Raw genomic sequence first — 56150 nt, 5'->3', positions numbered from 1 at the left:
CCCAGGTGGCGTCCGGCCCGGCGTATCGACTTGGGGTCGAAGCCGGTGCCGTCGTCGGTGATGCGCAGGACGGCTCCGCTGCCGTGCCTGTCCACGCTCACGTCGACATGAGCCGCGCCCGAGTGCCGCAGCGCGTTGTGCAGGGCCTCCTGGGCGACACGGAGCATGGCCTCCTCCTGGGCGGCGGGCAGTGCGCGGAAGCTGCGGGCGGCGAAGGTCACGCGCGCGGAGTGGGCGCGGTCCAGGACCTGGACGTGGGTGCGGAGGGTGGCGGTCAGGCCGTCCTCGTCCAGGGCGGCCGGGCGCAGCTCGACGACGGCGGCGCGCAGTTCGTCGGCGGCCTCGGCGGCGAGCACGGCCACCTGCTGGAGTTCGCCCTTGGCCCGGGACGGGTCGCGGTCGACGAGGGCCGCAGCGGCCTGGGCTGTCAGGCGCAGTGAGAAGAGCTTCTGGCTGACCGCGTCGTGCAGTTCGTGGGCAAGGCGGGAGCGCTCCTCGGCGATCGTCAGCTCGCGGCTGCGTTCGTAGAGGCTGGCGTTGGTGAGGGCGATCGCGGCGTGCTGGGCGAGGATCGAGAGCAGCTCCTCGTCGTCCTCGGTGAAGCCGCAACCGCCCTCTGGTTTCGGGCAGTTCTTGTTCGCGAGGAAGAGCGCGCCGATGACCTCGTCACCGTCACGGATGGGCAGGCCCAGGAAGTCGGACATGTCGGGGTGGGCGGACGGCCAGCCCTCGAAGCGGGGGTCGTTGCGCACGTCGGCGAGGCGCTCGACCTTGGCCTCGTGCAGCATCGCGGCGAGAATGCCGTGCTGGCGCGGGAGCGGGCCGATGGCCTTCCACTGCTCGTCGCTGACACCGTCGACCACGAACTGGGCGAAACCGCCGTGGTCGTCCGGGACGCCGAGGGCGGCGTACTGCGCGCCGAGCAGCTCGCGGGCCGAGGCGACGATCGTCTTGAGGACGTCGCGCACCTCCAGGTGCCTGCTCATGGCCAGCAGCGCGGAGCTCACCGCGGCGAGGCCGGACCGGGGGCCTTGACTCATGACCTCAGAGTACGGGCGGGGTGTGACAACGCGGATCGGACCTGTGACGGCCTCCGACTAGGGCGAGGGACCTAGGGCGAAGGGCCGCGCCGTTCTGCGGCCCGCGTCCGAGGCGGCCGGGGCGGTCCCGTTCCTACGTTGGGAGCACGCCGATCAGGAGGCGTGGAGGACGAGGGGACGTGTGTCATGCCGGTAGCGATCATCACGGGGGCCTCGAAGGGGCTGGGACGGGCGCTCGCCGAGGCGCTGGCCGTGCGGGGCTGGGACCTGGTGCTGGACGCCAGGACGGCGGAGGTCCTGAAGGAGACGGCGGACGCGCTGGCCGTGCACGGGACCCGGGTGACGGCCCTGCCCGGGGATGTCACGGACCCGGCGCACCGCTCGGAGCTGGTGGCCGCGGCCTGGAAGCTCGGCGGCGTCGACCTGCTGGTGAACAACGCGAGCGCGCTGGGCGCCGAGCCGCTGACGCGGCTTGAGGGACTGCCCCTTGACGGGCTGCGCCGCGCGCTGGAGGTGAACGTGGTGGCCGCGCTGGGGCTGGTCCAGGAGGCGCTGCCGCTGCTGCGGGCGTCCGGGGCCGGCGCGGTGATCGCGGTCAGTTCCGACGCCGCGGCCGAGGCGTACGAGACGTGGGGCGGCTACGGGGCGTCGAAGGCCGCCCTGGACCATCTCACGGCGGTGCTGGGCGAGGAGGAGCCGGGGCTGCGGGTGTGGGCCGTGGACCCCGGCGACATGGCGACGGACCTGTACGCGGCGGCCGTACCGGACGACCCTGATCCGCGGCCGGAGCCGGCCGGTGTGGTGCCGGCCTTTCTGCGGTTGCTGGACGAGCGGCCGGTGAGTGGGCGGTACGGGGCTCCGTCGCTGCTGGAAGGGGAGCGATGACGCTCAGCGTGCGGGTGCCGGAGGAGTTGTCGGCTCGGGTGCCGGCCGAGCAGCGCGGGCCGGGGCTGGACCGGGACGCCGTACGGCTGCTGGTGTCGCGCGGGACGGAGGTGTCGCATCACGCGTTCCGGGAGCTGCCGTGTCTGCTGCGGGCCGGGGACCTGCTCGTCGTCAACACCTCCCCCACCCTGGCCGCCGCGGTCGACGGGTGGGTCGGGCACGCGCGCGTGGTGGTGCACTTCTCGACGCTGGGGGACGACGGGCGGTGGGCCGTGGAACTGCGGGAGCCGGACGGAAGGGGCACCACGCGCGCGCGTGCGGGTGGGCCCGCGGGGACGGAGGTGGGGCTGCCCGGGGGCGTTCGGCTGATTCTGCAGGAGCCGGTGAGCGAGCGCCTGTGGTGGGCGCAGGTGTGCGGTGGGGAGGTACTCGGGCTGCTGCGGGAGCACGGACGGCCCATTCGGTACTCCTATACGGCGCGGGACCAGCCGTTGTCCGTGTATCAGACGGTGTTCGCGCTGCCGTCGCCCGGCGGGGCCGGCAGTGCGGAGATGCCCAGTGCGGCGCGACCCTTCACCGCGCGGCTGGTGGCGGAGCTGGTGAGCCGGGGTGTGCAGTTCGCGCCGGTCACGCTGCATACGGGGGTGGCCTCGGCGGAGGCGCACGAGCCGCCGTATCCGGAGCGGTTCTCGGTGCCGGAGGCCTCCGCTCGGCTGATCAACGCGGTGAAGGCCGGGGACGGCCGGGTGGTCGCCGTCGGGACGACCGCCGTGCGGGCCGTGGAGTCGGCGGCCGGGACCGACGGCGTCGTACGCGCGCGTGCGGGGTGGACGGATCTCGTCGTGACCCCGGAGGGCGGGGTGCGGGTGGTGGACGGGCTGCTGACCGGGCTGCACGAGCCGGAGGCCTCGCATCTGCTGATGCTGGAGGCGGTCGCGGGGCGGGCGGCGATCGACCGCGGCTACGAGGAGGCGGTGCGCGGGCTCTACCTGTGGCACGAGTTCGGGGACGTGCATCTCCTTCTTCCGCCGGAGGGCCCTCACGCTGAGCATTGCTTCAGCAACTGCTGGTGAGACTGCTATGCGTCCGATGTGAGCCCGCACATAGGGCGCAGATCACGTACGAAGAGAAATAGGAGACAAAGGCTTCCCTCGCGAACGGGAAAGACGTTCCAGTCTGTCCCGATTTGGTATCCCCCGATCCACTATCGGGGATCGTACGTCACACCTTTGCCCGGTCTTTTTGCGGCCGCTAAGAATGGCTCTCGTCGCTCAGCGCCGCGGGTTCCGCCCGCGGCGTTTGTGCCGGAAGCACCCGTCCCCCGCCGGACAGCGAGCGACCTCCGTGCTATTCGAAGAGGTCCATCCGCATGCTCAAGAACGCCTTCACCCGTCATAGTCGCAAGCTGACCAAGCGCCACAAGATCGCCGTCGCCGGTGTCGCCACCCTCGGCGCCGCCGCCGTCGTGTTCACCGCCGTTCCGGGCAACGCGGAGACCACCACGTCCGAGGCGGCCGTCTCCTCCGCCAAGGTCACGTACACCTCCGAGCAGCTCAAGGGCCTCCAGGCGGACGTCAGCGAGCAGCTCGCCGCCAAGAGCCTGCAGGCCAAGGCCGCCAAGGCCGCCAAGGCCAAGGCCGCCGCCGAGGCCAAGGCCGCCGCCGAGGCGAAGGCCAAGGCCGCCGCGAAGAAGAAGGCCGCCGCCGCGGCCGCCGCCAAGAAGAAGGCCGAGCAGGCACGCAAGGCCAAGGCGGCCGCGAGCCGGGCCGCGCAGCGCGCCAAGCTCAAGGCCGCGGCGACCAAGACCTACGCCAACAACCTCGACGGCTGGATCAAGGAGTCCCTGGCCATCATGAAGGCCAAGGGCATCCCGGGCAGCTACAACGGCCTGTACCGCAACATCATGCGGGAGTCCTCGGGCAACCCGAACGCGATCAACGACTGGGACATCAACGCCATCAACGGCGTCCCGTCGATCGGTCTGCTGCAGGTCATCAAGCCGACCTTCAACGCCTACCACGTCGCCGGCACGGCCTGGAGCCAGTACGACCCGGTCGCCAACATCACCGCCGCCGCCAACTACGCGGCCCACCGGTACGGCTCGATCGACAACGTGAACAGCGCTTACTGAGGCCGCGCGGACCTCTCGTACACGAGTACGCGCTAAGGGCGGAAAAGGGCGGCACCCTGTGGAGGGGTGCCGCCCTTCGTCGTCGTAGAAGCTCGGCTACTTCCGCATGACCTCGGGCTCGTGGCGGCGCAGGAAGCGGGCGACGAAGAAGCCGCAGACCACTCCGAGGGCGACGAGGGCGAGCATGTCGAGGCCCCAGGTGCTGACCGTGTGGTCCCACAGCGGGTCGGTCGAGTCGCCCGGCTTGACGGGCGGGTTGACCTGGTTGAAGTCCAGCGTGGCGCCCGCGGCGGCGACCGCCCAGCGGGACGGCATCAGATACGAGAGTTCGTTGACGCCGATGGTGCCGTGCAGGGTGAACAGACAGCCGGTGAAGACGACCTGGACGATCGCGAACATGACCAGCAGCGGCATGGTCTTCTCGGAGGTCTTCACCAGCGCGGAGATGATCAGGCCGAACATCATCGAGGTGAACCCGAGGCCCATGATCGGCAGGCAGAGCTCCGCGAGGGTGGCGTTGCCGAGGACCAGGCCCTCCTTGGGGAGGCCGCGGCTGGCGAAGCCGATGAGGCCGACCATCAGTCCCTGCAGGACGGTGATCACGCCGAGCACGAACACCTTGGACATCAGGTACGCCGAGCGGGACAGGCCGGTGGCGCGCTCCCGCTCGTAGATGACCCGTTCCTTGATCAGCTCACGGACGGAGTTGGCGGCGCCGGCGAAGCAGGCGCCGACCGCGAGGATCAGCAGGACGGTGGTGGCCGTGCTGTTCGGCTCGGGGAGTTTGGTCCTGGGGTCGATCGGTTTGGGCAGCAGGTTGTCGCCGAAGTCGATGAGCAGGCTGACCGCGCCGAGGACGAGCGGCAGGATCACCGTCAGGGCCAGGAAGCCCTTGTCGGACGCTATGACCGAGACATAGCGGCGCACCAGTGTCCCGAACTGGCCCATCCAGCCCTGCGGCTTCGGCGGCTTCATGCCCTGCATCGGAGGCATCTGTACGGACTGCGGCGCAACCGCGTCTATGTCCGCGGCGTACATCTGGTAGTGCTGCGAGCCCTTCCAGCGTCCGGCCCAGTCGTAGTCGCGGTAGTTCTCGAAGGCGGAGAAGACGTCGGCCCAGGTGTCGTAGCCGAAGAAGTTCAGAGCCTCCTCCGGCGGGCCGAAGTAGGCGACGGAGCCGCCCGGGGCCATCACCAGGAGCTTGTCGCACAGCGCCAGCTCGGCGACCGAGTGGGTGACGACGAGGACGGTGCGGCCGTCGTCGGCGAGGCCGCGCAGCAGCTGCATGACATCGCGGTCCATGCCCGGGTCGAGTCCTGAGGTCGGCTCGTCGAGGAAGATCAGGGACGGCTTGGTGAGCAGCTCCAGGGCCACGGAGACGCGCTTGCGCTGGCCGCCGGAGAGGGCGGTGACCTTCTTCTCCTTGTGGATGTCGAGCTTCAGTTCGCGCAGCACCTCGTCGATGCGGTTCTCGCGCTCCTCGCCGGTGGTGTCGGCGGGGAAGCGGAGCTTGGCCGCGTACTTGAGAGCCTTCTTGACGGTCAGCTCCTTGTGCAGGATGTCGTCCTGCGGGACCAGACCGATGCGCTGGCGCAGCTCGGCGAACTGCTTGTAGAGGTTGCGGTTGTCGTAGAGGACGTCGCCCTGGTTGGCGGGCCGGTAGCCGGTCAGCGCCTTGAGCAGCGTCGACTTGCCGGAACCGGACGGTCCGATGACCGCGATGACGGACTTCTCCGGGACGCCGAAGGAGACGTCCTTGAGGATCTGCTTGCCGCCGTCGACCGTGACGGTGAGGTGGCGGGCGGAGAAGGAGACCTCACCGGTGTCGACGAACTCCTCAAGGCGGTCGCCGACGATCCGGAACGTGGAGTGGCCTACGCCGACGATGTCGCTCGGGCCGAGCATCGTCGAGCCGCCCTTGGGGATCGGCTGGCCGTTGACGTACGTGCCGTTGTGGGAACCCAGGTCGCGGATCTCCATGCGGCCGTTGGGCATCGAGTGGAACTCGGCGTGGTTGCGGGAGACCTGCAGGTCGGAGACGACCAGGTCGTTCTCCAGGGCTCGGCCGATGCGCATGATGCGGCCGATGGTGAACTGGTGGAACGTGGTCGGGCTGCGGTCGCCGTAGACCGGCGGTGCGCTTGCGTTGCCACCGGGGTTTTGCTGCTGAGGGATGTTCTGCGGTGACTGGTGCGGCTGTGGGGATTGCTGGGGTTGCTGCCAGCCGGACTGCGGGGCCTGTTGTTGTGGCGGCTGTTGGGCCCAGCCCGGGTTCGCGCCCTGGGCCGCGTACGGCTGTTGTTGGGGCTGTTGCTGCGGCTGTCGTCGGGGCTGCGCGACCTCGGCCGCGGTGCCGGTGAGGCTCAGCAGCGGGCCGTCGCTCGCGTTGCCGAGGTGGACGGCCGAGCCGGGGCCGAGGTCCGACTGGTGGATCCGCTGCCCCTGCACGAACGTGCCGTTGGTGCTGCCGTGGTCCTCGATGACCCAACCGCGCCCGCTCCAGCTGATCGTGGCGTGACGCCAGGACACTCTGGCGTCGTCGAACACGATGTCCCCCTGCGGATCGCGTCCGAGGCTGTACGGCCTGGACGGATCGAGCGTCCAGGTACGTCCATTCGCTTCCAGTACGAGTTCCGGCACTCCAAGCCCCACTGAGTAGTCCCCCGAATTGCCCCCGTCACAGGGAGTGTAGGGATGTCGAACATCGTCAGGAACTATTTCAGGATCCGCCTCCTGACCGAAAGTCGAGCCCTCAGAACACCACGTTCACGCGCTTCGGCCGGTTCCGTTGACGGGGTTGAAACCGACCCGGAGAGTGGGTAATCCACGCGAGGGGGACAAGCGCGGTCTCGGCCGCGCCGCGGATCGGGGGGTCTGCCATGAGTGCGTCCAGGAGCGCCGGGGCCAGGGAGCACGGTGTGAGGCTGCCGTGGGGAGACATCCTGCTGTCCTCGATCGCCGCCGTGAGCTGGGCGTTGATCGGGATGGCGGGGACGGCCGCGCTCGGTCTGCATCTGCTGGAGGCCGATTCCGCCGCCTCGTTGGGGCCGATGACCGCGGCTGTGGTGGCTCTTGCGGCTGGTGGTTCGGTGACGCCCTCCGGTGATGTGTCCGCGTTCGGGCTGACGGGGGCGGAGGCGGCGACCGCCATCGAGATCACGCCATTGGGTGTCAGCCTGGTCGGCGCGCTGCTCTTGTCATGGTTCTTCCTACGGTCCCTACGGGGCGCCGGCGTGGTGATCGCGCCCTCCGAACTCCTCGCGCGCGCGGGCTCGGTGGTCGTGCTGTTCACGGCGACCATGGGCGGCCTCGCCTGGGCGGGGCACGACGTCATCACGATCGACGGGGGCGCGCTGGGCCTCGACAACCTGCCGGGTGCCGGCGGGGGTCTCGGCATCCCCGGCCTGGGTGACGTCGGGGACATCGGCGGACTGCTGCCGGACCAGATCGGCGACCTCATCGACGCGAAGGCCTCGGTCGGCTTCACGGTGGACACCGCGCCGACGCTGCTCGGCGGGCTCGGCTGGTCGGCCGGGATCCTGCTGGTCGCGCTGCTGGCGTCCCGCCGTACACCGCTGCCGCGCGGCTGGGAGGCGGTGCACCGGGTCGTACGGCCGGCCGCGTCCGCCCTCGTGACGGTGCTGCTGGTCGCGGTGGCCGCGGGGCTCTCGGCGGCGGCGTACGCGGCGATCGGCGACGACCACCCCAAGCGGATCGCGGGAGCGGCGCTGCTCGGGGCGCCGAACGGGGTGTGGCTGGGCATCCCCATCGGCCTGTTCGTCCCCTTCGACGGCCGGGCGACGGGCGTCCTGACGAACTTCCTGCCGGACCCACTGGACCGACTGCTCAACTCGGACGCCGACCAGTCGGTGACCTTGGGCAACCTGGCGGATCTTGATGGGCGGGTGTGGCTGCTGGGGGTGGGGGCGGCGCTGATGATGCTGCTGGCCGGGGTGTTCACCGCTGTGCGGACGCCCGTGGGGGTGGCTGGCGGGGCAGGCGCCGGGCGGGATTCCGCGGGTGCGGCCGGGGTGGGTGCCGAGGGCGTACGGGATCCCGGGGCCCTTGGTTTCGCGGGGCGGTGCGCGGTGCGACTCGGGGGCGCGACCGCGTTGGCGTTGCCCTTGCTCGCCTGGCTGACGGAGGTTTCGGTGGACGCCTCGCTGTCGGTACTGGGGTTCGACGCGTTCGGCGCCGGAATCGAGTTGCGGGGGCAGCTCGGCGTGGCGCTGCTGCTCGGGGCGTTGTGGGGCGCGGCGGCGGGAGCGGCGGGGGCGCTGCTGGCCCGGGCGACGGGGGCGGCGGGATCGCGGGCGTCGGCACTGGCACTGCGTGACCTGGTGGAGGCGGGAGCGGGGACAGGGACGGCGGGGGTTGCCGGGGATCCGCGGTATGCGGGCGGGGGCATCGCGTACTCACGGGGGGCCGAACCGTATCGAGGCGGGGGCGAGGGTTACGAGGGTGCGCCCAGGCGTTATGAGGGCGGAGCCGGGCCGTACTACGACGGCACGGCGAGGTCGTACGAAGGTGGGGCGGGGCCTTACGGGGGCGGGGCCGGAGGGAACGACGGCGGCTCTGGGTCGTACGAGGGTGGGTCCAGGCCGTACGACGGTGGATCCGAGGTGTACGGCGGCGGCTCTAAGCCGTACCCAAGCAGGTCCGACGCACACCGTGGGGGGCCCGAGGCGCGCGAAGGCGGAGCAGGGCCGCACGAGAGCGGGTCCAGGCCGTACCACGGCGACTCCGGGGCGTATGAGGGCGAGCCCAGGCCGAACGACCGTGGATCCGAGGCGTACGACGGCGGCTCCAAGACCTACCCAAGCAGGTCCGACGCACACCGTGGCGGATCCGAGGCGCGCGAAGGCGGAGCAGGGCCCTATGTGCCCGGTACGCCGTATCGGCCTCCGAACCCGGCGACGAACCCGTATCTGCGGGTGCCGGAGGAGTTGCGGGGGCCGGAGGACGCGCGGCCCGGTGGGGAGCCTGGGCGAGCGCCGGGGTCTGAGGGCGACCGGCGGGAACCGGGCCGTGAGGGTGGTGGGCGAGAACCGCGCCGCGGGGATCTTCGGCGGGAGTCGGGAGCGTCGGGTGGGGCGCCGCCTGCCCGGGGGCCGCGTGGATACGGGCAGGGCGGGAGCTCGGGATCGTCGGAGGGCAGCGGGCCGCCGCAGGATGCGGTGAGGCCTCCCGAGGACAACTCTCGGACATCGGACGAGCCCGGCCGACAGGGCGGCTCTCCCCCGCCCGACAACGTCTACGGCGCCCCCACGATGGCCCGTCCGCTCGACCCGCCGTCCCGTTCCCCGCAACGGCCCCCGAGGCAGCGGCCCGGCGGCCGACGCTCGTCCTCCGGCGACGAGGGACCAAAGTCGCCTCCCCCACCGCCACCGCCTCCTCCGCCCCCGCCGCCACCGCCGGGGAAGCCGAAGGGACGGCGCTGATTCGGCGCAGGTGGCAGCAGAACACAGGGGCTCGGGCCCGTGGGAGCGCCGTGATCGTACGGGGCGGTACGGCGGCCATGTCCCGTGCGCTGTGCCGCCTCCTCCCCCTCGCTGAGGCTCGCGACAGCGCAGACGTGTCCGGCATGTAAGGATCTCGCCACCCGCCCGACACCGAGTGTTCCGTGTCCGTCAGACGGACCTCGGGAGCAGGAGGCACTGGGTGCCGGTTACGGTGGGAACACCATGAGCGCTGAGCAGACCTCGTCCTCCGACGTCCCCACCCTTCTCGTCAAGATCTTCGGGAAGGACAGGCCGGGCATCACGGCCGGCCTCTTCGACACCCTCGCCGCCTACTCGGTCGACGTGGTCGACATCGAGCAGGTCGTCACGCGTGGCCGAATGGTGCTGTGCGCGCTCGTGACCGCGCCGCCCCGGGCGCTGGAGGGTGATCTGCGGGCGACCGTCCACAGCTGGGCGGAGTCGATCAAGATGCAGGCCGAGATCATCTCGGGCCTCGGCGACAACCGTCCGCGCGGGCTGGGGCGTTCCCTGGTCACCGTGCTCGGTCACCCGCTCACCGCGGAGGCCACCGCCGCGATCGCCGCCAGGATCGCCAAGGTGGGCGGCAACATCGACCGTATCTTCCGGCTGGCCAAGTACCCGGTGACGGCGGTCGAGTTCGCGGTGTCCGGCGTGGAGACCGGGCCGCTGCGCACCGCCCTGGTGACGGACGCGGCCAAGCTCGGCGTCGACGTGGCCGTGGTCGCCGCCGGTCTGCACCGCCGGGCCCAGCGGCTCGTGGTCATGGACGTGGACTCGACGCTCATCCAGGACGAGGTGATCGAGCTCTTCGCCGCGCACGCCGGCTGCGAGGACAAGGTCGCCGAGGTGACGGCGGCCGCGATGCGTGGTGAGCTGGACTTCGAGCAGTCGCTCCACGCGCGCGTGGAGCTCCTTGAGGGGCTGGACGCCTCGGTCGTGGACAAGGTGCGCAGCGAGGTCCGGCTGACGCCGGGTGCGCGCACCCTCATCCGTACGCTCAAGCGGCTCGGCTTCCAAGTCGGTGTCGTCTCGGGCGGGTTCACCCAGGTCACCGACGATCTGAAGGAGCGCCTCGGGCTGGACTTCGCCCAGGCGAACACGCTGGAGATCGTCGACGGGAAGCTCACCGGCAAGGTCACCGGGGAGATCGTGGACCGCGCGGGCAAGGCACGGCTGCTGCGCCGGTTCGCCGCCGAGGCGGGGGTGCCGCTGTCCCAGACGGTGGCGATCGGCGACGGCGCCAACGACCTGGACATGCTGAACGCGGCCGGCCTCGGGGTCGCCTTCAACGCCAAGCCGGTGGTGCGGGAGGCCGCGCACACCGCGGTGAACGTGCCCTTCCTGGACACGGTGCTGTACCTGCTGGGCGTCACCCGTGAAGAGGTCGAGGCGGCGGACGCGCACGAAGAGGACTGAACCGGCATACATGGCAGGGGCCCGGCACCGTGGTGGTGCCGGGCCCCTGCCGTGCCCCGCTCCCGCGGGTCGGGTCGGGTCGTCAGTCGGACGGTGCCCAGTAGTCGACGAGGGTGGCCACACCGGGCTCCAGGGTCTTCCAGGAGCCGCTGAAGGTCAGGACGGCGAAGGCGGCGGCCGGGAAGCCGCGGCCGTTCATCCGCTCGCGGGCATCGCCTTCGGCGGCGCCGGCGAGGATGTCGGCGAGGCCCTGCACGCCCGGGTTGTGGCCGATCAGGACGGCGTTCTGCACGTCGTCCTGGGTCTCGTTGAGCACGGCGATCAGCTCGCCGGGCGAGGCCTCGTAGACCCGCTCCTCGTAGACGGTTTTCGGCCGGTGCGGGAACTCCTGCACGGCGAGCTTCCAGGTCTCACGGGTCCGGGTCGCGGTGGAGCAGAGGGCCAGGTCGAAGGGGATGCCGGAGTCGACCAGCCGCCGCCCGGCTTCCGCTGCTTCTTTTCGGCCCCGGTCGGCGAGCGGCCGCTCATGGTCGGTGACCTGTGGCCAGTCGGCTTTCGCATGCCGGAAAAGGACAATCCTGCGGGGTTCTGCGACGCTCATGGGATCCAGCTTCGCATGAAACAGGCCATGGGGCGCGGGTAGTTGACGGGCGGCTTCGTGGGTGCTCAGCGCGTTATCAGCCGCTGTACGTGCTCCAGGAACCGGGTGACGGCGGGGTCGCCGGAGGCCGCGTGCGCGTCGGAGGGGTTGAGGATGAGCGCCAGGAGCACGACGAAGGCGAGCGTCGGCAGGACGAGGGCCCACCAGGGCAGCCGGATGTCGACGCCGCCCCGGGACGCCGGGTGGGGCGGGGTGTGCGTAGGGGCCGACATGAGTGCCTCCGCTGGTCTTCGAGTCCCCGTGGTCCGCTGCTCGCGGTCACATCTCGAAGTTACGGAACCCGGGGCCCTCAACCCATCCGGAGATCCACCCAGTTGACCCTGACACTCACCCCCTAGGGGACAGGGGGTTAACCCCACCGCTGTCCCGGGGAGCGGTCACCGGATCAGGGTGAGGCGATCGTCGCGATGATCGCGATGACGACGAGGATGGCGAGGAACGAGCCGAAGACCAGCAGCATCTTCTTCTGGCCGTTCTGGGGGTTCGGGTCGAGCACTGGCATGCGGCCAGTCTCGCACCCCGGTCTCCTGCCCGGGCTGCCGGGGTGACCTCAGCGGGCCGCCTCGTCCTCCACCGTACGGTCCCGGCCGGCGAGCACCCCGACCGCCATCTGCGGGAGCATCAGGCCGACCATGAGCGCGATCGGCAGGCCCCAGCCGCCGCTGTGCTGGTAGAGCACGCCGACCAGAAGCGGTCCGGGGATGGAGATCAGATAGCCGGTGCTCTGCGCGAAGGCGGACAGCTGGGCCACACCCGCGCCGGTCTTCGCCCGCATCCCGACCATGGTGAGCGCCAGCGGGAACGCGCAGTTCGCGATGCCGAGCAGGACGGCCCAGGCCCAGGCGCCGCCGGCCGGGGCGAAGTACAGGCCCGTGTATCCGGCGAGGCCGCAGATGCCGAGCACGATCACGATCGGGCCCTGGTGCGGAAGCCGGGTGGCCACGCGCGGGATGACGAAGGCCAGGGGGACACCCATCACCATCGTGACGGCCAGCAGCAGTCCGGCGGTGCCCGCTGACACGCCCGCGTCCCGGAAGATCTGTGCCATCCAGCCCATGGTGATGTAGGCGGCGGTGGCCTGGAGCCCGAAGAATACGGCGAGGGCCCAGGCGGTCCGGCTCCGGGTGATCCGCAGCGCGGGCTGCTCCACGCGTGCGTGCATGTGCCGGACGGGGCCGGCGCCCTCCACGCGCGCGTGCACGCTGCCGACGGTGGATCCCGCTCCCTTGTCCCGTACGAGCGGAATCCACGGCAGTACGGCCGCCGCGGCCAGGCCCGCCCAGACCGCCAGCCCGGACTGCCAGCTCCCGCCGAGCGCCTCCGTCACGGGCACGGTCACGGCCGCCGCGGCCGCGGTGCCGAGCGCGAGGGCCATCGAGTACAGACCGGTCATGGAGCCGACCCGGTCCGGGAACCAGCGCTTGACGATGACCGGCATCAGGACGTTGCTGACGGCGATGCCCATGAGCGCGAGGGCGCTGGCGGCCAGGAAGCCCGCTGTGGAGCCCGTGTAGGGCCGTATGAGCAGACCTGTCGTGATGGCGACCATGCCCGCGCACACCACCGCACCCGCGCCGAAGCGGCGGGCCAGGCGTGGGGCCGTGACGCCGAAGACGGCGAAGCACAGCGGGGGCACCGAGGTGAGCAGGCCGGCCAGGCTGCCGCTCATGCCGAGTCCGTCACGCACCTCTTCGAGGAGGGCGCCGAGGCTGGTGATGGCGGGGCGGAGGTTGAGGGCGGACAGCACGATGCCGACGACGACCAGGCGCACCGCCCACGTGCGCGGGGTGGGCACCGCGGCTCCGTCCTCCGGTGCGGTGGCGGAAGGGTGTGCGGTCGTGGGCTTCAGTGTCCGGGTTTCCTCGCTCGCCATGACGCCCATCATAGAATCATGGGATGATTGGTTGTCCATCCTCGGGGCCCCCTCTTCCGTCCCGCCCGTGCGAAGGTGTGCCATGCCCCTGAGCCATCCCCGCCGCTCGGCGCTGTCCGAGCAGGTCATCGCCGCGCTGCGCAACCAGATCACCTCGGGCGAGTGGCCGGTCGGTTCCCGGATCCCGACCGAGCCCGAGCTGGTCGAGCAGCTGGGGGTGGCCCGCAACACCGTCCGCGAGGCCGTCCGCGCGCTCGCGCACAACGGTCTGCTGGACATCCGCCAGGGCTCGGGGACGTATGTCGTGGCCACCAGTGAGCTGGCGGGCGTGATGCACCGCCGTTTCGCCGACGCGGACCCGCGGCACGTCGCCGAGCTGCGTTCCACGCTGGAGTCGTCCGCGGCGCGGCTGGCCGCCGAGCGGCGCACCGAGAAGGACCTCAAGCAGCTCGACGCGCTCCTGGTACGGCGCGAGGAGGCCTGGGAGTCCGGCGACACGGAGGCCTTCGTGACCGCGGACGCCACCTTCCACCTGGCCGTGGTGGCCGCCTCGCACAACGAGGTGATGACCGAGATGTACGCGGACCTGGGCGAGGTGCTGCGGGACTGGCTGCGCGAGGACGTCGGCGAGGAGCTGACACCGGAGACGTACATGGAACACACCCGGCTCGTCGACGCGATCCGCGCGGGCGACGCCGTGGCCGCCGCCGAGGAGGCGGCCGGCTATCCCTTCCTGTGCCGTCCTGGACGGCTCAGCGCGCCAGCTTCCGGTGGCTGACCCACACCGACCGCACCTCTTTCCAGCACCGGCCGGTCAGGCGCACGGTCTGCGCGGGCCAGGCCTCGACCTGGGCGCCGTCGCTGTCGAGGTCCCACCACCGGTCGCACTCGATGTGCAGGCGGACGCCGTCGGTGCGTGGATACGGGTTGTGGCAGTAGGCGATCACCCGGGATCCGGTGACCCTGCTGAAGCAGGAGGCGCCGAACGGCTCCGGCGCGGCGGCTTCGCGTGCCGCCACGCGCGCGTGCGGCATCGCGTCGTACGGCAGGGACATCACGAGACAGACGGCTGCGGTCACTGAGGCCAGACTGCGGGACAGGCGCACAAGGGGACCTCCTCGGCCGTGCTGGGGAGGAAAGCGCGGGTGAACGCGTAATCCAGAGTGCCCAGTTGTGGACCGCCCGCGCCCGGCCGGGTAGGCCGAACGGGGGACGCCCCGCTCCTGGGGGAACGGGGCGTCGACGAGGTGCCGGAGATCAGGCTCCGATCGCGTGCAGACCGCCGTCCACGTGGATGATCTCGCCCGTGGTCTTCGGGAACCAGTCGCTCAACAGGGCGACGATGCCCTTGCCGGCCGGCTCCGGGTCCTTGAGGTCCCACTCCAGCGGGGAGCGGTTGTCCCACACGGAGGCAAGGTCGGCGAAGCCCGGGATGGACTTGGCGGCCATGGAGGCGAGCGGGCCCGCGGAGATGAGGTTGCAGCGGATGTTCTGCTTGCCCAGGTCGCGAGCGACGTAGCGGCTGGTGGCCTCCAGAGCGGCCTTGGCCGGGCCCATCCAGTCGTACTGCGGCCAGGCGTACTGCGCGTCGAAGGTGAGGCCGACGACCGAGCCGCCGTTCTGCATCAGCGGAAGGCAGGCCATGGTGAGCGACTTCAGGGAGTACGCCGAGACGTGCATGGCGGTGGCCACGGACTCGAACGGCGTGTTCAGGAAGTTGCCGCCGAGGGCGTCCTGCGGCGCGAAGCCGATGGAGTGCACGACACCGTCGAGGCCGCCGAGCTCCTCGCCCACGACATCCGCCAGCCGGCCCATGTGCTCGTCGTTGGTGACGTCGAGCTCGATGACCTTGGTGGGCTTGGGGAGTTTCCTGGCGATGCGCTCGGTCAGCGTGGGCCGCGGGAACGCGGTCAGGATGATCTCCGCGCCCTGCTCCTGGGCCAGCTTGGCGGCGTGGAAGGCGATGGAGGACTCCATCAGCACGCCGGTGATCAGGACGCGCTTGCCCTCGAGAATTCCGCTCATGGTGATCAGTGACCCATTCCCAGTCCGCCGTCAACGGGGATGACGGCTCCAGTGATGTACGAGGCGTCGTCCGAGGCGAGGAACCGCACCGTCGCGGCGACCTCCTCGGGCTGCGCGTACCGGCCGAGCGGCACCTGCTTCACGATGGCCGCGCGCTGCTCGTCGGTGAGCGCCTTGGTCATGTCGGTGTCGACGAAGCCGGGCGCGACGACGTTGAAGGTGAGGTTGCGCGAGCCCAACTCACGGGCGAGGGACCGCGCGAAGCCGACCAGCGCGGCCTTGGAGGCGGCGTAGTTGGCCTGGCCGGGGCCACCGTAGAGGCCGACGACCGAGGAGATCAGGACGACCCGGCCCTTCTTGGCGCGCAGCATGCCGCGGTTGGCGCGCTTGACCACTCGGAAGGTGCCGGTGAGGTTGGTGTCGATGACCGAGGTGAAGTCCTCCTCGGACATGCGCATCAGGAGCTGGTCCTTGGTGATGCCCGCGTTGGCGATCAGGACCTCGACCGGGCCGTGCTCGGCCTCGATCTCCTTGTAGGCCTGCTCCACCTGCTCGGAGTCGGTGATGTCGCACTTGACCGCCAGGCAGCCCAATTCCGTCAGGGCGGCCGGCGGCTCAGCCGAGCGGTACGTGATGGCGACCTTGTCGCCGGCGTCGGCGAAAGCGCGGGCGATGGCGAGGCCGATGCCCCGGTTGCCTCCGGTGACGAGAACCGAGCGGCTCAACGGATCACCCTTTCGATAGGGGTCTGACACACCCGCCCTCACACGTGGATGACAGGCGGCTTCTCCGAAAACCTATCGGGCCGCTCCCGCCGGAGGACATTCGGGCACCGACAGTGGCTTACGGGACTCGCTGTCGGGTCCCTACAGAAAGTTGCCGACGGCGGTCGGAAACGTGTGGTCCGCGGACCGGTGGCCGCGACATGATCGGGGCAACCGTCGCCCACCCTCACGCCGACAGGAAGAGACCCAGGTGCCTCATACCATCGACGAAGCCTTCACAGCGCTTCCCCTACGTGCCCTCGCCGACGCCGCGCTGGCACGCGCGCGTGCGCTCGGCGCCGAGCACGCGGACTTCCGGTTCGAGCGGGTGCGCAGCGCGTCCTGGCGGTTCAGGGACGCCAAGCCGTCCGGGTCCTCGGACACCACCGACCTCGGGTACGCGGTGCGGGTCGTGCACGGCGGCACCTGGGGCTTCGCGTCGGGCGTGGACCTGACGCTGGACGCCGCCGCCAAGGTCGCCTCGCAGGCCGTGGCCATGGCGAAGCTGTCCGCGCAGGTGATCCGCGCGGCCGGGTCGGACGAGCGGGTGGAGCTCGCCGGTGAGCCCGTGCACGCCGACCGGACGTGGATCTCGTCGTACGAGATCGATCCGTTCTCCGTGCCCGACGAGGAGAAGGCTGCGTTGCTCGCGGACTGGAGCGCGCGGCTGCTGGGGGCGAACGGGGTCAACCACGTCGACGCCTCGCTGCTCACCGTGCACGAGAACAAGTTCTACGCGGACACCGCGGGCACGGTCACCACGCAGCAGCGGGTCCGGCTGCATCCGTCCCTCACGGCCGTCTCGGTCGACGAGTCCAGCGGCGAGTTCGACTCCATGCGGACCATCGCGCCGCCGGTCGGACGCGGCTGGGAGTACCTCACAGGCACCGGCTGGGACTGGGACAGCGAACTGGAGCAGATCCCGGAGCTGCTTGCCGAGAAGATGCGGGCGCCCAGTGTCGAGGCGGGCCTGTACGACCTCGTCGTCGACCCGTCCAACCTGTGGCTGACCATCCACGAGTCCATCGGCCACGCCACCGAGCTGGACCGCGCCCTCGGCTACGAGGCCGCCTACGCCGGCACCTCCTTCGCCACCTTTGACCAACTCGGCAAGCTGCGCTACGGCTCCGAGCTGATGAACGTCACCGGTGACCGCACCGCCGAGCACGGGCTCGCCACCATCGGCTACGACGACGAGGGCGTCGCGGGCCAGTCCTGGGACCTGGTGAAGGACGGAACGCTCGTCGGCTACCAGCTGGACCGGCGGATCGCGAAGCTGACCGGCTTCGAGCGCTCCAACGGCTGCGCCTACGCCGACTCCCCCGGGCATGTCCCCGTGCAGCGCATGGCCAACGTGTCGCTCCAGCCGGACCCGGCCGGGATGTCCACCGAGGACCTGATCGGGAGCGTGGACCGCGGGATCTACGTCGTCGGGGACCGGTCCTGGTCGATCGACATGCAGCGCTACAACTTCCAGTTCACCGGCCAGCGGTTCTTCAGGATCGAGAACGGGCGGATCACCGGGCAGCTGCGGGACGTCGCCTACCAGGCGACCACCACCGACTTCTGGGGCTCGATGGCCGCGGTGGGCGGCCCGCAGACCTATGTCCTCGGCGGTGCCTTCAACTGCGGCAAGGCCCAGCCGGGGCAGGTCGCGGCGGTGTCGCACGGCTGCCCGTCCGCCCTCTTCAAGGGCGTCAACATTCTGAACACCACGCAGGAGGCCGGTCGATGAGCCCGCGTACGAACAAGCCGCACGAGATCGTCGAGCGCGCTCTCGCGCTGTCCCAGGCCGACGGCTGTGTCGTGATCGCCGACGAGCACTCGACCGCCAACCTGCGCTGGGCGGGCAACGCGCTCACCACGAACGGCGTCACGCGCGGGCGCACGCTCACGGTCGTCGCGACCGTCGACGGCAAGGAGGGCACCGCCTCCGGGGTGGTCTCCCGGTCCGCGGTGACCACGGACGAGCTGGAGCCGCTGGTGCGGGCCGCGGAGGCCGCCGCGCGCGGTGCCGGGCCCGCCGAGGACGCCCAGCCGCTGGTCACCGGGGTACCGGAGTCGCCCGACTTCACGGACGCACCCTCCGAGACCTCCTCGGCCGTCTTCGCCGACTTCGCTCCGGCGCTCGGCGAGTCCTTCGCACGCGCGCGTGCGGGTGGCCGCGAGCTGTACGGCTTCGCCAACCACGAGCTCGTCTCGACGTACCTGGGCACATCCACGGGGCTGCGGCTGCGCCACGACCAGCCCAACGGCACGCTGGAGCTCAACGCCAAGTCACCGGACCGTACGCGCTCGGCCTGGGCCGGACGCTCGACGCGGGACTTCAAGGACGTCGACCCGGCGGCGTTGGACGCCGAGCTCGCCGTACGCCTCGGATGGGCCGAGCGGCGCCACCAGCTGCCCGCCGGGCGGTACGAGACGCTGCTGCCGCCGACCGCGGTCGCCGATCTGCTGATCTACCAGCTGTGGTCGGCGTCGGGCCGGGACGCGGCCGAGGGGCGGACGGTGTTCTCCAAGCCGGGCGGCGGCACCCGGGTCGGTGAGGCGCTCACCGATCTGCCGCTGACGCTGCGCAGCGACCCGAACGAGCCCGGCCTTGAGACCGCGCCGTTCGTGGTCGCGCACTCCTCCGGAGGCGATCAGTCGGTGTTCGACAACGGCCTTCCGGTCGGGGCGACCGACTGGGTGAGGCAGGGCACGCTGGCGCATCTGACCACGACCCGGCACAGCGCGGGCCTGACCGGGCTTGCCGTCGCCCCGGCGATCGGCAACCTGATCCTGGACGGCGGCCAGGACCTCTCCCTGGAGGAGATGGTCGCGAACACCGAGCGCGGGCTGTTGCTGACCTGCCTCTGGTACATCCGCGAGGTCGACCCGGCCACGCTGCTGCTCACCGGGCTGACCCGGGACGGGGTGTACCTCGTCGAGAACGGCGAGGTGACCGGCGAGGTCAACAACTTCCGCTTCAACGAGTCACCGATCGGTCTGCTGGGGCGGGCGACGGAGGCGGGGCGGACGGAGAGGACGCTGCCGAGGGAGTGGAGCGACTGGTTCACCAGGGCCGCGATGCCGGCGCTGCGGGTGCCGGATTTCAATATGAGTTCTGTCAGTCAGGGCGTATAACCTCGTAGCCGGTAGTCACTCGACTGCCCGAGGATCTTCCGAGGAGATACGAGAACCGTGACGGACATCGTCGACGAGCTGAAGTGGCGAGGGCTGTGGGCCCTGTCCACTGACGAGGACGCTTTGCGCAAGGCGCTCGCGGACGGTCCCGTCACGTTCTATTGCGGTTTCGACCCCACGGCGGCCAGCCTGCACGTCGGTCACCTGGTCCAGGTGCTCACCATGCGCCGGCTCCAGCAGGCCGGTCTGCGCCCGCTGGCCCTGGTGGGCGGGGCGACCGGCCAGATCGGCGACCCGCGGCCCACGGCGGAGCGCACGCTGAACGACCCGGAGACGGTCGCGAACTGGGTCACCCGGCTGCGCGCGCAGATCGAGCCGTTCCTGTCCTTCGAGGGTGAGAACGCCGCGGTCATGGTGAACAACCTGGACTGGACGGCCGGGATGTCGGCCATCGAGTTCCTGCGGGACATCGGCAAGCACTTCCGCGTCAACAAGATGCTCACCAAGGACTCGGTCGCGCGCCGGCTGGAGTCCCAGGAGGGCATCAGCTACACGGAGTTCAGCTACCAGCTGCTCCAGGGCATGGACTTCCTGGAGCTGTACCGGCGGTACGGCTGCACGCTGCAGCAGGGCGGCAGCGACCAGTGGGGCAACCTCACGGCGGGTCTCGATCTGATCCACCGGCTGGAGCCCGAGGCATCGGCGCACTGTCTGGCGACGCCGCTGATGGTCAAGGCGGACGGCACCAAGTTCGGCAAGACCGAGGGCGGGGCCGTCTGGCTCGACCCGGAGATGACGACGCCGTACGCGTTCTACCAGTTCTGGCTGAACGTCGACGACCGGGACATCTCGACGTACATGCGCATCCTGTCCTTCAGGACCCGTGCGGAGCTGGAGGAGCTGGAGCAGCAGACCGAGGAGCGTCCGCAGGCCCGTGCCGCGCAGCGGGCGCTGGCCGAGGAGCTGACGACGCTGGTGCACGGCGCCGACCAGACGGCCGCGGTGATCGCCGCGAGCCGGGCCCTCTTCGGGCAGGGCGAGCTGGCGGAGCTGGACGAGAAGACGCTGACCGCGGCGCTCTCCGAGGTGCCGCATGTCCAGGTCACCGAGCCGGGCCTGGTGGTGGATCTGTTCGCCGAGGTCGGGCTGGTCGCGAGCAAGTCGGCGGCGCGGCGGACGGTGAAGGAGGGCGGTGCCTACGTGAACAACGTCAAGGTCTCGGCCGAGGACGCCGTTCCCGCCAAGGAGGATCTGCTGCACGGACGTTGGCTGGTGCTGCGCCGGGGCAAGAAGAACCTGGCGGCGGTCGAGGTCACCTCGGCCTAGGTCCTGAGCACGGCGGAAGGGGGCGCCTCTCCCGTTGGAGGGCGCCCCCTTCGTCGTACGGCTCTCAGGTCCTCCGGTGTTTCCTCTTGCCCAGCGTCGCCATGTAGAGCATGTCTCCCACGGCCACGATGATCACCGCGGCGATCAGCTGGAACACGTGGCGGCTCCAGTCGATGCCGGAGGTCTCGTCCACGCCGAACCCGCGTGCCATCGCGTTTCCGGCGACGGCGCCGAGCATGCCGAAGATGGTGGTCAGCCAGAGGGGACTGTGTTGTTTCCCGGGGATGATCGCCTTCGCGATGAGACCCAGCACGAATCCCACGATGATCGCCCACAACCAGCCCATGGCTGCCTCCTCGTACGGCTCGACGTGAGCATTACGGCCAGTGTCGGTCCGTTCGCGCTACGGCGCATGTCGGGTACGGCCGTACACGCGTCGAGCGAGGGTGTTCGCGCCGGTGGGAGGTGCCCCGGTCTCGTAGGCGACGCAGACGCGGCGTAACGTGGGAACTGTCCTGGCCCGGTGTCCCCACCGGGGTGGGGAGCGGATACGGGGCGGGGAGGGTCCGATGCGGGCGGATGGTGGAATGTGATGCGGAAGCAGCATGGCGGCGGCAGCGCCCAGGTGTTCCGGATCACCGGAGCCCGGACCGGCCTTCAGGAGGACGTGCGCGGGCGTCAGCGCCGGTACGTCATCTCGATGACGGTTCGTACGCTGTCCGTGGTGCTCGCGGCCACCCTCTGGAATGTCGAACGGCACGTGGCGATCGTTGCGCTGGTGCTCGGGGCGGTTCTGCCCTATATCGCCGTAGTCATCGCCAACGCCGGGCGGGAGAACGCGCCGTCGCTGCCCTCGACGTTCGTGACCGCTCCGGCCCGGCCGATGATCATGCCGCCGCGGGAGGACGGGGACTTCGCGGAACCGGTGCCGGAAGACGGTGCGGCCGGGTCGACGTCGGGTGTACGGGGCGAGCCGCACGAGCGGACGTGAGGGGTTTCCTCCGTACCAAGCTCAAGAAAAGCTCAGATCAATCATGTTGTTCCAGTGCCGGGCCAAGGGTTCCCCGTGACATACTTCGTACGCGCTCCGCATCCCCCGTCGGAGCGACAGACCGACGCCGGGCAGCTCCCCCCGTGGCTGCTCGGCGTCGCCTTTTCCTCCGCTTTCCCTCGCTTGTGAGACACCTCTGTGAGTGACGAGACACCGATCTGCTCCGCGAAGGGCTGCCGTACCGACGCCGTGTGGGTGCTCGCGTGGAACAACCCGAAGATTCACACGCCGGAGCGGCGGAAGACATGGCTGGCCTGTGAGGAGCACCGGGAGCATCTGTCGCAGTTTCTCGGGGTTCGCGGGTTCCTGAAGGATGTCGTGAAGTTCGAGGAGTGGCAGGCGCCCGAAGGGGCCTAACCCCCGATCGCCGACATCGGCCGGTCCGGCTGGACGAACGTCGGGTCGTCCAGGCCCGCGCCGGCCTTCTTGCCCCACATCGCCTCGCGCCAGATGCGGGAGATCTCCTCGTCACCGGCGTCGGAGCGCAGTGCCGCTCGCAGGTCGGTCTCCTCGCGGGCGAACAGGCAGTTGCGTATCTGGCCGTCGGCCGTCAGGCGGGTGCGGTCGCAGGCGGCGCAGAACGGGCGGGTGACCGAGGCGATGACGCCCACGACATGCGGACCGCCGTCGACCAGCCAGCGCTCCGCGGGAGCCGAGCCGCGCTCCTCAGCGCCCTCCTCGGTGAGGTCGAAGCGGGTGCGCAGGGAGGTCAGGATGTCCCCGGCGGTGATCATGCCGTCGCGCTTCCAGCCGTGCTGGGCGTCCAGGGGCATCTGCTCGATGAAGCGCAGTTCGTAGTCGTGCTCCACGGCCCAGGCCAGGAGGTCCGGGGCCTCGTCGTCGTTCAGACCCGGCATCAGGACGGTGTTCACCTTGACGGGGGTCAGGCCTGCCTCGCGTGCGGCGTCCAGACCGTCCAGGACGTCCTGGTGGCGGTTGCGGCGGGTGAGTGTCTTGAAGACGTCCGGACGCAGGGTGTCGAGGGAGACGTTGACCCGGTCCAGGCCCGCCGCCTTCAGGGCCTTCGCGGTGCGCCGCAGGCCGATGCCGTTGGTGGTGAGGGACATCTGGGGGCGGGGCCGGAGGGCCGCGACGCGCTCGACGATGCCGACCAGGCCGGGGCGCAGCAGGGGCTCGCCGCCGGTGAAACGGACCTCCTCGATACCGAGGGAGGTGACGGCGATGTCGATCAGGCGGACGATCTCGTCGTCGGTGAGCAGGTCCGGCTTGGCCAGCCACTGCAGGCCCTCTTCCGGCATGCAGTAGGTGCACCGCAGATTGCACCGGTCGGTCAGCGAGACTCTCAGGTCGGTGGCAACCCGGCCATAGGTGTCGATGAGCACGTGGGCCCCCTCCCTCGTCGCGGATCAGTGCCGGATCCATCATTTTCCGTCACTTGCGAGCCTACGTGACGTCACTGACATCGACAGTGCCCGATCCCACGACGTACGAAGCGGCCGTGTCGTAGGTCTCTACGACACGGCCGCTCAGGGGGTGGGTCAGTGGGCGCCGGTGCCGGTCAGGGACCGGACCTCCAGCTCCGCGTACTTGCCCTTGTCCGGCTCCTCCTTGGAGAGGTAGGTGCCGATGATGCCGAGCAGGAAGCCGACCGGGATCGAGATGATGCCCGGGTTCTCCAGCGGGAACCAGTGGAAGTCGACGTCCGGGAACATCGAGGTGGGCTTGCCGGAGACGACCGGCGAGAACAGCACCAGGCCGACCGCCGAGACGAGACCGCCGTAGATCGACCACAGGGCGCCGGAAGTGGTGAACCGCTTCCAGAAGAGGCTGTAGATGATCGTGGGCAGGTTTGCCGAGGCGGCGACCGCGAAGGCCAGGGCGACGAGTCCGGCGACGTTGAGGTCGCGGGCGAGGGCGCCCAGCAGGATGGAGACGGCGCCGATGCCGATGGTGGCCCAGCGGGCCGCGCCGATCTCCTGCTTCTCGGTGGCCTGGCCCTTCTTGATGACGTTCGCGTAGATGTCGTGCGCGAAGGACGAGGACGAGGCCAGGGTGAGGCCGGCGACGACGGCGAGGATCGTGGCGAAGGCGACCGCCGAGATGGTGGCCAGCAGGATCGCTCCCCAGTTGGAGTCGACGCCGCCCAGATGCAGTGCCAGGAGGGGCGCCGCCGTGTTGCCCGCCTTGTTGGAGGCGATGATCTCGTCCGGCTTGATGAGCGCGGCGGCACCGAAGCCGAGGGCGAGCGTCATCAGGTAGAAGGCGCCGATCAGGCCGATGGCCCAGAGGACCGACTTACGGGCGGCCTTGGCGGTGGGCACCGTGTAGAAGCGGATCAGGATGTGCGGCAGACCGGCGGTGCCGAGGACCAGGGCGATGCCGAGGGAGATGAAGTCCAGCTTGGTGGTGCTGGTGGCGCCGTACTTCAGGCCGGGCTCCAGGAAGGCGGCGCCCTTGCCGCTGTTGTCGGCGGCCGAGCCGAGCAGGTCGGAGATGTTGAAGTTGAACTTCAGCAGCACCAGGAAGGTCAGCAGCAGGGCGCCCGCGATCAGGAGGACGGCCTTGACCATCTGGACCCAGGTGGTGCCCTTCATGCCGCCGATGGTGACGTAGACGATCATCAGGACGCCGACCAGGGCAACGATGCCGATCTTGCCCGCGTCGGAGGTGATGCCGAGCAGCAGCGAGACGAGGACGCCGGCGCCGGCCATCTGGGCCAGGAGGTAGAAGATCGAGACGACGATCGTGGAGGTGCCGGCCGCGGTGCGGACCGGGCGCTGGCGCATCCGGTAGGCGAGTACGTCACCCATCGTGTAGCGGCCGGAGTTGCGCAGCGGTTCGGCGACCAGGAGCAGGGCGACGAGCCAGGCGACCAGGAAGCCGATGGAGTAGAGGAAGCCGTCGTAACCGAACAGGGCGATGGCGCCCGCGATGCCGAGGAAGGACGCGGCGGACATGTAGTCGCCGGAGACGGCGAGGCCGTTCTGGAAACCGGTGAACTGCCGTCCGCCCGCATAGAAGTCGGAGGCGTCCTTGGTCTGGCGTCCGGCCCAGACCGTGATGACGAGGGTCGCGACGACGAAGACCGCGAACAGGCTGATGATCAGCGGCCGGTGCTCGCTGGCCTCGCCGGCCGCCAGGGTGATCGCGGGGCTCATGCGCCGCCCTCCATCCGGGACTTGATCGCCTCGGCCTTGGGGTCGAACTTGGCGGCGGCCACGCGCGCGTACCACCAGGCGATGAGGAACGTGGTCAGGAACTGGGCGAGACCAAGGGCCAGGGCGACGTTGATGTTGCCGAAGAGCTTGGTGCCCATGAAGTCGCCCGCGTAGTTGGACAGCAGGACGTACAGCAGATACCAGGCGATGAAGCCGACGGTCAGCGGAAAGGCGAACGAGCGGTAGGAGCGGCGCAGTTCACCGAACTCCGCGCTCTCCTGCACCTCGGTGAACTCCGCGGTGGTGGGGAGTTTGTGCTGCTCTTTCGAGGGGGGCGGTGCGTCGGTGGACACGGAGTCTCCTCGTGTTGCGGGTGCGGTTGTGACGGGGATCGGGGGCGAGTGTCCTCGCGTTCCCTGTTCAAGGTCACGGCGCCGCGCTCGGACCGGTTCAACTCGCTTTGCTTCTTTCCGAACTCACCTTGGGGAAGTCATTGCTGGCCAGCGACTTCGGAAGATAGCTTCGGCCTGCACCACCCGTCATGTACCTGCCCGGACGACACCTGTGTCTCGGGCGGTTTCGTTTCCGGATGATGTGGAGACCCCATGTCCCAGCCGCGTTCCAGACGTTCCATACGTTCAAGACGTTCCAGGCACCGTCTCGCGCTCGCCGTCCCGGTCGTGCTGTCCCTCACGGCCTCGCTCGGCTTCCTGCCCTCGGCGGCCTCCGCCGTCCCGGCCGCTCAGGCCACGGCCCAGGCCGCGGACGAGACGAGTCTGTCGTACGTCGTCAACACCAAGGTGGACCACCGCACGATCGCCTCGGTGAAGAAGGCGATACCGGCGGCCGGCGGCACCGTCGTGATCGCGTACGAGAAGATCGGCGTGATCGTCGTCCACTCGTCGAACCCCGACTTCGCCAAGACGATCCGCAAGGTCCGCGGGGTGCAGTCCGCAGGTGCCACGCGTACCTCGGCGCTGACCCCGGCGGGCACGACGGACGAGGGCGCGGTCCAGGTCCTGTCGGCCGCTCAGGCCTCGAAGGTCGCGAAGGCCTCGGCAGCGACACCGGACAGTGAGCCTCTTGAGGCCGACCAGTGGGACCTGCGTGCGATAGGCGCCGACAAGGCGGCCAAGATCAACCCCGGCAGCCGCAAGGTGACCGTCGCCGTGATCGACACCGGCGTCGACGACACCCACCCCGACATCGCGCCGAACTTCTCCGCCTCCCAGTCCGCCAACTGCGACGGCGGTGTCCCGGACACCAGTGAGGGCGCCTGGCGGCCGTACACCGCGGACGACTACCACGGGACGCACGTGGCCGGTGAGATCGCCGCGGCCCGCAACGGCATAGGCGTGGCCGGGGTCGCCCCCGGCGTGAAGGTCTCCGCCATCAACGTGACCGACCGGAGCAACGGCCTCTTCTACCCCGAGAGCGTCGTGTGCGCGTTCGTGTTCGCCGCCGACCACGGCGTCGAGATCACGAACAACAGCTACTACGTTGATCCATGGCTGTACAACTGCATGGACGATCCAGATCAGCGGGCCATCGTCGATGCGGTCAACAGGGCTCAGCTGTACGCGCAGCACAAGGGCACGCTCAACCTGGCGTCGGCGGGCAACTCCAACCACGATCTGGACTCCGACTCGATCGTCGACGCCTCCAGCCCCGACGATTCGACGCCGGTGGAGCGCACCGTGGACCCGCACGAGTGCTTCGACGTGCCGACGCAGCTGCCCGGTGTTGTCACGGTCAGCGCGACGGGCGTCAAGAACCTCAAGTCGTACTACTCCTCGTACGGCAAGGGTGTCATCGACGTCGCGGCTCCCGGTGGCGACCGGCTCTACCAGATCCCGGACACGCCGTCGCAGAACGGTCGCATCCTGTCCACCATGCCGAACGGCGAGTACGGCTTCCTGCAGGGCACGTCCATGGCCTCGCCGCACGCCGCGGGCGTCGCCGCGCTGCTGAAGTCGACGCACCCCAAGGCGAGCCCGGCCCAGTTGCAGGCCCTGCTCAAGGCACAGGCGGACGCGACGAGTTGCCCGACGTCCTACGACCAGAACGGCGACGGCACCCAGGACGCGGTGTGCGAGGGCGGCACCAGGGTCAACGGTTTCTACGGCTTCGGCATCGTCAACGCGCTGCGCGCGGTCAAGTGACCCGCCGGACAGCAGCCCCCGTACCACCCCGCACGGACCGCTCGTTCCGCGAACGAACTGGAGACACCTCATCATGACAGGGCCTCACCCGCGCTTTCGGCGCGCGATCGCGATCCCGCTCGGTATGACCATGGCGACAGCTGTGGCGTTCCTGCCGGGCACCACGGCGGCCGCGGCCGGCCTGCCCGGCACCGCGGCCGGCGTCACCGGCGCCGTGAACGACGTCCTTGCCTCCGCCGACGCGGACGGGACGGCGCTCAGCTACGTCGTCAACGTCCGCTCCGGGCACGGTCCTTCCGCCCAGGTGAAGAAGGCCATCGCCCAGGCCGGCGGGACGATCGTGACGTCGTACGACAAGATCGGCGTGATCGTCGTCCACTCGTCGAACCCCGACTTCGCCAAGACGATCCGCAAGGTCCGCGGGGTCGAGTCGGCGGGCAACACCCGCAACGCGCCGCTGCCCGCCCAGTCGACGACCGACGAGGGGACGCCGAAGGCGCTCAGCTCGGCGCAGATGGCCGCCGCGCAGGCCGCCGCCGACGCCGGCCAGGACCCCCTGGAGTCGTTGCAGTGGGACCTGCCCGCCATCAAGGCGGACAAGGCGCACGAGAAGTCGCTCGGCAGCAGCAAGGTGACCGTGGCCGTGATCGACACGGGCGTGGACGACACCCACCCGGATCTCGCACCGAACTTCGACCGGGCCGCCTCGGTCAACTGTGTGACGGGCAAGCCGGACACCACCGACGGGGCGTGGCGGCCGAGCGCGGCGGAGAGTCCGCACGGCACGCACGTGGCCGGTGAGATCGCGGCCGCCAAGAACGGCGTCGGCATGACGGGCGTGGCTCCCGGTGTGAAGGTGGCCGGCATCAAGGTGTCGACCACCGCCGGCTACTTCTACACGGAGGCCGTGGTCTGCGGCTTCATGTGGGCGGCCACCCATGGCGTCGACGTCACCAACAACAGCTATTACACCGACCCCTGGTACTTCAACTGCACGGACGACCCGGACCAGAAGGCGCTGGTGGACGCGATCACCCGGGCCTCGCGGTACGCGGAGAAGCGGGGTGTGGTCAACGTCGCGGCGGCCGGCAACGAGAACTACGACCTGGCGGCCGACGAGATCACCGACCCGGTCTCGCCGAACGACGGCACTCCGTCGGACCGGGTGATCGACCCGTCGGAGTGCTTCGACATACCGACCCAGCTGCCGGGTGTCGTGACGGTCGCGGCGACCGGTGCGAAGGGCATCAAGTCGTCGTTCTCCAACCACGGCCTGGGCGTCATCGACGTGGCCGCGCCGGGCGGCGACTCGACGGCCTACCAGACGCCCCAGCCGCCCGCGACCAGCGGACTGATCCTGGGCACGCTGCCCGGCGGCAAGTGGGGCTACATGGCCGGTACGTCGATGGCGTCGCCGCACGCCGCGGCCGTGGCGGCCCTGATCAAGTCGACGCATCCGTACGCCCCGCCGGCCCTGGTGAAGGCGCTGCTGTACGCGGAGGCCGACGCCACGCCGTGCACGGACCCGTACGACATCAACGGCGACGGCAAGGTCGACGCGGTGTGTGAGGGGTCGAAGAACCGCAACGGTTTCTACGGCTGGGGCACGGTGGACGCTCTGGACGCGGTGACGAAGTAGCCGTGTGGACGTGATGACCGATCAAGGTCCGTTCATATATTGATTCAGTCAATACTGCAGAGTGCAGTCATGACTGGAATCAAGTTTGTGGTGCGGGAAGGCGCTCTTCAGGGGCGCCTTCCCGTGCGAGAGCTTGCACGGGCCTGTGTAGGTGCGTGCGCACGGGCCGCCGCCGAGCTGGGGGCGCGACGGGCCGGACTCGGCGAGGTGCCCGCGGTGCGGGTGGACGACGGGGCAGTGGCCGCCGCCTTCCTGAGCGAGCGTCATCTGTTGATCGATGGACGCGCGCCGGTCAACTTCGCACCGTTGTCACGGTTCTGGCGGACTGCCGACGGATGGGTGCGGACGCACGCCAACTATCCGCACCACCGCGCGCGACTCCTGGACGCACTCGGGGTGCCGGACGACGTGGCGGCCGTCGAGGCGGCGCTCGCCGAGAGGTCCGCCCTGGACATCGAGGAAACGGTGTACGCCGCCGGGGGGCTCGCCGTGGCCCTGCGCTCTCCCGAGGGATGGGCCGCGCACCCTCAGGCGGCCGAGGTGGCGAGGCGTCCGCTGGTCGAAGAGGGGCGGCTGGATGCGGCACGCGCGCGTACGCTCGCCCCGGTCCGCACCTCTCCCCTGTTGCCGGCCGCCGGACTGCGGGTCCTGGACCTGACGCGGGTTCTGGCGGGTCCGGTCGCCACCCGGACACTCGCGCTGCTGGGCGCGGACGTGCTGCGCGTGGACGCACCGCGGCTTCCCGAACTGCCGGACCAGCACGCGGACACCGGCTTCGGGAAACGGTCGGCGCCGCTCGACCTGGCGGGCGACCGGCAGACCTTCGAGGAGCTCCTCGCGGCGGCGGACGTGGTCGTCACCGGGTACCGGCCAGGCGCGCTGGACCGGTTCGGGCTGTCGCCGGAGGCGTTGGCGGAGCGGCGGCCCGGGGTGGTCGTGGCACAGCTGTCGGCGTGGGGCGACTACGGGCCGTGGCGTGAGCGGCGGGGCTTCGACAGCCTCGTGCAGGCGGCCACCGGGATCGCCGCGCTGGAGGGCTCGATGGAACGTCCCGGCGCGCTGCCCGCGCAGGCCCTCGACCACGGGACGGGATATCTCCTGGCGGCTGCCGTGCTGCGGGCTCTGTCCGAGCAGTCGAAGGAGGGCGGAAGCCGGTTCGTACGGCTTGCGTTGGCGCGGACGGCGCGGTGGCTGACGGACGGGGTGGGTGCGGGTGACAGCGAGGGCGGTGCGTACGACGGACCCGCGTACCGGCGCGGGGTGGCGCCCGGCCATGCCGAGAGCGAGCCGTACGGCGGTCCTGACCCCTGGCTGTCGGAGACGGACAGCGCGCTCGGGCGGCTGCGGTACGCCCTGCCGCCGGTCTCCTTCGAGGGCGGTCCGGTGGACTGGGCCCGGCCGCCGGTGCCCTGGGGCACGGATACCGCCATCTGGGTGTGAGGCGACGCGGCGGGTTCGGGACGGCGCGGCGGGGCCGGATCTGAACCGGCGCCCGGGTCGGAGACGTACCGGTGGGCGGAATGCCGTACCGCCACTTGTTTCGCTGCACTTGCCCCGTTCTGTCCGTGCTGGTGAGGATCGTGAGGTGACCTTGATAAGACCCACCGCCGGGGTGACCGATGCGAGCGGGCCCGCGCGGCGCCCGGGCGTCGGCCGGGCGGTCGCCGTTCTCGTCCTGGTGGTACTGGCCGTACTGATACCCCTGTTCGGACCGTCAGCCGCGCTGCACGGCACCGGGGAGGCCGCCGCGCCCGGTGCCGGCGGGGTGGCCCTGCTGCGGGCGGTGCTGTTCGCGGCACTGTGCGTGCCGCTGGGCGAGCTGTTCGTGGGCCGACTGGCCCGCGCCCTGCCCGGTGCCGCTCCCGGTGTGCTCGGCGGCCACCCGCCCCTGCCTCGTTCCTGGGCGCCGTACGCTGCCGCCGCCGGTTTCGTCGCCGCGCTGGGTCTCGCGTCCGTCGTGGCGACCGGCAATCTGGTGCCGCACGGCCTCTCCGAGATCGACGTCGGCGGCCTGTACGCCTCCCGGGACGGCAAGTTGGCGCTTCTGGAGGTCAACGCCTTCCTCGTGGCCGGTCTGTGTGCGCGCTCGGATCGCCCGGCCGTCCAGGCGTGGCCCCTGGCCGCCGTGATCGTGGCGGAGGCCCTGCGCGCCCATCCCACGACCGAGCACAGTCCGCTGATCGGCTCCGGGTTGACGCTGGTTCACCTGACGTGCGCGGCGCTGTGGGTGGGTGGGCTGCTGTATGTGCTGCGGACGCTGCGCCGCTGGGGTGCGATGGAGCCGGTTTCTGTGGAGTCGGGTCCCACCGGGCCCGGAGCCGCCGGGCCGGGCGGGGCACTGCTCGGGCTCTACGCGCGCGTGGCGGCCGTACTGCTCGCCGCCATCACCGCGACCGGCGTGTGGAGTTCCCTGCGCCGGATGCCGCCCGGCACGGTCCTCGGTCAACTGACGGACACGGCCTACGGGCGCACGCTGCTTGCCAAGGTTCTTCTTGTGGCCGTGGTCGCGGCGCTCGCCCTGTGGGCCAGGTTCCGGCTGCGCCGCGCTCCCGACCCGCTGGCCGCCTGCGTCCCCGCGCGGGCGGAGGTCGTCGCCCTGGGGCTGGTGGTCGTGGTGTCGGGGCTGCTGACGGCGCTGCCGCTGCCGATCCATTGGTGAAGCCGTGAGCGCTAGTTGGTGACGAGCACCTTGAGGGCGGTGCGTTCGTCCATCGCCTTGTAACCGGCGGGCACGCCCTCCAGATCGACGGTCATGTCGAAGACCGGTGAGGCGTCGACGGTGCCGTCCAGGACGTCGGGCAGCAGCTCGGGGATGTAGGCGCGGACCGGAGCGACTCCGCCGCGCAGGGCGATGTTCCGGTCGAACATGACGCCGAGGTCGACGCCGGTGTCGCTCCCGTGCGGCACGCCCACGAAGCCGATGGCGCCGCCGTCACGGGTGATGCTGATCGCCGTACGCATGGACTGTTCGGTACCGACGGCCTCGACGACGGCGTGCGCGCCCTGGCCGCGGGTGAGTTCGCGGACAGCCTCGACGGCCGCGTCCCCGCGCTCGGCGACGACGTCGGTGGCACCGAAGCGGCGCGCGATGTCGGTGCGGGCCTGGTGGCGGCCCAGCGCGATGATCCGCTCGGCGCCAAGTCGCCTGGCGGCGAGCACGGCGCACAGGCCGACGGCTCCGTCGCCGACGACGGCGACCGTGGCGCCCGGGCGGGCTCCCGCGCCCAGGGCGGCGTGGTGACCGGTGCCCAGGACGTCGGACAGGGTCAGCAGGGAGGACAGCAGGTGGCCGTCGGAGGCCGCCTCCTTGGGCAGCCGTACGAGGGTGCCGTCGGCGTAGGGAACGCGCACGGCCTCACCCTGGCCGCCGTCATGGCCGACGGAACCCCAGAAGCCGCCTTGCTCGCAGGAGGTGGTCAGGCCCTCGCGGCAGTAGTCGCAGACGCCGTCGGACCACATGAAGGGCGCGACGACGAGGTCGCCACGCCTGAGGGTGCTCACCTCGGAGCCGGTCTCCTCCACGACCCCGAGGAACTCGTGCCCGATCCGCTGCCCCGGCTGCCTTGCCGCCTCGCCCCGGTAGGCCCACAGGTCGCTGCCGCAGATACAGGCCCGCAGCACCCGGAGCACGGCGTCGGTGGGCAGTTGCACGACCGGCTCGGGCACGTCCTCGACGCGCATGTCGAACGGGGCGTGGATGGTGGTGGCGCGCATGTCGAGGGTCCTTCTCGTGCGAGGTCGTGACGGCGCTCAGGGGGTGGTCGAGCGCATCTCACCGTACGTCGCCATCGGCCCCGGGCGCGCTTCGAGGGCTCGTAGTGCGCCGCTGACCAGCAGCAACTGCGCGGCAATATAAGTGAGCATGATCCAGAGGTCGGGCCGCGGGAGCTGGGGCCAGTCGGCGACGCCGGTCGCGATGAGGGTGTCCGAGAGCAGGAAGAGCGCACCGCCGAGCCCTGCGACGGGGCCGAGCCGGGCGGCCGACCCGCACGCCATGGCCATGAGGAGCGCGCTGTAGCCGACGACAGGCAGGCGCAGTTCGGCGGGCAGGTCCGGCCACAGCGCCACGACGGTCACGACGAGCGCGGTGCCGTAGGCGGGCGCGAGGAGAGCCACGCGTGCGCGTGGGCTGCCGTACGCCCTGAAGAGCGCGAGGTAGCAGACGTGCCCCGCGGCGAAGGAGGTCATGCCCGCGAGGAAGGCGGGGTCGGCGTCGGACAGGAGCAGGACGTCTCCGCCCCAGCCGCAGAGGAGCGCGGCGACGAGTGGCCGGGGTGCGCCGGACGCGATGGCGTACGCGGCAAGGAGGGGCATCAGCAGGGTCTTGGCGACGGTGTGCCCGAAGGCGGAGCCGACGGCCAGGGAGACGAGGTCGGCGGCCGCGGCGAGGGCGAAGGCCGCGAGGAGCGCGTGGCGGGTGCGACGGTTGCCGTAGGGACTCCGGGCGCTCACGCGGGCACGGTCTCCTCGGCCGGCTCGGGCACGGGCGCCGGCGCCCAGCCCGGTCCCCGGAAGACCCGTCCCGCCCGCTCGCGCCAGCTCCGCGCCCTCTTGATGTCCTTGACAATGGCGGTGTACTCGTGGGTGGCCACCTTGATCGGGTTGAACGTGTTGATGTTCTTCGTCAACCCATAGACAGGCCGTACGGTCTCGGCGACGAACGAGCCGAAGAGCCGGTCCCACACGATGAGGATCCCGCCGAAGTTGCGGTCCAGATAGCCGCCCTGGGAGGCGTGGTGGACCCGATGGTGGGACGGGGTGTTGAACAGGAACTCGAACCAGCGGGGCATCTTGTCGATGCGCTCGGTGTGGATCCAGAACTGGTAGACGAGGTTCGCGGAGGAACAGAAGGCGAGGGCGGCCGGGTGGACACCGGCGGCGACGAGGGGAACGTAGAACGGCCAGACCGTCAGGGACGTCCAGGGCTGGCGCAGCGCGGTGGTGAGGTTGAACTTCCGGCTGGAGTGGTGCACGACATGGCAGGCCCACAGGATGCGGATGACGTGGTGGCCGCGGTGCGACCAGTAGTAGAAGAAGTCCTGCGCGAGCAGCATCAGGGGGAGCGTCCACCACAGGACGGGGACGCGGAGGGGGGTGAGTTCGTGGATCGCCGTGTAGATCGCGACGATCGGGATCTTCCAGAGGAAGTCGAACAAGAGGCTGCCGAGCCCCATGCCGAGGCTGGTGGCGGCGTCCTTCGTCTCGTAGCCGGCCGCGTCCTCATCGGGATGCAACCGGACGCTGATCATCTTCTATGACGGTGAGCAGTACGAAGGCGGGTATGGACCAGACCACGACGTCGGGGAGGTTCGGCATGTGTGCACCGTAGAACCGCCGGTCAGGCGCGGCTAGACGTTGTTACCCACAAGTATTAACGGTGGTACGCGCTTGCTTCTTGGCGATCTCCGCCAATGGGTGGTCAGTGGGCGGTCCTACGATGCGGAAGCAGTGGGGGGGAGGTCGGCACTCGCGCCGCGGCCGGACGCGGGCATGGGGTGCCGGATCGCACCCTAGTTGACTGATCCCAACAACACCCCCACCCCATAAGTAACCCCCATGGCCAACAACCCACCCCCCACATTCCGCACCACCGCCCGCCCAGGCTCCGCCGCCCCCAACCGCGCACTGCTCCACCCCGTGAGCACCAGCGCCCCCATCACCGACACCACGGTCACCGGCACCCGCCACCCCGCACCCGGCAACACAATGGCCAGCAACGGCAGCAGCGCCCCCGCCGTGAACGCCAGGAAGCTCGCCCAGGCCGCGTGCCACGGGTTCGTCAGGTCGTCCGGGTCGATGCCGAGCTCCACGCGCGCGTGTGCCCGCAGTGCGTCACGAGCCGTCAGCTGCTCCGCCGCCTCCCGCGCCACGTCACGCGACAGCCCGCGTTCCTCCAGCAGCTCCGTGAGTTCCTCCAGCTCTGCCTCCGGCTGTTCCTTCAACTCCCGCTTCTCCAGGGCCAGCGCGGCCTTCTCCGAGTCCCGCTGGGTCGAGACGGAGACGTACTCCCCCGCGGCCATGGACATCGAGCCGGCCAGCAGACCCGCCAGACCCGCCGTCAGCAAGGCCGAGCGGTCGCTCGTCGCGCCGGCCACGCCGACCACCAGACCCGCGGTCGAGACGATGCCGTCGTTCGCGCCCAGGACGGCCGCCCGCAGCCAGTTGAGGCGGGCGCCGAGCGCTCCGCCGTGCGCCTCGTCGTGCGCCGGTTCACTCACACCCTCGTCGGTCACCTCCGGAGGATCGCACCCCGGCCGCCACGCGCCCAGTACTGACGCCGCCGTGAGGGACTGTCAGTCGCGGCCCGTATCCTCAGGGACCATGCTCGAAGACCAGACGACCGCAGCGTCCTCCCCCACAGCGTGGCCGATCGCGTATCCGCAGGGATACGCGGTCGTCGACGTGGAGACCACCGGCCTGGCCCGGGACGACCGGATAATCTCCGCCGCCGTGTACCGGCTGGACGCGCGCGGTGAGGTCGAGGACCACTGGTACACGCTGGTCAATCCGGAGCGCGACCCCGGCCCGGTGTGGATCCACGGTCTGACGAGCGAAACCCTCGACGGCGCACCGCTCTTCCAGGACATCGCCGAGGAGTTCTCGGCACGTCTCGACGGCCGGGTGCTCGTCGCGCACAACGCCGTCTTCGACTGGCAGATGATCGCCCGCGAGTACGCGCGCGCGAAGCGTGAGGCGCCGGTGCGTCAACGGCTGTGCACCATCGCCCTGTCCAAGGAGCTCGCCCTGCCGCTGCCCAACCACAAGCTGGAGTCGCTGGCGGCCCACTTCGGTGTCGTACAGCAGCGGGCGCATCATGCCCTCGACGACGCGCGCGTGCTCGCGGAGGCGTTCCGGCCGAGCCTGCGGGCCGCGGCTGCGCGAAGCGTACGGCTGCCGCTGCACGAGTGCCGGCCGCTGACCGAGTGGACGGACCATGCGGTGCCCCGGCAGTCGGCGAGCTACGGCAGCTATCGGCCGACCAGTTGGCGGCCCGCCCGCAAGCGGCCCGCCTGTCCGTATCCGAACCCCGGGCGGTACGAGGACGGGAGGCCTCTCAAGCAGGGCATGCGGATCGCGTTCTCCGGGGACACCTCGATCGAGCGCGACCTCCTGGAGGACCGCGCGGTCGAGGCCGGGCTGCATGTAGCCACCAGCATCTCCCGGCTGACCAGCCTGCTCGTCACGAACGACCCAGACTCGGGCACGTCCAAGGTGGTCAAGGCCCGGCAGTTCGGCACCCCGGTCGTCGACGAGGCGGCCTTCGGGCAGCTCCTCAGCAACGTGGAACCAGCGTCGGAGGGATGACCGTACGGAACGGGTGACGGCCGGCGGAACGGCGGCTGCCGACGGACGGGTGATTGTCGTACGACTCGCCCGGCTCCGTCTCGCCCGGGCGGCGGCGACGGCTCACCCTGTGGCGCATGGCGACTTGCGAAGTTTGCGGCAATAACTACGGCATGACCTTCGAGGTGCACGCGCAGGGCGCGGTGCATGTCTTCGACTGCTTCTCCTGTGCGATCCACCGGATGGCGCCGATCTGCGAGCACTGTCGTGTGCAGATCATCGGGCAGGGTGTGGAGGTCGAGGGCCACTGGTTCTGCGGTGCGCACTGTGCCCGCGCGGAGGGGAAGGTGGGCATCGTCGACCGCGTCTGAACCACCCCTGCCCAAGGCACCCCACGACCTGAGAGGTACGGTCGTGGGGTGTACCGCTTCCTGTTGTCCCGGCAGTGGGTGATCCTCTCGCTGGTCTCCCTGCTTCTCATCCCCACGATGATCAGGCTGGGCATCTGGCAGATGCACCGCTACGAGGAGCGCACCGCACGCAACCAACTGGTGACCGACGCGCTGAACGCGAAGCCGGTGCCGGTGGAGGAGATGACCGCGCCCGGGCACACGGTCACCACGCACGACCGGTACCGCAAGGTGACCGCCAAGGGGCACTTCGACACCGCCGACGAGGTCGTCGTCCGGCGCCGCACCAACTCGGACGACGAGGTCGGCTACCACGTGCTGACCCCCTTCGTCCTCGACGACGGCAAGGTGCTGCTGGTCAACCGAGGGTGGATCCCCTCGGACGGTCCGAGCCAGACGGCGTTCCCGAAGATCCCCGCTCCCCCGAAGGGTGAGATCACGGTCACCGGGCGGCTGATGCCCGACGAGACGACCGCGGCGAGCGGCATCAAGAACCTCAAGGGGCTGCCGGACCGGCAGGTCATGCTGATCAACAGCGAGCAGGAGGCGAAGCGGCTGGGCGCCACGGTGCTCGGCGGCTACATCGCGCAGACTGCGCCCGAGCCGAAGGGCGACAGCCCGGAGCTGATCGGCGGCGACCCCGGCAAGGAGGACGCCGCACTGAACTACGCCTACGCCATCCAGTGGTGGCTGTTCTCGGTCGGCGTGCCGATCGGGTGGGTGGTCCTGGTGCGGCGGGAGCTGCGCGACCGCCGGGAGAAGGCGGAGAAGGAAGCCACGACGGAGGCGGAACCGGCGACGGTGTGACCCTCAGCCTTCGGGACGGTCCCGCCAGTAGAGGAACGTGCGTTCCGGTTCGGGCAGCAGGTCCCACGGGTGCGGGGTCATATGGCGGCCGATACGGCGGAACACGGGTGCCGCGTCGGCCGGGCGGTGGGTGCGGACCAGGGCGAAGGCGAGGATGTTGAGGTCGGTGACGGCCTCGGCGTGCGGGGCGGCGGCGGTGTGGAACCAGCGGGCCAGGGCCCCGTCGACCTCCTCGTCGGCCCGAGCTTCGTGCCAGTAGCTGTCGGCGCCGAGTGGCATCTGCCGCTGTCGATGGGCGACGAGTTCGACACGGGCCGCCACGGGGAGCAGGGCGAGCGGTGATCCGTACGGGGCGGGGGCGGCGGCCTGCCGGGCGAAGTCCGTCATGTCGTTGACCGTGCCGTGTCCGCGCGGCGACAGATAGCGCAGCAGCCGGTGGTAGGCGCCCCGGTGCCACGGGGCACGGGTGACGGCCTCGGTCCACACGGTCACGGCGTCCCGGGTCGGCACGGCGACGGAGTGCATCAGCCCCAGGAGGGCAAGCCAGGGCGTCGGATCCTCGGGGCATGCCTCGGCGGCACGCAGACAGGCACGCTCCGCGTCCTGGACGGCGGTCCCCCGCTCCGCCGACCCCCGCCGGTACCGCACGCACCGAACACAGGCCCACAACACCAGCGCGTCCCCGTCACCGGGCCGTTCGGCGATCCACCGCTCACACACGGCGGCCGGCAGCTGATCCGCGAGTACGGACATCCGGTGCCACCGGCGGTCCCAGTCCCTCCCCGTGTCTTGCAGCAGCTCGGCGACCGGCTGCCAGAGGGGGCGGGTACGGCCGGCGCCGAGACCGTGCAGCTGAGGGGTCGGGCGGAGCTCGGTCAGTGTCCTGTGCAGCGCGTCGTCGTCGAGGGCGGGGCGGAGCAGCGGGGCGGTGCGGCGTCTGAGCATCTCGGTCCCGGGGTGAGTCACAGCGGTGGGTGGGTCGCGAAAGCGGGAGTCGCAAAGGTGCGCGGGGTGGGCGGTACGCCCACCCCGCGATCCGCAGCAGCGGCGTCAGCAGCACCGTCCCTGCGGATGGTCCTCCCGGTGCCGGGTGCGCAGCACCTGGTACTCCCGCCGGGTCGGCACCGGCGCGAGCGGATGGTGGCGCAGATGCCGCTCGCAGTAGCGGTCGTATTCCGCCTCCCCGGTCAGCTCCCGCAGGTACCAGCGGACGGCCCGCCCCCACCGCCGTACGGTCATGGTCGCGGTCACGAGCGGACTCCGACGGGCTCCTCACCGGCCTGCTCGGGCACGTCGATGCGCGACTCGACGTACGGTGCCTCGGTCGTCGCGGGCACCCCCGCCCCCCGGACAGCCCGCACACACACCACCCCCGCGTTGACGATCACCACCGCGACCAGCACCAGGAACACCGCGATCAGCACCCCGTCGACCGTGGAGTTGGTGACCACGGTGTGCATGTCGGCAGGCGTCTTGGCGGGCGCGAGCACCTGGCCCGCGTCGATGCCGTCGGCGTACTTGGTCCGCTGGGCGAAGAACCCGACGCGCGGGTCGTCGGAGAAGATCTTCTGCCAGCCCGCGGTGAACGTGATGGCGACCACCCAGGCCAGCGGAACCCCGGTCACCCAGGCCCACCGCAGCCGCCCGGACTTGACGAGGACCGTGGTGCAGACGGCCAGCGCGATCGCGGCCAGCAACTGGTTCGCGATACCGAAGAGCGGGAAGAGCTGGTTGATTCCGCCCAGCGGGTCGGTGGCACCGGTGTAGAGGAAGTAGCCCCAGGCCGCCACCACGAGTCCGCTGCACAGCCAGATGCCCGGCTTCCAGTTGACCCGGCCGACCGGCTTCCACACGTTGCCGAGCATGTCCTGGAGCATGAAGCGGCCGACACGCGTGCCCGCGTCCACCGTCGTCAGAATGAACAGCGCCTCGAACATGATCGCGAAGTGGTACCAGAAGGCCTTCATGGCCGTACCGCCGAACACCCCGGAGAAGATCTCCGACATGCCCACCGCGAGGGTCGGGGCGCCTCCGGAGCGGGCGATCAGCGACTGTTCCTCGACCGCACTTGGCGGCCTGGGTCAGCTGGTCGGGCGTGATGGTGAAGCCGAGGCCTGCCACCGCATGCGACGCCGATTCCGCCGTGGCGCCCAGCAGTCCCGCCGGTGCGTTCATCGCGTAGTACAGGCCCGGTTCCAGGGTCGCAGCCGCGATCAGCGCCATGATCGCGACGAACGACTCCATCAGCATGGCGCCGTAGCCGATGAGACGGACCTGCGACTCCTTCTGGATCAGCTTCGGCGTCGTACCGGAGGAGACCAGGGCGTGGAAGCCGGACAGGGCGCCACAGGCGATGGTGATGAACAGGAAGGGGAACAGGGAGCCCGCGAACACCGGCCCGGCGCCCGAGGTGGCGAAGTCGCTCACCGCGTCCGCGCGCAGCACCGGGGCGGCGACCACGACGCCCACCGCGAGCAGCGCGATGGTGCCGATCTTCATGAAGGTGGAGAGGTAGTCGCGCGGGGCGAGGAGCATCCAGACCGGCAGGACGGAGGCGACGAAGCCGTAGCCGATCAGGCAGAAGACGAGGGTCGTGGGGCTGAGGGTGAAGGTGGACGCCAGTGAGGAGTTCTGCACCCAGCTGCCGCCGACGATCGCGAGGAGCAGCAGGGCGACACCGATGAGGCTGGTCTCGACGACCCGGCCGGGGCGGATGCGGTGCAGCCAGAAGCCCATGAACAGGGCGATCGGGATGGTCATCGCCACGGAGAAGGTGCCCCACGGGGAGTGGGCGAGGGCGTTGACCACGACCAGGGCCAGCACACCCAGCAGGATGATCATGATGGCGAAGACCGCGACCAGCGCCGCCGCTCCGCCCGCCCTGCCGATCTCGTCACGGGCCATCTGCCCGAGCGACTTGCCGTCCCGCCGCATCGACAGGAACAGCACGACCATGTCCTGCACCGCGCCCGCGAAGATCACGCCGGCGACGATCCACAGGGTGCCGGGGAGGTATCCCATCTGGGCCGCGAGGACCGGGCCGACCAACGGTCCGGCGCCCGCGATCGCCGCGAAGTGGTGGCCGAGGAGCACCCGCTTGTCGGTGGGGTGGAAGTCGACGCCGTCTTCGAGGCGTTCGGCCGGGGTGGCCCGGCGGTCGTCCGGTTTCAGGACGCGACGGGCGATGAAACGGGAGTAGAAGCGGTAGGCGATGGCGTACGAACCGAGCGCGGCGACGACCAGCCAGACCGCGGAGATCTTCTCGCCACGGGCCAGCGCGAGCACGCCCCAGGCGACCGCGCCGAGCAGTGCGACGACGGCCCACAGAAGGATCGACCGAGGTGACATACGTGATTTTTCAGGCGCCTCAAGGGCAGGCTGAAGAGCGGTTTCGGGCATGGCGGCTCCTCACCGGAAACGGTGGAACGGGACAGGAACAGAGAGACTCAGCGGCGATGTCGGTCCGACAGCGCATACGCGGCGAGCAGGCAGAGGCCGCACCCCGGCACCCAGACGAGCTGGTACCAGTAGAAGAACGGCGTGCCCACCAGGCGCGGCTCCGCACCGGCGTACATCGGGACCCACAGCAGCCCCGCGGCGGGTGCGAGAAGCAGTACGGCGATCGCGACGCGCCGTAGCCGGTGATGACCGGTCCGTGCCATGACCTGCGCTCCTCTCCCCATCGCTGTCGGTCTGTGCAAGAGTTGCCCACCCGTCGCAGTCGGTTGACAGCGAATGTCGAGAAGGTTTCCCGCCGGTGCCCTGTCCTCCGAACCGGCCGCCCGCGCAACTCTTGCGCGAGGGTCCAGCCACACCTGCGGGCGCACCTCGGGCACACCTGCGGGCACACCAAGGACGGTGACCATGGCCGACAGCGCCATGACCGCGACGTTCCTCGCCGTGATCGGCGGGGCGTCGCTGCTCGCCGTGACCGCGCGCCGGCTGCGCCCGAGCGACCGGCTGCCGTCCCTGGAGGGCTGGGCGCTGGCCGACCGCAGCCTCGGCCCGGTGTGGACCTGGCTGCTGCTCGGCGGCACGATCTTCACCGCGTACACCTTCACCGCCGTACCGGGACTGGCGTACGGCAACGGCGCCGCCGCCTTCTTCGCGGTGCCGTACACGGTGATCGTCTGCCCGATCGCCTTCGTGCTGCTCAGCCGCCTCGGCGAGGTGGCCCGCAGGCACGACTACATCACCGCCGCCGACTTCGTGCGCGGCCGCTACGGTTCACCGGCGCTGGCCCTGGTGGTCGCGCTGACCGGGATCCTGGCGACGATGCCGTATCTGGCGCTCCAACTGCTCGGGATACGGGCGGTGCTGACCGCCGGGGGCGTGTATCCGCGGGGTGCGAGCGGTGACCTGGTGATGGTGGCGCTGTTCACGGGGCTCGCGGTGGCCACCTATCGGCACGGGCTGCGGGCGCCCACCGTGATCTCCGCGCTCAAGGCGGTCGCCGTCTTCGTCTCGCTCACCGCCGTGACTTGGCTGGTTCTGGAGCGGCTCGGCGGTCCGGGCGCGGTGTTCGACGGGGCGGCCGAACGCCTGGGCGGCCCGGCCCTCCTCCTCTCCCCCGAGCAGCAGCCCGCCTACGCCACCCTCGCCCTCGGTTCCGCCCTCGCGCTGCTGATGTACCCGCACGTCCTGACCGCCGCTTTCGCCGCCGACAGCCCGCACACCCTGCGCAAGGTCGCCGTGGCCCTGCCCGCCTGGACGGGGCTGCTCGCGCTCTTCGGGTTCCTCGGCATCGCGGCGCTCGCGGCCGGGGTACGGGCGCCGGAGGGCGGCGCCGAGACCGCCGTACCGATGCTGGTGGACCGGCTGATGCCGGGACCACTGGCCGGGCTGGTGTTCGGCGCGATCACCGTGGGGGCACTGGTCCCGGCCGCCGTGATGTCGATCGCGGCCGCCACCAGTTTCGTCCGCAACGTGTACGTCGAGTACGTGCACCCGACGGCCACACCCAAGCGGCAGGTGCGCATAGCCAAGGCGGTGTCGCTGACGGCGAAGGTGGGCGCGGTGGCGTTCGTGTTCGGTCTGCGCGACCAGGACGCCGTCAATCTCCAGCTGCTCGGCGGGGTCTGGATCCTGCAGATCTTCCCGGCCGTGGCCGTGGGCCTGTTCACCGGACGGCTGCATCCGCGGGCGCTGCTCGCGGGGTGGGGCGTGGGCATGCTGGCCGGCACCTTCCTCGTCGTCCATGAGGGGTTCTCGTCGATCGGTGCGGGACCCTTCCAGATCTACGCCGGTCTCGTCGCTCTCCTGCTCAACCTGACCGTCGCCCTGGCCGGAACCGCGGCCCTCGAACGGCTCGGCGTCCCGCGCGGCGCCGACCTGACCGACCTACCGTCGCGCCTGACCGTCAGGCGGCGCCCCGAGACGGGAGCGAACAACCCGTGAGACAGCATGTGAGACCCGGCACCGCCGTACCCGTCCCGCTCGCCCCCGCGGCGACCGACCCGGCCGAGCTGGAGCGCGAGGCCGGTGTGGCCCGGCTGTTCGAGCTGCACTACGCCTCGATGCTCCGCCTCGCCGTGCTGCTCGGCGCCGACGACCCGGAGAACGTGGTCGCCGAGGCCTACTACCAGATCTACCGGAAGTGGCGGCGCCTGAGGGACACCGAGGCGGCGGAGGCCTATCTGCGCTCCACGGTCTGCAATCTGACCCGGATGCGGATACGGCACCTCCAGGTAGCCCGCAAGCACGTCGAGGCACCGCCCATCGAACTTGTCGCCTCCGCCGAGAGCACCGCACTCCTCCACGACGACCAGCGCGTCCTCATCGACGCACTCCAGCAGCTGCCCGCCCGGCAGCGCGAGGCGCTGGTGCTCAGGCACTGGCTCGGACTGAAGGAGAGCGAGATCGCCTCGGCGATGGGCATCTCCTGCGGCTCCGTCAAGACCCACACGGCACGCGGCCTCGCCGCCCTGACCCAGGCGATGGAGGCCCGGCGATGACGCACCGAGACGCGACTCCCTCGCACGACGCGAGTCCGGACCGCACCGAGCGGGAACTCCAGGAGGCCCTGGCCGCGCTGGCCGGCGGCGTGCACGCGGCCCCCGACGCCTATCGCACGGCACGCGGCGAGTGGCTGCGCCGGGAACGCCGCCGCCGGCTCGTCCTGGCCGTCCTCATCGCCGTCGTGTTCGCGCTGGCGACACTGATCGGCCTGTGGGTGCTCAACCAGACTCCGGCCCACCCGGGGGTGATCTTCTCCGGCACGGCCGCGTCACTCCCCCGGCCCCACCCCTGATTGCCCCCGCGACCAGCCGGGAACCCGCACTCCGTGCACCCCCGAACCCCTCCGGCTAGCCGGACCCCTCGTATCGAGGACTACGCCCTCATCGGCGACGAACAGACCGCCGCCCTGGTCGGCATGGACGGCTCCGTGGACTGGCTGTGCCTGCCCCGCTTCGACTCGGCGGCCTGCTTCGCCAGGCTGCTCGGCGACGAGGAGAACGGCCACTGGCGGATCGCTCCGAAGAACGCGGACCGATGTACGAGGCGCGGCTACCGCCCGGGCACTCTCGTCCTGGACACCGAGTGGGAGACCGACGAGGGCGCGGTGCGGGTCACCGACCTGATGCCGCAGCGCGATGTCGCGCCCGACCTCGTACGCGTCGTGGAGGGGCTCCGCGGCCGGGTCACCGTGCGCAGCACGCTCCGCCTGCGCTTCGAGTACGGCTCGGTCGTGCCGTGGGTGCGCAGGTCGGACGGGCAGCGGGTGGCCGTGGCGGGGCCCGACTCGACGTGGCTGCGCAGCGAGCCCCCGGTGCACACCTGGGGCGAACTCTTCGGAACACACTCGGAGTTCACCGTCGAGAAGGGCGAGAAGGTCGCGTTCGTCCTCACCTGGCACCCCTCGCACGAGCCGCGCCCCCCGCTGACCGACCCCTTCGAGGCGCTGGAGAGCAGCGTGGCCGACTGGCAGGCGTGGGCGGCGCGTTGCCGCTACGACGGCCCGCACCGGGACGCGGTGGTCCGTTCCCTGATCACCCTGAAGGCGCTCACCTACCGGCCGACCGGCGGCATCGTGGCCGCGGCCACCACCTCGCTGCCGGAGGAGATGGGCGGGGTGCGCAACTGGGACTACCGCTACTGCTGGCTGCGCGACTCCACACTCACCCTGGGCGCCCTGGTGCAGTGCGGTTATCTGGAGGAGGCCGAGGCCTGGCGGAACTGGCTGCTGCGCGCGGTCGCCGGCGACCCGGCGGACCTCCAGATCATGTACGGCGTCGCGGGCGAGCGCCGGCTGCCGGAGTTCGAGCTGCCGTGGCTGTCCGGTTTCGGCGGCTCCCAGCCCGTACGCATCGGCAACGAAGCCGTGAAACAGCTCCAGTTGGACGTGTACGGCGAGGTCATGGACTCGCTGTCGCTGGCCAGACGGGCGGGCCTGCCCCCGAAACCGCACATGTGGTCCCTGCAGAGCGTCCTGCTGGACTTCCTCCGGTCCTCCTGGCGGCAGCCGGACGAGGGGTTGTGGGAGGTGCGCGGCGGCCGGCGCGACTTCGTCCACTCGAAGGTCATGGTGTGGGTCGCGGCCGACCGCGCCGTGCGCGCCCTGGAGGCCTTCCCTGATCTGAACGGCGACCTGGACGGCTGGCGCGCGCTGCGAGACGAGGTGCACGGCGAGGTCTGCGAGAAGGGCTACGACCCCGAACGCAACACCTTCACCCAGTACTACGGCTCAAGCGAACTCGACGCGTCCCTGCTGCTGATCCCCCGCGTCGGCTTTCTGCCGCCCGACGACCCCCGTGTCGTCGGCACCATCGACGCGGTCCGCGCGGAGCTCGACCACGGCGGTCTCGTACGGCGGTACAGCGCCGAGGAGACGCCGGTGGACGGGCTGCCGGGCGGCGAGGGCACGTTCCTGGTGTGCTCGTTCTGGCTCGCCGACGCGCTGCACATGACGGGCCGTACGAAGGAGGCGCGGGACCTCTTCGAACGGCTGCTGGGGCTGACCAACGACGTGGGCCTGCTGTCCGAGGAGTACGACCCCGTGGCCCACGCCCAGCTCGGCAACTTCCCGCAGGCGTTCAGTCACATCGGGCTCGTCAACACCGCCCTCACGCTGTTCGGGGCCTCGGGCGAGAAGGCAGGATAGGGGCCATGGATCTTGGACTGAAGGACCGTGTGTACGTCGTCACCGGAGCGACCCGCGGGCTCGGCAACGCGGTCGCGCGTTCGCTGGTCGCGGACGGAGCGAAGGTCGTGGTGACCGGGCGGGAGGAGAAGACGGCGGTCGCCGCGGCGGCGGAGTTGGGGCCGAACGCGGTGGGGGTGGCCGTCGACAACGCAGATCCGTCGGCGGCGGAGCGGCTGATCGGTGCCGCGCGGGAGAATTTCGGTGGCTTCGACGGCGTGTTGATCAGTGTGGGCGGCCCCGCGCCCGGCTTTGTCGCCGACAACACGGACGAGCAGTGGCAGTCCGCGTTCGAGTCGGTGTTCCTCGGGGCCGTCCGGTTGGCTCGGGCGGCTGCGGCGGAGCTGGAGGACGGGGGTGTCATCGGGTTCGTGCTGTCGGCGTCGGTGCACGAGCCGATTCCGGGACTGACCATTTCGAACGGGCTACGGCCCGGTCTCGCCGGGTTCGCGAAGTCGCTCTCCGACGAACTGGGGCCTCGGGGGATTCGGGTGGTGGGGTTGCTGCCGTCCCGTATTGACACGGATCGCGTGCGCGAGCTGGACGGGATGTCGGCTGATCCTGAAGCCACTCGGGCCGCCAATGAGTCTCGGATTCCGCTGCGGCGGTATGGGACGGCTGAGGAATTCGGGCGGGTTGCGGCGTTCTTGTTGTCGCCGGCTGCTTCCTATCTGACCGGGGTTATGTTGCCGGTTGATGGGGGCATGAGGCACGGGTTCTGAGCCGGCTTTCTTAACTGACCCTTTCTGCCTTGTGCTTGACGGCAGTCATGCGGACCTCGGCCGGCAGTGAGTCGAGGCCCGCCGAGTTGCGGGCGTGGGTCAGGGACTCCGTCGTCAGGTCGTTCAGGGTTGTCCCCGGGTCCACGTGCGGTTCCAGGTGGAGGCGTACGTGGGTCTCCGGGGCGTCGGGGCGGCCGGTGAGGCCCACCTGGGCTCGGTGCACGCCGTCCAACCGGCCCGCGTCGCCTGCCAGTACGGCCTCCAGGGCGCGGCCCCTCAGGAGCGCGCCCTCGTCGTCGCCCGTGTCGACGCGTACCTCGGTGAGCCTGCGTCGGCGGAGAACCGCCGTCAGCCACCACAGGGTCAGGAGCACCACGAGAGCCAGCGCGGCGATGACCGTCGGCCACCACCAGCCCTCGCCGTCCCAGCGGGTGCGCTCCGCGTCGCTCAGCAGGACGTCGTGCTTGCCGTCGTGGATCCACCAGGACGGGGGGGTGAGGCCGAGGCCCACCGCGAGTACCGAGCCGCCGACGACCAGCAGCACCAGCCCCACCAGGCCGATCAGTACACGGTTGACGGTCCTGAGCATCGTGCCTCACCCCTTCTTCCTGGTTGTCCGCGCCACGTGCACCGAGAGGGCGGGGGGCCGGGCGAGGCCCAGTGCCCCGATGGCCTCGGCGAGGGTCACGTCCAGGTCGGCGCGTACGTCGTCGAGTTCACGGAAGTGGGAGACCGCGCGGACGTCGGCCTTCCTCCGGCTCATCCGTACGCGTACGGACTGGACGCCGGCGACCTCCATCGCCCGGTCGCGCAGCACCATCGCGGCCGCGTCCCGGTGGAGTCCGGCGCGGACATCGGTGTGGGTGCGGCGCATCGGGAGAACGGCGCGCAGGCCCGGGGTGGCGGCCAGGAGGATCAGCCACAGTCCCAGAGCCGCGGCGACACCCGCGCCGACCAGGACCCAGGTGTCGTCCAGGGGGCGTTCGGCGAGCTGCCGGGAGAGTTCACGGCGCCAGTGCATGGCGGAGCGATTGGCTCGGACGGCTGCGATGTCGTAGAGGAAGAAGCCCGCGACGAGCAGGAGCAGCACGGCGACGATGGCCGCCGGGACCCTGCGCGCAGACCAGAATCGGCGTTCGCCGCCCGCCCCGCCCTTCAGGACGGGTGGTGGTCCGTACGCGGCCGCCGACGCGGACTGGTCGCGCTGGTCCGGGTCCGGTGCCCGCTCGATGACCGGCAGTCGTTGTGTGGTGCCTTCGGAGCCCTGGGGCTCGCTCATCGCGTCCTCCCCTGTGCCACGCCCTGCGCCTGTGCCGGATGCAGCCGCTCCACCTGGACGGCGACCTCCGACACCTCCATGCCCACCAACGCGACTACCCGCTCGACCACTCGATGACGCACCGCGCGGCAACGCGCGCCGATGTCGCACGGGTAGTCGAGTTCGAGGTGCATACGGATCCGGGCGAGACTGTGGTGCACGACAACGGTGGCGTAGGGGCGTGCGGCATCGGCCGGGAGTTCGCCCAGCGCCTCTCGGGCCGCCCGCCCGGCGATCTTCGCGACCACCCGGTCGGCGATCCTCGTCGCGCCGCGTTCACCGGGCGGGACGGCGGCGGCGGTCAGGGGTCTGCGGGGCTCGTCCGCCTCACCGGCCGCACTGCTCATGGACGTCACCGCCGCCGGTCACGCCGGTCGTCACGGCTGCGGAAGAAGTCGCCAAACTCCAGGTCCCCCTCCAGGAACCGGCCGGCGACGAAGCCGATGGCGCCCAGCGCCGCCACCAGCAGGAAGGCGCCGAACCCGCCGAAATACCCGGCGAACCCCAGCGCCATGCCGGCGATCATGCCGACCACGGCCATGCTCATCGTGCGCTCCCTAAACGTCCCCTCAAGGCGGGGTCTGGCTACTGGATCCGGGGCTCCGGCTCCTCGTCCTCTTCATCGGGCAGCTTCACATCGCTCACCGCGATGTTGACCTCGACGACTTCGAGGCCGGTCATGCGTTCCACTGCGGCGACGACGTTCTCCCGTACGGCCTTGGCCACGTCGGCGATCGAGACGCCGTAGTCGACGACGATCTCCAGGTCGAGCGCGGTCTGCACCTCGCCGACCTCCGCCTTGACGCCGCGCGTCACTGACTTGGATCCGCCGGGCAACCGGTCGCGCGCGGCCCCGAAGGTCCGGCTCAGCCCACTGCCCATCGCGTGCACACCGAGAACGTCCCGCGCCGCCATCCCGGCGATCTTCTCCACGACCCCGTCCGCGATCGTGGTCCGCCCACGGCTCGCCGGGTCCCCACCGCCGCGCTTGGTGGTCTTGCGCGGCTGCACGGACGTCTCCACCTCGGGGCTCTGCGTCATGTCGCTCATCGCCGTCGTCCCTTCCGCTTGTCTTCCTTTGACCACCGTAAGTGCGGTTGCGCGATCTCGCTCCGGAGATGCGGCAGGCTGGAGGAATGACGGCGGAACAGTGGGCGCGAACAGTGAAGCACCAGCTGGGACTGGGCAGGCTGCTGCCCCTGGGCGGACCGCGCGACGGCGCGTGGATCTCCGAGGAGGCGGCTCGGGCGGTGCTGCGGACCGCCGTGCAGGATCTGCGAGACGTACGGCTGGGCCATATGCGCATCGGCCTCGCCGATCCGGAGGACACGCACGAGCCCGCCGTGCCTCCGCCGCCGAGCGCGCTGCCGCCCGGCCCGCTGCGGCTCACGGCGGAGTTCGAGGCCACGCCCGCGGAGCCGCTGCAGGTGACGGCGGAACGGCTGCGCACGGCGCTCGCCCGGGCGGTGGCGGAACTGCTGGGCGTTGAGCTCGCCGAGGTGGACCTGCGGGTGACGGCCCTCCTCGACGAGGACGCGGAGCCGTCTCCCGTACGACGGCCGGAACCGCCGCGTGCGGTGGCGGCGGACCCGGGTGACGAAACCGTCGCGGCAGACGCGGCCCTGGCGGTGCCCGGTGTGGTCCAGCTGACCGGACTGCTGGGGCGGCCGGTGCACATCGAAGCGCGGGAGACCGGAGAGGGCTCCCTTCCGCGCCGCCATGTCCGTGTCGAACTGGCGGTGGGCACGGACCACCGGGCGCTGGACGTGGCCCGGGAGGTCCGCGCCGCCGTGGGAGGGGCGCTGACGGATCGGCCGACGGTGGCGGTGTTGGTCACAGCCACCCTCTAGCCGAACTATTCGCCGACGCCGGCCAGGTCGCGCAGCCGTCGCGTCTGGGCCGCCCGCTCGGCGCCGCGCTGCTCGTCGTAGGTACGGTCCTGGGCGCCCCGCAGGAGTGCCTTGGTCTCGATGACCGCGTCGCGGGGGGCGGACAGCAGCGCGGCCGCCAGGTCGTTCACGGCGCCGTCGAGCTGGTCGAGCGGTACGGCGATGTTGGCGAGACCGGTGGTCACGGCCTCCTCGGCCGTGACGAAGCGCCCGGTGGCGCAGATCTCCAGCGCCCGGGCGTATCCGACGAGGCCCACCAGGGGGTGGGTGCCGGTGAGGTCCGGAACCAGGCCCAGGCTGGTCTCGCGCATGGCGAACTGCACATCGTCGGCGACGACGCGCAGATCACAGGCGAGGGCCAGCTGGAAGCCCGCTCCGACGGCATGCCCCTGCACGGCGGCGATGGACACGACGTCACTGCGCCGCCACCAGGTGAAGCCCTGCTGGAACTCCGCGATGGCGGCGTCGAGTTCGGCGTCACCACTGCGGGCGAGGTCGATGAACGACGGCTCGCCCTCGATCCCCTCCGGCGTGAACATCTGCCGGTCGAGCCCGGCGGAGAAGGACTTGCCTTCGCCACGCAGCACCACGACACGGACGGAGCCCGGCACCAGCCGACCCGCCTCGGCGAGCGCACGCCACAGAGCGGGGCTCTGCGCGTTGCGCTTGGCCGGGTTGGTCAGCGTCACCGTGGCGAGGGTGTCCTCGACGGTGAGCCGTACGCCGTCCTTGTCGAGCAAGGGAACGAGTTCCTGGCCATCCTGGCTGGACGAAGCCATGGGGCGCCTCCGATGTGTGCGGTCAGCAGAGCGAAGCTAAGTGACTGCACAGTAACCACCCGGCCGGTCAGTCGACCGACCGGGTGGCCACCATCGAAGACGAGGGGCCGCCCGGTTCAGGACGAAGCGGCCTTCTTGCCCCGCGTCGCTCCGCCACGCCCACGAAGCGTGACGCCCGATTCGCTGAGCATCCGGTGTACGAAGCCATACGAGCGGCCGGTTTCCTCGGCCAGCGCCCGAATGCTCGCACCGGAGTCGTACTTCTTCTTCAGGTCTGCCGCGAGCTTGTCGCGCGCGGCGCCGGTTACCCGGCTGCCCTTCTTCAGAGTCTCGGCCACCCGTGCCTCCTCATGGGAAGTGCGCTCTGGTCCCCTCATGATCACCCCTCCGGGCGTTCATGGCCACCCATTCGGCAAGGTCCGTAAGACATGGTTTTGACGACAGGAGCGAGTCCCCACATACGGAATCTGTGATTCCACCCAGGCGTGTTACTACCGCCGAACGGGTTCTTTTGCGAAGTGCCAGGTCAGAGACGTACGACGGCCGAGCCCTTGTCGACAAAGGACTCGGCCGCGAAATGGATGTAGGACACACTTCGGTACGAGGAGATCTCACACAGATGATGGATCACGGATCGGCCGAATGATCCATACGCCGTGGATCACGCTTTCGATCAAGCGGAGCTGACTCTCAGGCGAGAGCGACGAGATCCGCGTAGTCCGCGCCCCACAGGTCCTCGATGCCGTCCGGCAGCAGGATGATCCGCTCCGGCTGGAGCGCCTCGACCGCGCCCTCGTCGTGGGTCACCAGGATCACCGCGCCCTTGTAGGTGCTCAGCGCGCCGAGGATCTCCGCGCGGCTGGCCAGGTCGAGGTTGTTGGTGGGCTCGTCGAGAAGCAGGACGTTCGCCGACGAGACGACCAGGGTGGCCAGCGCCAGCCGGGTCTTCTCACCGCCGGAGAGGACCCCGGCCGGCTTGTCGACGTCGTCGCCCGAGAACAGGAAGGAGCCGAGCGTCTTGCGCACCTCGACGAGGTCGAGGTCGGGGGCCGCCGAGCGCATGTTCTCCAGGACCGTGCGCTCGGGGTCGAGGGTCTCGTGCTCCTGCGCGTAGTAGCCGAGCTTGAGGCCGTGACCGGGCACGACCGCGCCGGTGTCCGGCTGCTCGGTCCCGGCCAGCAGGCGCAGCAGAGTGGTCTTGCCCGCGCCGTTGAGGCCCAGGATGACCACGCGTGAGCCCTTGTCGATGGCCAGGTCGACGTCGGTGAAGATCTCCAGCGAGCCGTACGACTTCGACAGGCCCTCCGCCATCAGCGGGGTCTTCCCGCAGGGCGCGGGCTCGGGGAAGCGCAGCTTGGCGACCTTGTCCTGCCGGCGCACCGCGTCGAGGCCCGCGAGCAGCCGGTCGGCCCGCTTGGCCATGTTCTGCGCGGCGACCGTCTTGGTGGCCTTGGCGCGCATCTTGTCGGCCTGCGAGTGCAGGGCGGCGGCCTTCTTCTCGGCGTTCTGCCGCTCGCGCTTGCGGCGCTTCTCGTCGGCCTCGCGCTGCTGCTGGTAGAGCTTCCAGCCCATGTTGTAGACGTCGATCTGGGCGCGGTTGGCGTCCAGATAGAACACCTTGTTGACGACCGTCTCGACCAGGTCGGCGTCGTGGGAGATCACGATGAAGCCGCCGCGGTAGGTCTTGAGGTAGTCGCGCAGCCAGACGATCGAGTCGGCGTCGAGGTGGTTGGTCGGCTCGTCGAGGAGCAGGGTGTCGGCGTCGGAGAAGAGGATCCGGGCCAGTTCGATACGGCGGCGCTGACCACCGGAGAGGGTGTGCAGGGGCTGGCCCAGCACCCGGTCGGGGAGGTTCAGCGCGGCCGCGATGGTGGCGGCCTCGGCCTCGGCGGCGTACCCGCCCTTGGTGAGGAACTCCGTCTCCTGGCGCTCGTACTGCCTGAGCGCCTTGTCCCGGGTGGCGCCCGTGCCGTTGGCGATGCGCTGTTCGTTGTCGCGCATCTTCTTCAGCAGTACGTCGAGGCCGCGCGCGGAGAGGATGCGGTCGCGGGCGAGCACGTCGAGGTCGCCGGTGCGGGGGTCCTGGGGGAGGTAGCCGACCTCGCCGGAACGGGTGATCTGGCCCGCGGCGGGGATGCCCTCGCCCGCGAGGCACTTGGTGAGCGTGGTCTTCCCCGCGCCGTTGCGGCCGACCAGGCCGATGCGGTCGCCCTTGGCGACACGGAAGGTGGCGGACTCGATGAGGACTCGGGCGCCGGCGCGCAGCTCGATACCGGAGGCGGAGATCACGGACAGACTCCAGGGCGGGTTGGTGGCGGGATGGGCGGCTGAGGACGTTCCCGCCGTCTAATGCGCGAGGAGAATGGCCATGGGCCAAGTCTAACGGGGGCGTGCAAGCACTTTTTCTGGGTTCGGGTGTTCGATCGGTCTCCCTCGTTCGGGTCAGCGACCGGCTCCAGGGCCGCTGTGCCGGGCGGCGACGGCCTCGGTCTCCTCCTCGGCGTCGGGCCGGACCGATCCGGTCTCACCGACGGACGAAGGCCGATGGGGCGGTGCAACACGTTGCGGTGAGGGGCCGGGGCTCGGGGCGGGGGCCGTTGTCAGTGGTCGCTGCGAGACTGGTTCACGGATCGATTTCCGGCTTTTTGGTCACAAGGGAGTGATCGGCATGACGGGGACCAGCGGTGGGCGTCCGAGTATCTACCCGACGCTGCTGTACGCCGACGCGAAGGCGGCGGTCAAGCAGCTCACGGAGGCCTTCGGCTTCACCGAACTGGCGGTGTACGAGAACGAGGACGGCCTGGTGGCACACGCCGAGCTCGTGCAGGGCAACGGCGCGGTGATGCTCGGCTCGAAGGGCACCGGCAGCGCCTACGACAAGCTGATGAAGGACGCGGGAGCGACCGGGGTGTACGTCGTCGTGGACGACGTCGACGCACACCACCGACACGCCGTGGAGCACGGCGCGGAGATCCTGATGCCCCCGACGGACCAGGACTACGGCTCCCGGGACTACATGGCCCGGGACGCCGAGGGCAACATCTGGAGCTTCGGTACCTACGCGCCGGAGATACGCGCCTGACTCACCCTCCGGTGTGCACCTGGAAGGCGGCGCGGCGGACGGCCTTGGCGAGGGCCGGGTCGGGGTGGGCTGCGGCGAGGGCGACCAGGACCTGCACGGTGCGCGGATGGCCGACGGCCCGGACCTCGTCGAGGAGGGCGGGGACGGTCGGCTGGAGCGCGGACTCCAGGTGGCGGACCAGCATCGGGGCCTCGCCGTGGTCGGCGACGGCGGCCGCGGTGTCGACCCACAGCCAGGTGGCCTCCTCCCGGGTGAGGACCTCGTGGGCGTCCTCCGGGTCGATCCCGTCGTGCTCGGCCAGCCACAGCAGGGCGTACGGCCGCAGGGTGGGCTCGTCGGCCACGGAGCGCACGTCGGGCTCGGCGGGGGCGCCGACCACCCGCAGGGCCTCGAAGGCGAGGCCGCGCAGCAGGGCGTCGTCGCCGCGGGCGGCGCCGAGCAGATCAGTGACCGCGCTGCCGACGGGGCGGGCGGCGAGCCAGGCGCGGTACTCGGCGCGGGCCGCGTTGGGGCGGAGCTGGGCGCAGCCGCGGAGCATCTCGTCGGCGGCGACCTCGATGTTGCCTGCGGGGCTCTGCGCGGCGACGCAGATCTGCTCCAGCTTGACCCACACCGCCCAGCTGCCGAGCGGGGTGAGAGTGGCCTGGCCGTCGCCGTAGGTCAGGGCGCCGACAGAGGCGAGGGCGCGCAGGGCCCAGTCGAGGAGGGGGGCGAGGGGGGCGTCGGCCGCCTCGGGCTCCTGCGTGGGCTCTGGCTGGGGGCCGTAGGGGATCTCGCAGCGCTCGGTGCGAAGTTCGGTGACGCGCTGCTCCAGAAGGTCCAGGAGCTGCTCGACGGGGACGGGGCCGGCGGACAGCTGGAGGAAGGAGAGCACCTGGGGCATGGCCGAGACGACCTCGGCGACGGCGGCCGGCTCGCGGTCGGTGGGTTCCGGGGAGGCGAGCGACCAGGCGTCGAAGAGGGCGACCCAGCCGCGCAGTACGGCGCTGTCGTCGCGGTCCCAGGCACGCAGCCGCCAGCCTGGGCGGGCGTCCTCTCCGTGCACCTCGACGAGGCCGGCCAGGCGGGCGGTGTCCCAGTCGGCGCGGACCTGGGCCGGGGTCAGGCCGAGATCCTCGGCCGCGCGCCCGGCTGTCTCGTCGGAGAGGGTGCCCTTGCCGTCGGAGCCGGTGCCGTCCCTGCCGGGGCGGAGGGCGCTGTCGGCCCAGTGCGCGACGCGGGCGGCGTCGGCCAGGCCGGAGCGCGCCATTCTGGCCAGTTCCGCGGGGGCCGGTGTGCCCTCAGGCGGGCGCGGCGCGGGGCGGCGTGGGCGCCGTTGGTTCACTGCTGTGGGGGCGGCGGCCAGGGGTCGCGGGCGGACGAGTCGAAGCCTGGAGTCGCGCGGGATACGGGACGTCACGGGTGCAGTCTTCCGGTTGACGGTCCGAAAACCCAAACGGAATGTCACCACGGGCGACGAGGACGGCCAACGCCGGGCCCGCGTGGAGGGGCATACGCCGAGATCAGGCCAGTAGTACGGGCTTAAACGGAACGTGTGGCCCCCGGCCGGGAACAGGGCGGCGGGGTGTCACATCAGGGGGGTGAGAAAACGTCGGAGGGCCTCTTCGTAGGCGCTCGGGTCGGCGTTCCACATCGCCGCGTGGGGGGCCTGACGGACTGTGTGGAGGGCGATCCGGTCGGGGTGGGCGTCGGCGAGACGGAGGGAGAGGTCCCAGGGGGCGATCGTGTCGTCCGGGCCGTGGAAGATCAGGGTCGGGGGCGGGGGCCGGTCGGGGCCCATGTCGTCTTCGGGCCGGTCCGGGTGGTCGGCGTACGGGACCGTGCGGTCGGCGTACAGGCCGGAGTGGTCGCTGGGCAGGCCGGTGCGGCCCTGTGCCGCGCGCACCGCGAGCGGGAGGAGGACGCCGGGGGTGTGGCGGGCTGCGGCGAGGGCGCGCAGGGTCCGCTCCCAGCTGAGGACCGGGGAGTCCAGGACGAGTCCCTTGACGCGGTCGCGCAGGTCGGAGTGGGCGGCGGCGCGCAGGGCCATGGTGGCGCCGGTGGACCAGCCGTGCAGGACGACTTGGCGGGCGCCCTGGCCGACGGCGTGGTGGATCGCCGCGTCCAGGTCGCGCCACTCGGTCTCGCCGAAGTGGTTCAGGCCGTCGGGCGGGCGGGGGGCGCCTTCGTCGCCGCGGTGGGTGAGGGCGAGCACCGGGAAGCGGTTGCGGTGCAGGAACTCCATGAGGTTCATGGTGTGTTCGCGGGTCGTGCCGAGGCCGTGGACCGCGATGACCCAGGTGTCCCTTATGCCGGGGACGAACCAGGCGGGCAGGGGGCCGAGTTCGCCCGGGATGTCGACGTCGTCGTGGTCGAGGCCGAGGGCGGACTTCGGGTCGCCGACGTGGGCGTTCGGGGTGAGCCAGACCTTGTCGCCGGGGTGCAGGGTGCCGTGGGTGACCCGTTCCAGGCGGCGGACGACGGTGTCGGCGGAGTGGGGTTCCGCGGGGAGGACGTCGCCGACGACCGCGTGCGAGGCGTCGCCTGCGAGGCCGTACGTGCCGGGGCGGAGGGCGGCGAGGTCGCGGGTGAGGGTGATGCGGCCGGCGGCGGTGGCGTGCACGGTGAGCCGGGGTTCGCCGGGCAGGGGCTTGCCGGGCGGCGCCTTCAGGCCGGCGTCGCTTGCGATCCTCCCGGCGACGATTCCGGCTGCGCCGGCGGCCAGGGCTGCGGTGACGGCGGCGGCCGTCGCTTTGACAGTGCGCACGGTTTCCAGTGTCCTGGCGGACTTGGTTGGGGGCCAGTGGGCGGGGGCCTTCGGTGGGGGTGCCTGCGGCGGGCTGTGCGTGGGTGGGGGCGGGCGTTTTGCGCAGTTCCCCGCGCCCCTTATGTGCCTGCGGCGGCCTGTGCGGCTCCGGTGGGGGCGTGTGTAGCGCGTGCGGTTTGGTGGGTGGGTCGGGGCCGGGGTGGGGGGGGGGGGGGGGGGGGGCGGGGGGTGGTGTGGGTGGGCACTGGGGGGTTTAGGGAGCCCGCCCCCGC

53 protein-coding genes and 3 pseudogenes (1 of these 56 running past the window's edge) are annotated in these 56150 nt (G+C 70.8%); 25 read left to right on the top strand and 31 right to left on the bottom strand.

All coding sequences use genetic code 11. The annotated features are described in order from the left end of the window. Window positions 1–1040, bottom strand: the 5' portion of a protein-coding gene (locus ACI2L1_RS24155; protein WP_404741426.1) for a GAF domain-containing sensor histidine kinase. It extends 106 nt beyond the left edge of the window; 1040 of the gene's 1146 nt are visible here — the first part of the coding sequence; it begins with the start codon at window positions 1038–1040; its stop codon lies off the left edge, out of view. 186 nt (window positions 1041–1226) lie between these two features. Here ACI2L1_RS24155 and ACI2L1_RS24150 point away from each other — a divergent pair, with 186 nt between their 5' ends. From ACI2L1_RS24150 to ACI2L1_RS24140, 3 genes are all read left to right on the top strand, one after another. Continuing rightward, window positions 1227–1925, top strand: a complete 699-nt coding sequence (locus ACI2L1_RS24150; protein ID WP_404741425.1) for an SDR family NAD(P)-dependent oxidoreductase — start codon at window positions 1227–1229, stop codon at window positions 1923–1925. Next, window positions 1922–2998, top strand: a complete 1077-nt coding sequence (locus tag ACI2L1_RS24145; RefSeq protein WP_404741424.1) for an S-adenosylmethionine:tRNA ribosyltransferase-isomerase — start codon at window positions 1922–1924, stop codon at window positions 2996–2998. Before ACI2L1_RS24150 ends, ACI2L1_RS24145 begins: the two co-directional genes overlap by 4 nt. A gap of 296 nt (window positions 2999–3294) precedes the next feature. Beyond that, window positions 3295–4056, top strand: a complete 762-nt coding sequence (locus tag ACI2L1_RS24140; protein ID WP_404741423.1) for a transglycosylase SLT domain-containing protein — start codon at window positions 3295–3297, stop codon at window positions 4054–4056. A gap of 96 nt (window positions 4057–4152) precedes the next feature. Here ACI2L1_RS24140 and ACI2L1_RS24135 read toward each other — a convergent pair whose 3' ends face one another. Next, entirely contained in the window at window positions 4153–6696 is a 2544-nt protein-coding gene (locus ACI2L1_RS24135; protein ID WP_404741422.1) for an FHA domain-containing protein, read from the bottom strand. 239 nt (window positions 6697–6935) lie between these two features. On the opposite strand from ACI2L1_RS24135, the pseudogene ACI2L1_RS24130 reads away from it, so the two are divergent. Continuing rightward, window positions 6936–9032 (top strand): annotated as a pseudogene (locus ACI2L1_RS24130) (streptophobe family protein); the annotation flags it as partial. A gap of 708 nt (window positions 9033–9740) precedes the next feature. Next, complete coding sequence (gene serB, locus ACI2L1_RS24125; protein WP_404741421.1) at window positions 9741–10955, top strand: phosphoserine phosphatase SerB; 1215 nt, start codon at window positions 9741–9743, stop codon at window positions 10953–10955. Window positions 10956–11037: 82 nt separating this feature from the next. Here serB and ACI2L1_RS24120 read toward each other — a convergent pair whose 3' ends face one another. The 4 genes from ACI2L1_RS24120 to ACI2L1_RS24105 all read right to left on the bottom strand — a co-directional run bounded on the left by ACI2L1_RS24120 (window position 11038) and on the right by ACI2L1_RS24105 (window position 13489). Continuing rightward, a complete protein-coding gene (locus ACI2L1_RS24120) occupies window positions 11038–11556 on the bottom strand; it encodes a SixA phosphatase family protein (protein ID WP_404741420.1) in 519 nt (172 codons plus the stop codon). Between the two features lie 65 nt (window positions 11557–11621). Continuing rightward, entirely contained in the window at window positions 11622–11828 is a 207-nt protein-coding gene (locus ACI2L1_RS24115; RefSeq protein ID WP_404741419.1) for a hypothetical protein, read from the bottom strand. 173 nt (window positions 11829–12001) lie between these two features. Beyond that, window positions 12002–12118 (bottom strand): SGM_5486 family transporter-associated protein, encoded by a 117-nt coding sequence (locus tag ACI2L1_RS24110; RefSeq protein ID WP_404741418.1) that lies wholly within the window; start codon window positions 12116–12118, stop codon window positions 12002–12004. A 48-nt stretch (window positions 12119–12166) separates the two neighbouring features. Continuing rightward, window positions 12167–13489, bottom strand: a complete 1323-nt coding sequence (locus tag ACI2L1_RS24105; RefSeq protein ID WP_404741417.1) for a CynX/NimT family MFS transporter — start codon at window positions 13487–13489, stop codon at window positions 12167–12169. An 82-nt stretch (window positions 13490–13571) separates the two neighbouring features. Here ACI2L1_RS24105 and ACI2L1_RS24100 point away from each other — a divergent pair, with 82 nt between their 5' ends. Beyond that, a complete protein-coding gene (locus ACI2L1_RS24100) occupies window positions 13572–14267 on the top strand; it encodes a FadR/GntR family transcriptional regulator (protein ID WP_404741416.1) in 696 nt (231 codons plus the stop codon). Here the strand turns inward: ACI2L1_RS24100 and ACI2L1_RS24095 are convergent. From ACI2L1_RS24095 to fabG, 3 genes are all read right to left on the bottom strand, one after another. Beyond that, a complete protein-coding gene (locus tag ACI2L1_RS24095) occupies window positions 14242–14595 on the bottom strand; it encodes a hypothetical protein (protein ID WP_404741415.1) in 354 nt (117 codons plus the stop codon). The two genes, ACI2L1_RS24100 and ACI2L1_RS24095, sit on opposite strands and share 26 nt — an antisense overlap. Before the next feature lie 151 nt (window positions 14596–14746). Then, window positions 14747–15514, bottom strand: a complete 768-nt coding sequence (fabI, locus tag ACI2L1_RS24090) for an enoyl-ACP reductase FabI (protein ID WP_404741414.1) — start codon at window positions 15512–15514, stop codon at window positions 14747–14749. Window positions 15515–15519: 5 nt separating this feature from the next. Continuing rightward, window positions 15520–16239 carry a 3-oxoacyl-[acyl-carrier-protein] reductase gene (fabG, locus tag ACI2L1_RS24085; RefSeq protein WP_404741413.1) on the bottom strand — a complete coding sequence of 240 codons (720 nt, stop codon included), beginning with the start codon at window positions 16237–16239 and terminating at the stop codon, window positions 15520–15522. 250 nt (window positions 16240–16489) lie between these two features. On the opposite strand from fabG, the gene ACI2L1_RS24080 reads away from it, so the two are divergent. The 3 genes from ACI2L1_RS24080 to tyrS are packed head-to-tail and all read left to right on the top strand — an operon-like array spanning window position 16490 to window position 20730. Then, window positions 16490–18013: a TldD/PmbA family protein gene (locus ACI2L1_RS24080; RefSeq protein WP_404741412.1), complete on the top strand. Its 1524-nt coding sequence runs from the start codon at window positions 16490–16492 to the stop codon at window positions 18011–18013. After that, the gene (locus ACI2L1_RS24075; protein WP_404741411.1) at window positions 18010–19404 is read left to right on the top strand and encodes a metallopeptidase TldD-related protein; all 1395 of its coding nucleotides are present in this window, start codon (window positions 18010–18012) and stop codon (window positions 19402–19404) included. Before ACI2L1_RS24080 ends, ACI2L1_RS24075 begins: the two co-directional genes overlap by 4 nt. A gap of 57 nt (window positions 19405–19461) precedes the next feature. Continuing rightward, a complete protein-coding gene (gene tyrS / locus ACI2L1_RS24070) occupies window positions 19462–20730 on the top strand; it encodes a tyrosine--tRNA ligase (protein WP_404741410.1) in 1269 nt (422 codons plus the stop codon). A gap of 64 nt (window positions 20731–20794) precedes the next feature. On the opposite strand, the gene ACI2L1_RS24065 is transcribed toward tyrS, so the two are convergent. After that, on the bottom strand, window positions 20795–21076 hold the full coding sequence (locus ACI2L1_RS24065; RefSeq protein ID WP_404741409.1) for a GlsB/YeaQ/YmgE family stress response membrane protein: 282 nt from the start codon (window positions 21074–21076) through the stop codon (window positions 20795–20797). Window positions 21077–21322: 246 nt separating this feature from the next. Here ACI2L1_RS24065 and ACI2L1_RS24060 point away from each other — a divergent pair, with 246 nt between their 5' ends. Together ACI2L1_RS24060 and ACI2L1_RS24055 are read left to right on the top strand one after the other, a co-directional pair. Then, window positions 21323–21721, top strand: coding sequence for a DUF3099 domain-containing protein (locus ACI2L1_RS24060; RefSeq protein WP_404741408.1), 399 nt, complete (start codon window positions 21323–21325; stop codon window positions 21719–21721). Window positions 21722–21919: 198 nt separating this feature from the next. After that, on the top strand, window positions 21920–22138 hold the full coding sequence (locus ACI2L1_RS24055; protein ID WP_404741407.1) for a hypothetical protein: 219 nt from the start codon (window positions 21920–21922) through the stop codon (window positions 22136–22138). Here the strand turns inward: ACI2L1_RS24055 and moaA are convergent. The 3 genes from moaA to ACI2L1_RS24040 form a co-directional block, all read right to left on the bottom strand. Further along, entirely contained in the window at window positions 22135–23124 is a 990-nt protein-coding gene (moaA, locus tag ACI2L1_RS24050; protein ID WP_404741406.1) for a GTP 3',8-cyclase MoaA, read from the bottom strand. The two genes, ACI2L1_RS24055 and moaA, sit on opposite strands and share 4 nt — an antisense overlap. A gap of 156 nt (window positions 23125–23280) precedes the next feature. Beyond that, window positions 23281–24900: a cation acetate symporter gene (locus tag ACI2L1_RS24045; protein ID WP_404741405.1), complete on the bottom strand. Its 1620-nt coding sequence runs from the start codon at window positions 24898–24900 to the stop codon at window positions 23281–23283. Further along, window positions 24897–25253, bottom strand: a complete 357-nt coding sequence (locus ACI2L1_RS24040; RefSeq protein ID WP_404741404.1) for a DUF485 domain-containing protein — start codon at window positions 25251–25253, stop codon at window positions 24897–24899. Before ACI2L1_RS24040 ends, ACI2L1_RS24045 begins: the two co-directional genes overlap by 4 nt. Window positions 25254–25505: 252 nt before the next feature. On the opposite strand from ACI2L1_RS24040, the gene ACI2L1_RS24035 reads away from it, so the two are divergent. The 4 genes from ACI2L1_RS24035 to ACI2L1_RS24020 all read left to right on the top strand — a co-directional run bounded on the left by ACI2L1_RS24035 (window position 25506) and on the right by ACI2L1_RS24020 (window position 31360). Then, entirely contained in the window at window positions 25506–27062 is a 1557-nt protein-coding gene (locus ACI2L1_RS24035) for a S8 family peptidase (protein WP_404741403.1), read from the top strand. 73 nt (window positions 27063–27135) lie between these two features. After that, window positions 27136–28701 (top strand): S8 family peptidase, encoded by a 1566-nt coding sequence (locus ACI2L1_RS24030; protein ID WP_404741402.1) that lies wholly within the window; start codon window positions 27136–27138, stop codon window positions 28699–28701. Window positions 28702–28770: 69 nt separating this feature from the next. After that, entirely contained in the window at window positions 28771–30141 is a 1371-nt protein-coding gene (locus ACI2L1_RS24025; protein WP_404741401.1) for a CoA transferase, read from the top strand. Between the two features lie 145 nt (window positions 30142–30286). Beyond that, window positions 30287–31360, top strand: a complete 1074-nt coding sequence (locus ACI2L1_RS24020) for a CopD family protein (RefSeq protein ID WP_404741400.1) — start codon at window positions 30287–30289, stop codon at window positions 31358–31360. Window positions 31361–31371: 11 nt separating this feature from the next. Here ACI2L1_RS24020 and ACI2L1_RS24015 read toward each other — a convergent pair whose 3' ends face one another. The 4 genes and pseudogenes from ACI2L1_RS24015 to ACI2L1_RS24000 form a co-directional block, all read right to left on the bottom strand. Next, the gene (locus tag ACI2L1_RS24015) at window positions 31372–32415 is read right to left on the bottom strand and encodes a zinc-dependent alcohol dehydrogenase family protein (RefSeq protein WP_404741399.1); all 1044 of its coding nucleotides are present in this window, start codon (window positions 32413–32415) and stop codon (window positions 31372–31374) included. Between the two features lie 36 nt (window positions 32416–32451). Beyond that, window positions 32452–33153 carry a lysoplasmalogenase gene (locus ACI2L1_RS24010; RefSeq protein ID WP_404741398.1) on the bottom strand — a complete coding sequence of 234 codons (702 nt, stop codon included), beginning with the start codon at window positions 33151–33153 and terminating at the stop codon, window positions 32452–32454. Continuing rightward, window positions 33150–34017, bottom strand: a pseudogene (locus tag ACI2L1_RS24005) (sterol desaturase family protein). The gene ACI2L1_RS24010 and the pseudogene ACI2L1_RS24005 overlap by 4 nt, the downstream one beginning before the upstream one ends. A gap of 194 nt (window positions 34018–34211) precedes the next feature. After that, entirely contained in the window at window positions 34212–34919 is a 708-nt protein-coding gene (locus tag ACI2L1_RS24000; RefSeq protein WP_404741439.1) for a VIT family protein, read from the bottom strand. A gap of 103 nt (window positions 34920–35022) precedes the next feature. Here ACI2L1_RS24000 and ACI2L1_RS23995 point away from each other — a divergent pair, with 103 nt between their 5' ends. The 3 genes from ACI2L1_RS23995 (at window position 35023) to ACI2L1_RS23985 (ending at window position 37202) form a co-directional block, all read left to right on the top strand. Further along, window positions 35023–36006 carry a DEDDh family exonuclease gene (locus ACI2L1_RS23995; RefSeq protein ID WP_404741397.1) on the top strand — a complete coding sequence of 328 codons (984 nt, stop codon included), beginning with the start codon at window positions 35023–35025 and terminating at the stop codon, window positions 36004–36006. Between the two features lie 116 nt (window positions 36007–36122). Then, on the top strand, window positions 36123–36356 hold the full coding sequence (locus ACI2L1_RS23990) for a hypothetical protein (protein ID WP_079083468.1): 234 nt from the start codon (window positions 36123–36125) through the stop codon (window positions 36354–36356). Between the two features lie 48 nt (window positions 36357–36404). Beyond that, window positions 36405–37202 (top strand): SURF1 family protein, encoded by a 798-nt coding sequence (locus ACI2L1_RS23985; protein ID WP_404741396.1) that lies wholly within the window; start codon window positions 36405–36407, stop codon window positions 37200–37202. A 3-nt stretch (window positions 37203–37205) separates the two neighbouring features. On the opposite strand, the gene ACI2L1_RS23980 is transcribed toward ACI2L1_RS23985, so the two are convergent. The 4 genes and pseudogenes from ACI2L1_RS23980 to ACI2L1_RS23965 all read right to left on the bottom strand — a co-directional run bounded on the left by ACI2L1_RS23980 (window position 37206) and on the right by ACI2L1_RS23965 (window position 40864). After that, window positions 37206–38147 (bottom strand): hypothetical protein, encoded by a 942-nt coding sequence (locus ACI2L1_RS23980; RefSeq protein ID WP_404741395.1) that lies wholly within the window; start codon window positions 38145–38147, stop codon window positions 37206–37208. Window positions 38148–38252: 105 nt separating this feature from the next. Next, the gene (locus tag ACI2L1_RS23975; RefSeq protein ID WP_404741438.1) at window positions 38253–38441 is read right to left on the bottom strand and encodes a YbdD/YjiX family protein; all 189 of its coding nucleotides are present in this window, start codon (window positions 38439–38441) and stop codon (window positions 38253–38255) included. 8 nt (window positions 38442–38449) lie between these two features. Next, window positions 38450–40550 (bottom strand): annotated as a pseudogene (locus ACI2L1_RS23970) (carbon starvation CstA family protein). Between the two features lie 98 nt (window positions 40551–40648). After that, window positions 40649–40864: a DUF3311 domain-containing protein gene (locus tag ACI2L1_RS23965; RefSeq protein ID WP_404741394.1), complete on the bottom strand. Its 216-nt coding sequence runs from the start codon at window positions 40862–40864 to the stop codon at window positions 40649–40651. A gap of 202 nt (window positions 40865–41066) precedes the next feature. On the opposite strand from ACI2L1_RS23965, the gene ACI2L1_RS23960 reads away from it, so the two are divergent. Genes ACI2L1_RS23960 through ACI2L1_RS23940 form a run of 5 tightly spaced genes read left to right on the top strand, consistent with a single transcriptional unit; the run spans window position 41067 to window position 46064 of the window. After that, complete coding sequence (locus ACI2L1_RS23960) at window positions 41067–42599, top strand: sodium:solute symporter (protein ID WP_404741393.1); 1533 nt, start codon at window positions 41067–41069, stop codon at window positions 42597–42599. Further along, on the top strand, window positions 42596–43156 hold the full coding sequence (locus ACI2L1_RS23955) for a sigma-70 family RNA polymerase sigma factor (protein WP_404741392.1): 561 nt from the start codon (window positions 42596–42598) through the stop codon (window positions 43154–43156). The genes ACI2L1_RS23960 and ACI2L1_RS23955 overlap by 4 nt, the downstream gene beginning before the upstream one ends. Next, a complete protein-coding gene (locus tag ACI2L1_RS23950; RefSeq protein WP_404741391.1) occupies window positions 43153–43452 on the top strand; it encodes a hypothetical protein in 300 nt (99 codons plus the stop codon). Before ACI2L1_RS23955 ends, ACI2L1_RS23950 begins: the two co-directional genes overlap by 4 nt. A 33-nt stretch (window positions 43453–43485) precedes the next feature. After that, window positions 43486–45303, top strand: a complete 1818-nt coding sequence (locus ACI2L1_RS23945; protein WP_404741390.1) for a glycoside hydrolase family 15 protein — start codon at window positions 43486–43488, stop codon at window positions 45301–45303. Between the two features lie 5 nt (window positions 45304–45308). Then, complete coding sequence (locus ACI2L1_RS23940; RefSeq protein WP_404741389.1) at window positions 45309–46064, top strand: SDR family oxidoreductase; 756 nt, start codon at window positions 45309–45311, stop codon at window positions 46062–46064. A 10-nt stretch (window positions 46065–46074) separates the two neighbouring features. On the opposite strand, the gene amaP is transcribed toward ACI2L1_RS23940, so the two are convergent. Genes amaP through ACI2L1_RS23915 form a run of 5 tightly spaced genes read right to left on the bottom strand, consistent with a single transcriptional unit; the run spans window position 46075 to window position 48432 of the window. Then, window positions 46075–46653, bottom strand: a complete 579-nt coding sequence (amaP, locus tag ACI2L1_RS23935; RefSeq protein ID WP_404741388.1) for an alkaline shock response membrane anchor protein AmaP — start codon at window positions 46651–46653, stop codon at window positions 46075–46077. A 6-nt stretch (window positions 46654–46659) separates the two neighbouring features. Beyond that, window positions 46660–47343, bottom strand: a complete 684-nt coding sequence (locus tag ACI2L1_RS23930) for a DUF6286 domain-containing protein (RefSeq protein WP_404741387.1) — start codon at window positions 47341–47343, stop codon at window positions 46660–46662. Continuing rightward, window positions 47340–47738, bottom strand: a complete 399-nt coding sequence (locus tag ACI2L1_RS23925; protein ID WP_404741386.1) for a hypothetical protein — start codon at window positions 47736–47738, stop codon at window positions 47340–47342. The genes ACI2L1_RS23930 and ACI2L1_RS23925 overlap by 4 nt, the downstream gene beginning before the upstream one ends. Then, complete coding sequence (locus tag ACI2L1_RS23920) at window positions 47735–47929, bottom strand: hypothetical protein (protein ID WP_404741385.1); 195 nt, start codon at window positions 47927–47929, stop codon at window positions 47735–47737. Before ACI2L1_RS23920 ends, ACI2L1_RS23925 begins: the two co-directional genes overlap by 4 nt. Window positions 47930–47967: 38 nt before the next feature. Then, the gene (locus ACI2L1_RS23915; RefSeq protein ID WP_404741384.1) at window positions 47968–48432 is read right to left on the bottom strand and encodes an Asp23/Gls24 family envelope stress response protein; all 465 of its coding nucleotides are present in this window, start codon (window positions 48430–48432) and stop codon (window positions 47968–47970) included. Window positions 48433–48518: 86 nt separating this feature from the next. Here ACI2L1_RS23915 and ACI2L1_RS23910 point away from each other — a divergent pair, with 86 nt between their 5' ends. Continuing rightward, a complete protein-coding gene (locus tag ACI2L1_RS23910; protein WP_404741383.1) occupies window positions 48519–49232 on the top strand; it encodes a nucleopolyhedrovirus P10 family protein in 714 nt (237 codons plus the stop codon). Window positions 49233–49237: 5 nt separating this feature from the next. Here ACI2L1_RS23910 and ACI2L1_RS23905 read toward each other — a convergent pair whose 3' ends face one another. The 3 genes from ACI2L1_RS23905 to ACI2L1_RS23895 all read right to left on the bottom strand — a co-directional run bounded on the left by ACI2L1_RS23905 (window position 49238) and on the right by ACI2L1_RS23895 (window position 52339). Then, window positions 49238–50050, bottom strand: a complete 813-nt coding sequence (locus ACI2L1_RS23905; RefSeq protein ID WP_404741382.1) for an enoyl-CoA hydratase/isomerase family protein — start codon at window positions 50048–50050, stop codon at window positions 49238–49240. A gap of 116 nt (window positions 50051–50166) precedes the next feature. After that, window positions 50167–50388: a helix-turn-helix domain-containing protein gene (locus ACI2L1_RS23900; RefSeq protein WP_004002281.1), complete on the bottom strand. Its 222-nt coding sequence runs from the start codon at window positions 50386–50388 to the stop codon at window positions 50167–50169. Window positions 50389–50740: 352 nt separating this feature from the next. Then, window positions 50741–52339, bottom strand: coding sequence for an ABC-F family ATP-binding cassette domain-containing protein (locus ACI2L1_RS23895; RefSeq protein ID WP_404741381.1), 1599 nt, complete (start codon window positions 52337–52339; stop codon window positions 50741–50743). Between the two features lie 379 nt (window positions 52340–52718). Here ACI2L1_RS23895 and ACI2L1_RS23890 point away from each other — a divergent pair, with 379 nt between their 5' ends. Continuing rightward, window positions 52719–53132 carry a VOC family protein gene (locus tag ACI2L1_RS23890; RefSeq protein ID WP_404741380.1) on the top strand — a complete coding sequence of 138 codons (414 nt, stop codon included), beginning with the start codon at window positions 52719–52721 and terminating at the stop codon, window positions 53130–53132. Between the two features lies 1 nt (window position 53133). Here ACI2L1_RS23890 and ACI2L1_RS23885 read toward each other — a convergent pair whose 3' ends face one another. Next, window positions 53134–54531: a hypothetical protein gene (locus ACI2L1_RS23885; protein ID WP_404741379.1), complete on the bottom strand. Its 1398-nt coding sequence runs from the start codon at window positions 54529–54531 to the stop codon at window positions 53134–53136. Window positions 54532–54699: 168 nt separating this feature from the next. Then, on the bottom strand, window positions 54700–55878 hold the full coding sequence (locus ACI2L1_RS23880) for an alpha/beta hydrolase (protein ID WP_404741378.1): 1179 nt from the start codon (window positions 55876–55878) through the stop codon (window positions 54700–54702). Window positions 55879–56150 lie beyond the last annotated feature (272 nt).

The sequence above is a fragment of the Streptomyces sp. NPDC019531 genome (genome assembly GCF_044903305.1).
Lineage (GTDB): Bacteria > Actinomycetota > Actinomycetes > Streptomycetales > Streptomycetaceae > Streptomyces.
The sequence above is the reverse complement of the archived record's forward strand: the minus strand, read 5'-3'. Positions and strand labels throughout refer to the sequence as shown.

Coding starts and splice junctions, on each gene's coding strand:
- fabI (WP_404741414.1), bottom strand. CDS start 15,514: ATGAGCGGAATTCTCGAGGGCAAGCGCGTCCTGATCACCGGCGTGCTG.
- ACI2L1_RS23940 (WP_404741389.1), top strand. CDS start 45,309: ATGGATCTTGGACTGAAGGACCGTGTGTACGTCGTCACCGGAGCGACC.
- ACI2L1_RS24065 (WP_404741409.1), bottom strand. CDS start 21,076: ATGGGCTGGTTGTGGGCGATCATCGTGGGATTCGTGCTGGGTCTCATC.
- ACI2L1_RS24100 (WP_404741416.1), top strand. CDS start 13,572: ATGCCCCTGAGCCATCCCCGCCGCTCGGCGCTGTCCGAGCAGGTCATC.
- ACI2L1_RS24120 (WP_404741420.1), bottom strand. CDS start 11,556: ATGAGCGTCGCAGAACCCCGCAGGATTGTCCTTTTCCGGCATGCGAAA.
- ACI2L1_RS23975 (WP_404741438.1), bottom strand. CDS start 38,441: ATGACCGTACGGCGGTGGGGGCGGGCCGTCCGCTGGTACCTGCGGGAG.
- ACI2L1_RS23960 (WP_404741393.1), top strand. CDS start 41,067: ATGGCCGACAGCGCCATGACCGCGACGTTCCTCGCCGTGATCGGCGGG.
- ACI2L1_RS24115 (WP_404741419.1), bottom strand. CDS start 11,828: ATGTCGGCCCCTACGCACACCCCGCCCCACCCGGCGTCCCGGGGCGGC.
- ACI2L1_RS24110 (WP_404741418.1), bottom strand. CDS start 12,118: ATGCCAGTGCTCGACCCGAACCCCCAGAACGGCCAGAAGAAGATGCTG.
- amaP (WP_404741388.1), bottom strand. CDS start 46,653: ATGCTCAGGACCGTCAACCGTGTACTGATCGGCCTGGTGGGGCTGGTG.
- ACI2L1_RS24150 (WP_404741425.1), top strand. CDS start 1,227: ATGCCGGTAGCGATCATCACGGGGGCCTCGAAGGGGCTGGGACGGGCG.
- ACI2L1_RS23920 (WP_404741385.1), bottom strand. CDS start 47,929: ATGAGCATGGCCGTGGTCGGCATGATCGCCGGCATGGCGCTGGGGTTC.
- ACI2L1_RS24075 (WP_404741411.1), top strand. CDS start 18,010: ATGAGCCCGCGTACGAACAAGCCGCACGAGATCGTCGAGCGCGCTCTC.
- ACI2L1_RS23905 (WP_404741382.1), bottom strand. CDS start 50,050: ATGGCTTCGTCCAGCCAGGATGGCCAGGAACTCGTTCCCTTGCTCGAC.
- ACI2L1_RS23915 (WP_404741384.1), bottom strand. CDS start 48,432: ATGAGCGACATGACGCAGAGCCCCGAGGTGGAGACGTCCGTGCAGCCG.
- ACI2L1_RS24045 (WP_404741405.1), bottom strand. CDS start 24,900: ATGAGCCCCGCGATCACCCTGGCGGCCGGCGAGGCCAGCGAGCACCGG.
- ACI2L1_RS23950 (WP_404741391.1), top strand. CDS start 43,153: ATGACGCACCGAGACGCGACTCCCTCGCACGACGCGAGTCCGGACCGC.
- ACI2L1_RS24035 (WP_404741403.1), top strand. CDS start 25,506: ATGTCCCAGCCGCGTTCCAGACGTTCCATACGTTCAAGACGTTCCAGG.
- serB (WP_404741421.1), top strand. CDS start 9,741: ATGAGCGCTGAGCAGACCTCGTCCTCCGACGTCCCCACCCTTCTCGTC.
- ACI2L1_RS23980 (WP_404741395.1), bottom strand. CDS start 38,147: ATGCTCAGACGCCGCACCGCCCCGCTGCTCCGCCCCGCCCTCGACGAC.
- ACI2L1_RS23965 (WP_404741394.1), bottom strand. CDS start 40,864: ATGGCACGGACCGGTCATCACCGGCTACGGCGCGTCGCGATCGCCGTA.
- ACI2L1_RS23910 (WP_404741383.1), top strand. CDS start 48,519: ATGACGGCGGAACAGTGGGCGCGAACAGTGAAGCACCAGCTGGGACTG.
- ACI2L1_RS24145 (WP_404741424.1), top strand. CDS start 1,922: ATGACGCTCAGCGTGCGGGTGCCGGAGGAGTTGTCGGCTCGGGTGCCG.
- ACI2L1_RS24025 (WP_404741401.1), top strand. CDS start 28,771: ATGACTGGAATCAAGTTTGTGGTGCGGGAAGGCGCTCTTCAGGGGCGC.
- ACI2L1_RS24030 (WP_404741402.1), top strand. CDS start 27,136: ATGACAGGGCCTCACCCGCGCTTTCGGCGCGCGATCGCGATCCCGCTC.
- ACI2L1_RS23890 (WP_404741380.1), top strand. CDS start 52,719: ATGACGGGGACCAGCGGTGGGCGTCCGAGTATCTACCCGACGCTGCTG.
- ACI2L1_RS24060 (WP_404741408.1), top strand. CDS start 21,323: ATGCGGAAGCAGCATGGCGGCGGCAGCGCCCAGGTGTTCCGGATCACC.
- ACI2L1_RS23995 (WP_404741397.1), top strand. CDS start 35,023: ATGCTCGAAGACCAGACGACCGCAGCGTCCTCCCCCACAGCGTGGCCG.
- ACI2L1_RS23990 (WP_079083468.1), top strand. CDS start 36,123: ATGGCGACTTGCGAAGTTTGCGGCAATAACTACGGCATGACCTTCGAG.
- ACI2L1_RS24140 (WP_404741423.1), top strand. CDS start 3,295: ATGCTCAAGAACGCCTTCACCCGTCATAGTCGCAAGCTGACCAAGCGC.
- ACI2L1_RS23930 (WP_404741387.1), bottom strand. CDS start 47,343: ATGAGCGAGCCCCAGGGCTCCGAAGGCACCACACAACGACTGCCGGTC.
- ACI2L1_RS24015 (WP_404741399.1), bottom strand. CDS start 32,415: ATGCGCGCCACCACCATCCACGCCCCGTTCGACATGCGCGTCGAGGAC.
- ACI2L1_RS24105 (WP_404741417.1), bottom strand. CDS start 13,489: ATGGCGAGCGAGGAAACCCGGACACTGAAGCCCACGACCGCACACCCT.